This window comes from Vibrio sp. HENC-03, assembly GCF_000305755.2.
GTDB lineage: Bacteria > Pseudomonadota > Gammaproteobacteria > Enterobacterales > Vibrionaceae > Vibrio > Vibrio owensii.
Window position 1 is genome coordinate 799,973 of the sequence record NZ_JH976124.1, and the last position, 57,671, is coordinate 857,643.

The following is a 57,671-nucleotide window of genomic DNA, read 5'->3' on the forward strand; positions in this document are numbered from 1 at the left end:
GATCAACATGTCGATTGACCAAGTGAGTAACCCGAAACTTCGTACTGGTCCACACATCAAGCTGTGGCACAAACTGAAAAAAGAAGCAGATAAGCGCCGAGGTCTAAGATGAGCAACTTATTAGAAATTAACAACCTATGCGTCGATTATGTATCACCAAACGGCGTAGCTCGTGCGGTGAACAACGTCAGCATCAGCATCGCTCCGGGTGAAACGCTCGGTATCGCCGGTGAGTCTGGCTGCGGCAAAAGTACCTTGGCATTTGCTATCTCGCGTCTGCATAAAGCACCGGCTCTGATCTCTGAAGGGGAAATTCTCTACAAAGGTCAGGACGTGTTGAAGATGAACGATAGACAGCTGCGCAACTTCCGTTGGAATGACGTGTCTGTGGTGTTCCAAAGTGCAATGAACTCTTTAAACCCAGTGATTACCATTGGTGAGCAGCTAACAGACGTGATTCTTGCGCACCGAAAAGTGACTTACCAAGAAGCGTATGACCGTGCGGTTGAGCTGCTTGGCGTGGTGGGCATTCACGGCGACCGCATGGCGAGCTTTCCACACCAATTGAGTGGCGGCATGCGCCAGCGTGTGGTGATTGCAGTTGCGCTCGCGTTAGAGCCAAAACTAATCATCATGGATGAACCAACCACCGCGCTCGATGTGGTGGTAGAGCGTGAAATCCTGAATGAACTTTACGAGCTGAAGAGCAAATTTGGTTTCTCGATTCTGTTTATCAGTCATGACTTGAGCTTGATGGGCGAAATCGCAGACCGCATTGGTGTGATGTACGCGGGCAACCTAATTGAACTTGGGGATGCGAAGAACGTATTTGGTGATCCTCAGCACCCATACACCAAAGGTTTGATTTCTTCATTCCCAACCATTCACGGGCCGAAAGAGCGTTTATACGGCATTCCGGGTAACCCTGTGAACCTACTGAAAATTCCGCAAGGGTGTAACTTCCAAGCGCGTTGCAATGCATGTTTTGCAGAGTGTCAGAAGAGCGATCCAACCTTGGTGCCAGTTACGAATGGCAACCTAGTGTCATGTCATTTGATGTAAACGGGAGAGAATAATGGATAACGTAGCAAACCCAGAAGTGATTCTCTCAGTTAAGAATCTAGTGAAAGACTTTCCTATTGGTCAGTCTGCAAAAAGCAACCTGATGCGAGCGGTGAATGACGTCACGTTTGAACTGCGCAAAGGGGAAGCGCTGGCTATCGTGGGCGAATCTGGCTCAGGCAAAAGCACGGGCGCACGCGTTTTGACGCGTATTTACGACAAAACCGATGGTGAGGTAACGTTCAAAGGCCAAGAGTTGGGTGAATACATTCAAGAGCATGGTGAGCTGGAATACGCGCGCCAAGTGCAGATGATTTTCCAAGACCCATTTGGCTCGCTGAACCCAGTTCATACCATTTACCACCATATTGCACGTCCGCTTCTGATCCACAAACGTGCGGAAAAAGACGCGATTCCAAAGCTGGTTTACGAACTGCTTGAGCTTGTTGGTCTGTCTCCGGTGAAAGAAACCGCAGAAAAATACCCACATGAGCTAAGTGGCGGTCAGCGCCAACGTGTTGCGATTGCTCGCGCGATTGCCGTCGACCCTGAAGTGATTCTGGCGGATGAACCTATCTCAATGCTCGACGTGTCAGTTCGCTTGGGCATTTTGAACTTGATGTCGGATCTGAAAGATAAGCACGGCATCTCTTTCATGTACATCACCCATGACATCGCGACCGCGCGTTACTTCGCGGAAAAAACTGCCGTCATGTACGTGGGCCACATGGTCGAGTGGGGCAACAGCGACAACGTGACACAAAATCCGCAACACCCATATTCCCAGTTATTGCTCTCAGCGGTGCCTGAAGTGGGCAACTCCGGTAAGCGTGATTTGATGGCGAAGAAGGGTGAAATCCCGCTATGGAAGCCAAGCAGCGTAGGCTGTCCGTTTGCCAGTCGCTGTTTAAAAGCGACCGAAGTGTGTACTAAATCGGTGCCTGAAGCGACGAAAGTCGGCGAAGACCATTACGCACGCTGTCACCACTTAGGATAAAAACAAATTAGCTTATTAAAAAAAGCGTAAAAAGAAAGCGCTTTCATAGTTATTGGAAGAACATTATGACTTTTGAACATTATTCTTGCCCAACCGTAGAGGGAAGCTTCGTCGATTTGGACGGCGAGCGATACTACAAGATTTCACATGTTGACCAAATGAACCCGTTTTTCATTAGTGTCGTGTCGGCCAGTGACCATTGGCTGTTTATTTCATCCACGGGCAGCTTGTCGGCGGGGCGTATTCGTCCCGAGAACGCGCTGTTCCCATACAAATCTGTCGATCACATTCATGAGAGTGCGGAAAACACGGGTTCAAAAACCATCATTAAAGTCGCTAGCGAACAAGGCGTGGCGATGTGGGAACCGTTCAACCGCCATCATGATGGCCTCTACCAAGTTGAGCGTCATCTGTACAAAAACACCATTGGCGACAAGATTGTTTTTGAAGAGCTTAACAACACGTTAAAGCTAAAATTCCAATACAGCTGGAACACCAGTGAAGAGTTTGGCTTTGTTCGTCGCTCGCAAATTACCGATCTGTCAGGCACAACTCGAGAAATTGAGTTGATTGATGGCCTGCAGAACCTATTGCCATCGGGCGCGCCACTGTCTGCGTTGCAAACTCGTAGCGCTTTGGTCGATGCCTACAAATGGAATGAGTTGCTTGATGGCAGTTCACTAGCACTGTTTACCATGTACGCAAAACTCAGTGATCGTGCTGAGCCAGCGGAATCTTTGCTCGCAACGACCGTGTTCAGCGTCGATAACGATTATGGTCAGCGCTTATTGAGCAGCAGCCAAGTGAGCGCGTTCCGTCAAGGTCGTGAAATCAAGAATGAAACTCTGACCAAAGGCGTACGTGGCAGCTACTTGATTCACAAGTCTATTAAGCTAGAAGCAAACCAACACAAGTCTTGGTTGATCATTGCGGACATCGATAAGAACCACAGTGATGTGACAACGATGCGTAATCGCCTTGCGCAGCCAGTGAACATGGCGCAACAAGTTGAGCAGAGCATCGCTGCCAATCAACAAGAGCTGATAAGTTTGATGTCTGGTGCGGATGCTTGGCAAATCACCGCGGAAGAAGAGACCAGTGTGCACCACTACGCGAACGTGCTGTTCAATAATATGCGTGGTGGGGTATTTGAGAACAATTACACCCTAGATAAAAAAGATGTGTTGGCGACGATTCGTAATGCCAACCGCCTTGTGTTTGAACGTCATGCTGCGCTGTTTAATGACCTGCCGGAGCAGTTTACCCATGCTGAGCTTGTGAGTCTGGCTAAGCAGAGTGAAGATGCACAGTTAATCCGTTTAAGTTACGAATATTTGCCACTGACGTTTGGTCGTCGCCACGGTGATCCAAGTCGTCCTTGGAACCACTACGAAATCAAATTGAAAGACGACAATGGCGAGCGTTTGCTTTCTTACCAAGGTAACTGGCGCGATATTTTCCAAAACTGGGAGGCGATTGCGCTGAGCTATCCTGGCTTTATTCAATCGTTCCTAGCCAAGTTTGTGAATGCATCCACAATGGATGGCTATAACCCATACCGCATCACCAAAGATGGTATTGACTGGGAAATGCTGGAGCCAGATGACCCATGGAGCAACATTGGTTATTGGGGCGACCATCAAATCATCTACTTACTCAAGTTCCTAGAACTGGCAGACAAGTATCAGCGCGATGACCTGTTAGCGATGATGCAAACGGATGTGTTCAGCTACGCGAACGTACCTTACGAGTTGTGTGATGTTGAGAAGCTGTTCGTCAATCCAAAAGACACCGTGACGTTCAATGATGAGTTGCAACACAACATCGAACAACGCGTATCTGCAATGGGCAGCGATGGTCGATTGGTGCTTGGTAGCGACAACGACGTGTACATGGTCAACTTGACTGAGAAAGTGCTAGTACCACTGTTGGCGAAACTGAGCAACTTGGTACTCGATGGCGGCATTTGGCTCAATACTCAGCGACCAGAATGGAACGATGCGAACAACGCGATTGTGGGCAATGGCTTGTCGATGGTCACGCTTTACTACATGCGTCGCTACGTTGCGTTCTTACAGCAATTGTTGGCAGATGCACCTGCGTCGGTCAGCATGTCGAAAGAAGTGTTTGAATGGCTACTTTCAACGACTCGTATCTTGTCGGAAGCGGCAAAAGAGATTCGCCAAGAAACCGTAACTCGCCAAACCCGCAAAGCGATCCTGACTCAGTTGGAGAAAGCCGCCGAAGATTTCCGTCAACGCGTCTACCGTGTGAATGGCTTTTCGGGCAAAACCACCGTTGAAGCATCGGCTATCAAGCAGCTACTTGAGGTGAGCTTGACTGCGCTGGATTCGAGCATTGCTAGCAACTTGCGTGAAGATGGTCTGTTTAACGCCTACAACATCCTGACGTACTCAGCGGAAAGCTTGCAGGTGGAAGAGTTGTACCCAATGTTGGAAGGTCAAGTGGCAGTCCTGAGCGCTGGCGTGCTGACACCAGCGCAAGCGGTGAACTTACTGGATAATTTGTTTGCCAGCGAGATGTACCGCGAAGATCAACACAGCTTCATGCTGTATCCAGATCGTGATTTGAGTGCATTCATGAACAAGAACAGCTTAACGGACGCGCAAATCAATGCGGTGCCGGTGTTAAGTTCGATGCTGAAGAAGGGCGATCAACGCCTAGTGAATGCGGATGAGCAAGGTCAATTCCACTTCCATGCGAGCCTAGAGAACAGCGGTTATCTTAAAGCGCAGATCCAGCAACTCCGTGGTGAGTATGCTGATGTGGCTGAAGAAGAATGGGAAGCGATTGAAGCCCTATACGAAGATGTGTTCAATCACAAAGCCTTTACTGGCCGCTCTGGCACCATGTTTGGTTACGAAGGTTTAGGTTGTATCTACTGGCACATGGTTTCTAAGCTGTTGCTTGCGGTACAAGAAAACTACTTGGCAGCGCGTGAACTTGATGCTGATAGCGAAGAGACGCAAAAGTTAGCGGAATACTACTACCGAGTTCGCGCTGGTATTGGTTTCAACAAAACGCCAGAAAACTACGGTGCATTCCCAACAGACCCGTACTCTCACACACCAAAGCATGCTGGTGCGCAGCAACCAGGTATGACGGGACAGGTGAAAGAAGAAGTGATCACGCGCTTTGTTGAGCTGGGTATCTTGGTTGAAGAGGGCGAGATTCGTATCGACCCATGTTTGCTCCATCGTCATGAGTTCTTGACCGAATCGGCACCGTTCTCTTGCCAAAGTGTGGCGGGTCAAACGCAAAGCTATGTGGTTGAGAAAGATCAGTTGGCGTTTACTCTGTGCCAAGTGCCGTTCGTGTATCAACTTGTGGAGTCGGAGATTCAAGCTGGTATGGTATTAACCAAATCCAATGGTAAGCAGCTTGTTGTTGAGGGCTTGGCGCTATCGAGCGCGTTGAGTCAGCAAATCTTTGCGCGCTCTGGAGAGGTTGAGAAAGTCGTTGTGTCAATTCCAACATCGCTCTTAAGAGCATAAATCGCTGAAAAGCAAAGGCCCCGATCGATATCGGGGCCTTTTTGTATCCGTATTCAGCTAAACCAGTTGGTACGACAGGAGTGTGGAGATCATCGTTTTCCGACGGACTCTCGCACGATTAGCTCTGGCGTCAGTTTATGCTTAAGTGGGCGCTCTTGTTTATGTACTAAAGCAATTACCCCTTGAGCGGCCTCACGACCCATTTCTCGTACTGGGAAGTTTACTGTGGTCAGTTTTGGACGAATATGTTGGCTGTGGCTGTCGTTATCGAAGCCGACAACAGAAATGTCCTTCCCAATCTCTAAACCACGTTCGTACGCGACGTCATACACCGCGAGTGCGATATTGTCGTTATGGCAGAAGATGGCGGTAATTTCAGGATCGCGGTCAAGCAATCGACGTGCACAGGTATGATTTAACCCGCGATCTTCATGGTCAAAGCGACCTTCAACAATCAGGTTGGAATCATAATCAATGCCATGTTCAGTGAGCGCATTACGGTAGCCTTGTAGACGATCTCGACTGTCGATCTTGCTCAGCTGACCGGTAATACAAGCCACTTTGGTGTGGCCATTTTCAAGCATGTGTTTTGTTGCTAAGTAGCCGCCCAATTCGTTATCGATAAAGATGCACTTATCTGCAACCTCAGGAATGTAACGGTTGAGCACGATGGTTGATGGTGTCTTCTCAATAACTTCAATCAATTCATCGTCTGACAGCATGTCTGAGTGAATGATCAAACCGTCGACTTGCTTAGAGCGTAGGAAGTTAATCGAATCGATTTCACGTGAATGTGATTCTAAACCGCTGGTCACGATCAGATGGTTATTGTTTTCGCGTACGGTGTTTTCTGCGTTGTGCATCAAAGGGCCGTAGAAAGGACCATCTAAAGAACCAACCAACATACCGATACTGTTTGAACGGCTAGACGCCAAGGCTTGAGCAAACGCATTCGGCTTGTAGCCCAGCTTTTCAATCGCATCAAATACCTTTTTACGGTTGGCTTCTTTGACTGTCGGATGGCCGTTTAGCGCTCGTGAGACAGTAGATTGAGAAACTTTTGCCAGCTCAGAGACTTCTTTAATCGTGATCAATGGGAAGTACCTTATCCATTCTAATTATCGAACTATGTTACTCGCCGTTTTCTATTCGTCATAGAGAAGGCATCACATTTGTCGACTTGGTCGCGCTCTGGTCTACCAAGCGAGACCCATTGGTGTATAAATTCAACGCAAATGCGCACGTGAAATCACTCGAATCTGAAAGTTCGAAAGTGCTTTCAAAAACATTAAGACTCGTCAGCCCATAAGCAAAGAGAGTAAGGGACAGAAGCAAAAGCGAATGTGATCTTATTCTCTAATTTTCATTAGCTTATGAAGCAATAACGAGATTTTACAAATTCTGTTTACTGAATTATCTCCCTTTTTATACTCAAGCTCAAGAAAGCGCTTTCCTAATTTTCTAGCCAAATCAATAAATCAACATGAATGAGCACTTACTGAGAGATGCTGTGATGACGTGCTGGGAATGCGTAATGAAGGCTTTGTTTTGCGTAGTATGGCTTTTTGAAGTGAACGTTTTATAGGGAGCTTTGTTTAGCTGATTTTTGGCACTGAAATAGCGGGAGAACCTTAATTTTAATGGGTTTTAGAGCGTCGATTAAGTTTTGAAACGGTGCAATATTCGTGTTGTTGCAATTCGATAATCGCTATAGGTATGGGTTCATTAGTGCGTCGATGAGTAGCTTGTATGATCAATCACTCAAACCAATGATCAAATGTATCAATGATGTGATCTACACACTAAGAAAACGCTTTCTTGGTGAGTGCGATCACTTTTTAGCTCGCTTTTTGTCCATATAATGCCGTCAAAAGCGCTAGGGAATAGCTGTTTTGCTGATGTTTGGGGGATTTCTGTCTTTTCTCCTCAAACATCAGCTCAATTTGCTCATTTCTGGCAAAAAATTTTGCTTCATTAAGAAAGCGCTTTCTTGGAAATGCAAAATATAATAATGATGGAGTTATCATGAAAAACTTTAAGGTTTTACCTCTTACCCTAGCAGTGGCTGCTTCGTTTGCTTCTCTACCTTCTTTTGCTGCTGATTCTGAGATTGAAGCGCTTGAAAAACGCATTCAAGAATTGGAAACAAGAATTGAAACTGGCTACGTATACGATCAACAACCTGCTGTATTGACACCAGAAACGGAAGTGCCATTAGGCATCGTATTCTCTGGTTACGCACGTTACGGCGCGGGCTACCAAGGCAGTGATGCTCTGACAGTGGGCACGGCTGGCGCATTGAACTCAAACGCAACAGGTCGTTTAGGTAATGAACAAAACGGCGGTGAATTCCAGTTAGCTCGTGCCTTCAAGAGTGATGGTGGTGCAATCTGGGATCTCGTGTTTATGTTGGATCACTGGGCAGATGCTTCATGGGCTGACGATGGCGGCGTAAACGTGAAGAAGATGTACGCTGGTGCGACAAACCTATTCGAATCTCAGCCAGATCTTTATGTTTGGGCAGGTCGTGACTTCCATCAACGTCCACAAACCGATTTGAACGACTACTTTTGGATGATGCACGATGGTCAAGGCGCGGGTTTCTATAACCTAAACCTTGGTGGTGCGATGCTGGACTTCGGTGTGGTAGCTCAAGTTGAAGGCGACATGGTAGGTGACAATGGTCGCTACGCAATCACAAGTAAACTTCACAGCATCAAACTGGGTGAGTCTGCGAATTTAAGCCTATACGCCAACTATGGTTTTGCTTCTGAGAAATTGGATGGCGAAGATGTTAGCGATGTAACGGCATACCAAGTCGCGGGTGAGCTATCGATGTCGGGCCAACGTGTAATTGTTCGTTACTCTGATAACGCAAAAGACAGCGTGTTTGACCTAGCTGATGGTCAAACAGCAACTCTAGTGAGCTTTGATGGTAGCACTTCATTGACTGACAAAGCGGGCATTCAATACCTAGCTGCTTACCAAGCGCTTGAAGTGGAAAGTGATGAAAGCCGCGTTAACTACAACGCGATTGTTCGTCCAACTTACCAATGGAATGATATCCACTCTACGTGGCTAGAAGCGGGCTACAGCGTGGTTGATTACGACGACATTGACGCAACCAACAGCTCTTGGAAAATGACGCTATCGCAAAACATGGCGATCGGTCCTGAAACTTGGTCTCGTCCAATGCTGCGTTTCTACGCGACAGTGGGTAATGCAGACAACGAGTACACAGGTTTTGACTCAGTAACAGGTGAGAAGATTTCATCAGACGTGGATACTGTGACAGTAGGTGCCATGTTCGAGGCGTGGTGGTAAGCCAATACGTGGATTCTTAACTCAAGTGCGGCTCTTGGGGGGCCGCGCTCACTCCATTGGCAATATGCGAGAGGTAATGCCCGAGCCGAGAAACGATTTGCAACATACTATCTTGAATCGACTTGGGCATGTTACGGGGGAGCTCGATTATATTGCAGTGAATGGTTACCCATTCATAGCCGCTGGCATAGCGGCTTTTTTTCGTTTTATTGAAATAAAAACTTAGCATTCACAGATAGAGTGAATGAAAGAAAAGGAGTTTGATAAGTGAAAGCGAAAATTAGACCAATCTCTTGGCTTGTCGTTAGCGCCATTCTTACTGGCTGTCATTCGACGACGGAATCAATCACTCATACGGTCAATCAAGATACATTAGCACGTACTGGTAAAGTGAATACCACTGATGTGACGCTTTATGGCGCAGAAGTATATAGCCACGATAAAGTCACTTTTGGCAAATTTATAATGCGTATGAAGATGGTCTCAACCCCTGGGATTGTCTCTTCGTTTTTCACTTACGATAATCGCTCGTGGCAAGGGGGGATTCCCTGGCGGGAAATTGATATTGAAGTGATTGGTAAGTCACCTGATCAACTGCAAACAAATTTGATTACAGGGGAGTTAAATCGACGCGTTCATTCTGAAGGCATGCACACCGTGGCTAACATTGATCAATTTCATGAGTACACATTAATCTGGACACCGGACCATATTACTTGGCAAGTGGATGGGGAGGTACTTCATTCAATATCTGCTTCGGAATCTCAGCAAGTGATTGATATGAGAGATTCACCACAGAGTTATCGAATGAATTTGTGGGTTTCAGAGGCGGCTGAATGGGTCGGCAGATTCGACCAAAAGAATCTACCACTGCATCAGTATATTGATTGGATGGAATATCATCGCTATGAAGATGGCAAGTTTAAGTTGGAGTGGCGAGACGATTTTACGACGTTTGATAGCCAGCGTTGGGGGAGAGGTGATTGGGGATTCGACGGTAACTTGGTGACGTTTACTCCGAAAAATGTAGCCATAAAAAACGAAATGTTGGTTTTGAGGTTAACGGCTGACTAATAAAAATATACTGTCTCGCTTTTATCTTTAAACTCGAAAGTGGGCATTACCACGTGAGCTGCATGTATTTTTGTAAGAGCAATTTGTGTTTTTGCAATCACTATTTTTTATCAATGAGTATTTTAGTGATTATTCTTTGTATGTCGTTCCTCTGCCAAACAGTTGAGTTTTGCGATAGGTTCGTGGACTTTGTTGAAACTTCTGTTTAAAGCATTTCGAGAAATAGTTGCTGTCCGAAAATCCACACTGTTCGGCGATGTGCTGTACCGAGCGCTCGTTCTCTTCACACAATAACTTTGTCGCGTAGTTCAACTGTACATCACGCAAATACTGGTTCGGTGATGTATCTAAAAACTGGCGAAATAGCCTTTCTAACTGACGTTTACTGATGAAGGCTGCTTTCGCAATTGCATCGCTGTTTACGCCGACATCACTGAAGTGCTGCTCAATAAATACCAAGGCTCGGCTGAGTGCAAGTGTGGTTTGTGGCAACTCTTGGCTTTGGTCTTGATACATTCGGGAAAGAGCGATCACCAACTGCTGCATTAAGCTGGTTAGCATGACTTCAAACCCAGGCTGCGAGGCTTCATATTCCGTTTTTAAAACCGATAACAGGCGCTCGATTTCTGGCAATTGGTGACGGTCGAGGGTCAGTTTGGCTTTGTACTCGGTGGTTTGTCTCGCTATTGGTTCGACCTTGAACATGGCTTGGTAGCCGGATAACTGGCGCATGGAAGGGATTTCAAAAAACGGCGTGTTGGAGTCAAACATCAAATTAATGATCTTGAGTTTGTTTACGTCTCGAAAGCCGTGCTCGATGTCGCCATTAATCACAAATACATCACCTTTGCGCAGTGGATATTCGTATTCCGCTACCGTGTGTTTACCGCTGCCACTGACCACCAAAAACAGTTCAGAAAAGTCATGTTTGTGGGCGGCAAAATCACAATGGTGATGTCCGTCGACGTAGGCAAACTTGAGATGACTGTGCTTCTGATGTGCTTTGAGTTGATAGATGATGCTCATGTCGCGATATTCCTTTTTACTGTCGCCATTTTGGTAGAATGGCGCATCTGGTCAGCATACTATTTCCCCATAGAAAAACGAATTCTCATCGACGTTTTTTGCCCGTTTTTGCTGGGCTGGCGACGTTTTTTTTAACTTGCCTTCAATACCTGTTTAGCTGGTGAAAAGCACGATGCCAATAACGACTTGCGCGACTTTAGTGATCCTTTGTCATTCAGCGCGCTGAAATACGAAATAAAAATGAACGGTTGTGGGTTGTGTATGAACAATAAACAAATTAGCCAAGCGCAAAAGAACCTCGTCCCTGTAAGCCGACAAGCGGCAGCAGAAGGGATTGTACTTCTCAGAAATAATGACGCGGTTTTACCTCTGACCGCACAAGATACTCTTTCTCTGTTTGGTCGCTGCCAAATTGATACGCACCGCAGCGGCACAGGTTCGGGCGGGGCAGTGAATGTGCCTTACGCGATCAGTGCTCTAGACGGGTTGCGCGCTAATGCAAAGGTTCGTTTGAATGAAGAGTTGGTTGCGGTCTATCAAGATTGGATTGCAGAGCACCCATTTGACGATGGCGGCGGTGGCTGGGCGGCGGAACCTTGGTTCCAACAGGAAATGCCACTGACTGATGAACTTGTGGCCAAAGCGGCATCCAGTTCCAACAAAGCCATGGTGTTTATTGGCCGTACCGCTGGTGAAGACCAAGACAACGCCGACGAACCGGGCAGCTACCGTTTAACTGCAGAAGAAGCGGACATGATTGGCAAGGTCAATCGTCACTTCAACGACGTGATCGTAGTGATGAACGTCACCAACATCATGGACATGGCGTGGCTAAACACCATCGAAGGCAATCAATCCATCAAAGGTGTGCTCTACAGCTGGGCTGCGGGTATGGAAGGCGGTCATGGTTTGGCGGATATCGTGTCTGGCGATCAATCACCAAGCGGACGTTTGACCGACTCGATTGCTTACGATCTTGCTGATTACCCATCATCAGCGAACTTTGGGCGTAAAGACCGCAACATCTATGTTGAAGATATCTACGTGGGCTACCGTTACTTTGAAACCTTCAATCCTGAAGTGGTGCAGTTTGAGTTTGGCGCTGGGCTATCGTACACCGATTTCAGCCGTGATTTGGTCGAGTTCACAACTGAAGGGCAAGGTGCAGATGCTGTGTTGCACTTTGATGTTGAAGTGAGCAACGTTGGCTCTGAGTTTGCAGCCAAAGAAGTGGTACAGCTTTATGTTGAAGCGCCTCAAGGCAAACTAGGTAAACCTGCTCGCGTGTTGGCGGGCTTTGCGAAAACACAAACACTTAAGCCGGGCGCGAGTGAGTTGGTTCGTATCTCAGTACCTGTTGCTTCGCTCGCTTCTTACGATGACAGCTGCGCGACCGGACATCGCAGCTGTTATGTGCTGGAAGCGGGTTGCTACCAGTTCTGTATCGGTGAAAGTGTACGTCACGCTAAGCCAGTTGCGGCGACGTTCCAATTGGATGACACATTAGTCGTTGAAGTATTGAGTGAAGCTTGCGCGCCAATCCATGAATTTGAACGCATGAAGCCTGCACAAAAGAGCGACAATGGCACGTATGCGATGAGCCATGAAATGACGCCACAACGCAGCGTTTCTTTAGCTGAGCGTATCCAAGCTAATATGCCTCGCACGTTCGAACTGACCGGTAATCAAGGCATCAAGTTGATGGACGTGAAACAAGGCAAAGCGAGCCTAGAGGAGTTTGTCGCGCAGATGTCACCGGAGCAACTTGCCACTATCGTTCGTGGTGAAGGTATGTGCAGCCCGAAAGTGACGCCGGGGACGGCCGCTGCGTTTGGTGGTGTGTCGGACAGCCTGTTTGAACTAGGTATTCCAACGGCAGCGGCAGCAGATGGCCCTTCAGGTATTCGTATGGACAGTGGACACAAGGCAACGCAGGTACCAATTGGCACTTTGCTTGGCTGTACTTGGAACTCTGCTCTAAACGAAGAGCTGTTCTTCCTAATTGGTGAAGAGTTGCGTGCCAACAACATCGATACCTTGCTTGGCCCTGGCATCAATATCCACCGCCACCCTTTGAATGGACGTAACTTCGAGTACTTCTCTGAAGATCCGTTTATGACGGGCGTAATGGCGGCAGCGCAAACTCGCGGTTTAAGCAAAGCGGGTGTATCGGGCACCATCAAACACTATGCGGCGAACGATCAGGAAACCGCTCGTGTGGATGTGGACAGCATCATGTCTGAGCGTGCACTGCGTGAAATCCACATCAAGCCGTTTGAGATGGCAGTGAAGCAAGGTAATGCGACCACCATCATGACGTCTTACAACCCAGTGAATGGACATTGGGCGGCATCCAACTACGACTTAAACACCACTATTCTGCGTAATGAGTGGGGCTACACCGGCATTGTGATGACGGATTGGTGGGCGAAGATGAATGACCCAATCGAAGCGGGTGAAGAGAGCAAAACCTTTACTTCATTTATGGTGCGTGCACAAAACGACCTTTACATGGTGGTCGAGAATGATGGTGCAGAGAGCAATGCGATGGGCGATGACACGCTACAAGCGCTAGAAAACGGCACGCTGACCATTGGTGAGTTACAACGCTCTGCGATGAATATCTGTCGCTTCATCATGGCCGCTCCAGTCATGGAACGACCGCTGAAAGCTTACGAGCCAATCAAAACCTTTATTGCACAAACTGAGCAACCGAGTGAAGAAACGCATTCCGTTGAACAGGAAATTGCCTTGAATACGAAAGTGAACGCTTCGGTTGTGCTCGAGGTTGGCGAGGAAGGTGTATACCAGTTCAACGGCATGATGAAGTACGAGCGTGATTCTCTGGCTCAATCTTCTTGCAGTCTATTCCTCAATGGAGATTTCAGTATGACGTTACCAATGCATGGCACAGACGGTGAACTGATTACGGTGGAAGGTTTGAAGGTGAAGTTGAATCCTGGGTTCTACACTTTGGATATTAACTTTGTTAAGCCGGGTTTAGAGCTGGAAAAAATCACGATTATCAAAGAGTAATGGTGAATGATTGGCGTGGATTTATAAGTGCAAATAATAGTGTGATTTACTGGATAAATTTCTTCAAAATTCCTCAAAAAGTCACGTGACATTTTGTGCAAAAGATATACAATCCGCGCCACAAAATAAATCAATAATGTTAGCTGCCTCACAGTTTTCTGTGGGGCAGTTTTTAGTTGTAGGAAAGGTCTTAATTCATGCCTAAAAGCCAGAATATCAACCAACGTATGTCCATTGTGGCATTGGCTTGGCCGATACTTGTCGAAATTTTGCTAAGGACGGCTTTAGGAACCAGTGACGTATTCATGTTGAGTGGTTACTCAGACAAAGCCGTGTCTGCGGTTGGGGTAATCACACAATTAACGTTTTTCCTGATCATCGTTTCTACCTTTGTCAGCAGCGGCACGGGTATCTTGATCGCGCAATACAATGGAGCAGGGCGTGAAAAAGACTCCGTTGATGTCGGTGTCGCCAGTATCGCTTTGTCGGTGATTGTAGGTGCTTTCTTGAGTGTGTTGGCCGTGATTGGCGCAGTGTTCTTTTTGCCGTATTACGGACTAGAGGCTCAAGTTGAGCAGTACGCGCGTGAATACTTGCTGATCAGCGGTGCGATGACGTTCAACGTTACTATCGGTATCGTGTTTACCACGATTCTGCGTAGCCACGGTTATTCACGCTCGCCAATGGTGGTTAACCTAATCTCTGGCGTGTTCAACATCATTGGTAACTACATTGCGCTGTACCAGCCGTTTGGTTTGCCTGTGTATGGCGTTGAAGGTGTTGCAGTAGCGACAGTCGTGAGCCAAGTAATCGGTACGTTATTGCTGGGCGTGATTTTGAAACGCAGCAGCATCGAACTGCCAATATCTAAGCTCAAACAAGTACCGAAAGACGTGTTCAAGAAGATCCTAAAAATCGGAGGCATGAACGCCGGTGAAGTGCTGTCTTACAACATGGCGCAGATCTGTATCGTCTACTTTGTGGTGCAAATGGGTACCTCTTCGCTAGCGGCATTTACCTATGCGCAAAACATCGCGCGTTTCTCTTTCGCGTTTGCGCTAGCAATCGGTCAGGCGGCTCAAATCCAGACGGGTTACTACATAGGTAAAGGTTGGGTAAGCAGTATTCTGAAACGCGTGCAGATCTACTTCTTGGTCGGCTTCGCTGCGTCAACAGCGGCAACGTGTTTAATCTACCTGTTCCACGAAGAGATTTTGAGCGTGTTTACCGATCAGCCAGAAATCTTGGCATTGGCGGGTGCATTGGTGATGGGTTCTATCGTGTTAGAAGCTGGCCGCGTGTTTAACTTGATCTTCATCTCGGCGCTGAAAGGCGCTGGTGACATCAAGTTCCCAGTACAGATGGGTATTCTCAGCATGTGGGGCTTAGGTGTGGTGTTCTCTTATATCTTCGGTATTCACTTGGGCTACGGCGTGATTGGTGCGTGGATGGCGATTGCGTTGGATGAATGGGTACGCGGCATCATCATGGCAAGACGCTGGCGCTCTCAAGTATGGACGAAGTTTAAGGTAAGCTAACTTCTGTTCACAAAAACCAGAGATTCCAGACATCTCGTTCCTCGATTCTGGAATGACAATGTTTAGTTATGGTGATTTGAAACCTTGTTCTATAAAACGTCATTCCCGATAGCGACGGAGGAGCGCAGTCGGGAATCTCTTGCTCGCTCTACACGTAAAAAAGGTGCTGTAACTCAGCGCCTTTTTGCTATCTGCTTTTCACGTGGAGTTACTTTAAATTGAGATTCCAGACATCTCGTTCCTCGATTCCGGAATGACGATGTTTAGCTACCGATCCGCAATGTGTCATTCCCGATAGCGACGGAGGAGCGCAGTCGGGAATCTCTTACTCGCTCTATACGTAAAAAAGGCACTGAAATTCAGTGCCATTTTGTTATCTATTCTGCATTGATAAGTCGCTTTAAAACTCACATTCTGCTTGGAAACACATACGCTCTTTGCTGTACGGATGGTCCAACTCCAACATCTCCGCGTGCAAATGCAGACGGTCGGCTTTCTCGCCATACAAGCCGTCGCCAACCATCGCCATGTTCAACCCCATATGGTGGGCGCTGTGCACACGCAGCTGGTGGGTTCGTCCTGTTTTCGGGTACATGTACACCTTGCTGCGTCCGTCTTTCACTTCAATCAGCTGCCAGTAAGTTTCAGCAGGTTTACCGTGTTCAAAGCACACCAGTTGACGTGGACGGTCATCCGGATCGCCACGCATCGGTAGCGAGATTTCACCTTCAGGCTCGGTCAAGACACCTTCTAGCAGTGCCATATAACGCTTTTGTACGCCGCGAGTGATGAACTGCTTTTGCAAGCTTTTGTTCGCGCGTTTGGTTAACGCAAACACCAAAATCCCCGACGTCGCCATATCTAAGCGATGAATCACGAACGGCCCTTCGACATCTGGGAACATCGTTTGTAGACGCGTATATGCCGAGTCTTTGATGGTTTTGCCCGGAACGGAAAGCAGACCCGAAGGCTTGTTGACGATCACCATGGCTTCGTCTTGGAAGAGAATTTCCAGTTCTTTATCTTCTGCCCAGTTCTCAGCTAATGGGTTTGGTTCCACATCCAAGCCTTGCAGCATGTGACCCAAAATCGGTTGGCATTTGCTGTTACATGATGGGTAGAACTTCTTGTGTTGACGCACTTCCGACTTCGGCGATACGCCCCACCAAAACTCTGCTAATGCAAGTGGCTGATAACCATGTTTGTATGCGAACTGAAGCAGTTTCGGCGCTGCACATTCACCTGCGCCTGCTGGTGGTACTGGATTGGTGGTAGGAGCAAAAATGTCCACCAAATCGCGCTCGGCGCTGTGGTTGTCCAAGAAGCGGTATTGCTTATGCAGTTTGTGTTGTAGCGCATTAGACAAATCTTTGCGCTGCTCTTTAAGTTCTGCCAGTTTGTTTTCTAGTTCGGCTAAGCGTGCTTCTTTGATTGCCAGCTTTTCGTCCCAAGCCTGTTTGAGGTACTTGAGGACATTCTTCTCAGCCACACTCTGTTTACCCAAATCATCCAGTAGTGTTTTCAATTCTTCTGGATTCAGTGTTTGTTCGCCTTGTTTGCGCTGTTGTTTGCGTTCGGCACGACCGGTAATCATCACTTGGCGATGGGCATTTTCTTCTTGCTGGTACGCTTCACGGTCTGCTTTGATTTCTGCTTTTAGTAGTGCCAATTCTGGGTTGGCAGCAAAGGCTTTGTATTCCGCGTTCGCAGCATTGATGGCATCTGTCTCACCTCGGAAGAAACCTTCTTCTGTCAGCATGTCGAATACGGGTGGAACAAAACCTGGAAGCAAGTTTTGATCGGCAATCTTGCCAGAGAAAGCACTGAAGTAGCCAAGCTCACCTTGTGGGTTACGTACTAGCAAAACTCCGAACATTTTACCGCGTCCGTTTTGCTCATCCTCAAGACCGAAATCGTGTTCGAAATCAGTTTGTGTCATTAGGTGCTGCTGCAATTGCTCGGCAGCCAACACACACAATGGGTGAGGCGTGTAGTAGAACGGAAACGTAAACTGCGCTGGCAAGTCGTAGCCAGAAATGTCCGCAGTAAATCGAGTAAAGCATTGTTCAGGCGAGTGCATGAGAGTGAGTCCGCGCGAAATAAAAATCGAGCACGGATTGTACCTGTTTTGGCTGTGATTGCTATTCGAAGGCGCTTCTGGGCTAGCTGTGTCGGCTTACCTTCACTCCCTATCTCAATGATTTTCATTGCTTAGAGCGCAGAAATTAGGATTGCGTTTGAAATGATTGATTTTAGTGATGTACTGTTTTGATTGATAACTGAGGGCGTGGTTCTCGAATGACTTATTAGATGCAAAAGGAAAAGCATGTCAAAACTGGTGTTGGCATTGATACGATTTTATCAGCGCTATTTATCTCCATATAAAGGATTCCGTTGCGCTCATGCGGTGTATTACGGCACGGATTCTTGTTCTGCTGCCATCAGTAAGATGATTCAACGCAAGGGAGTGTTTTCTAGCTATAGCAGCGTTCAAAACCAATTCGAACGCTGTCGAGATGCGCATCAACGTCTGCAAAATGGGGATTCTTCCCGTAACCGAAAAAGGCGTAAGAACAACGACTCATCTTGTGTAACGGACATGGGATGCAGCTCTTTGGATTGCGTTCCGAGTGACGCTTGTAGCGGTAGCGGCGATTCATCTTGCCATTGTTGGTAATGGACTCAACTCTAAAAATGAAAGGGAAGCGATGACGACCGATCAACTTAAAACGCTGTTTGAAAATGACTTAAGGCACAAACTCGAACCTCTTGAAGCTTTGCGTTTAGAAGCGCTGCGTCGACGCAAGTTTCTAGGTCTGGCTGTTCTGGGTTTCTTTGGCTCCGTCGTGTTTGACCTCGCCACCTCTGCCACGATGTTTGTTCTTTTGGCATTGATGATCGGCGGTTGGGCGTACTTCAATCAAAAGCACAATCAGTTTCGTACCACCTACAAGCAGCACATCATGCAGAGCTTGTTAGCGCATATTGAACCCTCACTCACTTGGGACCCAAATCGTAAGTTATCCAAAGAGACCTTCGAGCGCAGCGGCTTGTATTTAGACCGTTGTGATGGTTTCGAGAGTGATGATTTTATTTCAGGCACCATCGGTGATGCGAAGGTGGTGATGTCTGAGATAGAAGCGTCGAAGCTCATCAGTTCAGGAAGCGACAGCTCGAGTAAGCATCACGTATTTTTTGCGGGGCTGTTTTGCGAAATCGACGTTCCGATGAATGAAGACATTTGCACCTTTGTTTTGAGTGACCGTGATGACGGGCCAACGCTTCGTGAAAAGCTGTGGGACAGTTTCTTCAAGATTCAGATAGGCAAACGAGTACGAATGGGTCACCCAGAGTTTGACCAACAGTATGAGGTGTACAGCGACGATTTAGACACAGCAAAGCAACTGCTGACGGATGAATTGATCGAGCGTGTGCTGACTTTTCGTCGTGAGAGTGAGTTCTCTAGCTTGTCGCTTTCTCAAGTGAACGGAAAGCTCTATATCGCCATTTCGCATTGGAAAGCACTGTTTGAGCCAAAATTGGACGAGCCTGCGGGGGAGTTTGAAGCCGTTGCTGAGATTTATCGCGAACTCGATTTTCTGATTGGCACCATTCACAGTCTGGGGCTGACCAAACCAATGGCTCAGCCCATGACAGAGCAGAGCACCTCAGCTACCGCTTAATCCCATTACTATCTCAAGCTGAAACTCAATTGATGCACTATTATTTCAGCTTGAGATTCATCCAAGATCCTGTACCTTAGCGTGATTCTTTTTCGCAGCCTGTTTTCATTCACAGAGTGACCTGCGCTGCTTCACTTTTGAGTTAAAGTCATGTCACAAGCTAGCATCAAATTTATTGCCACCGATATGGATGGCACTTTGCTCGACCAATATGGTCGTCTAGACCCTGAGTTCTTTGACCTGTTTTTGCAGCTTGAAGAGAAGGGCATTCTGTTCTCGGCCGCATCTGGTCGTCAGTACTACAGCCTACGCGATACGTTTGCACCGATCCAAGACCGCATGATTTATGTAGCGGAAAACGGCACCTTGGTGATGTACCAAGATAAAGAGCTATACAGCTGCACCATTCCAAAAACAGAAATTGATGCGATCATCCAAGCGGCTCGTGAAATTGAAGGCACGCACCTAGTGCTGTGTGGTAAGCGTTCGGCTTACATTGAAACTAAAGATCCTAAAGCGTTGGAAGAGTTCCAGAAGTACTACCATCGCTGTGAATACGTGCCAGATCTACTGGCCGTTGACGATGAGTTTATCAAGGTTGCGATCTGTCACTTTGGTGGTTCTGAAGAGTTGGTTTTCCCAACCATGAGCGCGAAGTTTGGTCACAGCCATCAAGTTGTGGTGAGCGCGAAGATTTGGCTAGACGTGATGAACGCAGAAGCGTCAAAAGGTGCGGCGATCAAACACCTGCAAGAAACCATGGGCTTTGGTCCGGAAGAAACCATGACCTTTGGTGATTACCTGAATGACCTAGAGATGCTACAAGTGAGCGAGCATTCTTACGCGATGGAAAACGCGCACGAAGCGGTGAAGAAAATCGCACGCTTCTCAGCACCAAGCAATCGTGACTCTGGCGTAATGAAAGTGATCAAAGAGAAAGTGCTTTAATCTCTGCCTCGTCAGCTTCGAACATTAAAAAGCCCCGCTACGTAATGAGCGGGGCTTTTGTTTATCTCAAGTTAAGTATCTGAAGCCAAGTATCTGAAGTTAACTATGCGTCTACTTAGTTAGCGAACGTATTTCGCTGTCGCGCTGACAAACCAATGTTGTAATTTGCCATCAGGGTTTTCTACCCACAGGTCGTTATGGTAGCGGTAGATGCGACCATTTACGGTGAGGGCTAGCGTGTTATCACCGGTTTGCTCCATGCGAATAAACTGATCAGAAGTCACCAAAAACGGCTCCAAATCATCCGTGCTTGCGCCTTTATACACGACAAAGTAACCAAACATATTGCCGGCATCTGGGTCTGTCGAATGAATGCGATGACCAACCAGCGTGTAGTTGTCGTTGAGCGCTTCTTCGAGGGTTTGTGCACCCACCGTCTCGTGAGATGGGATAAACACCCAAGCCAGTACACCTATCGCGATCACTAGCAGTAACAGCACTGCTCGCATGAAGTTTTTCATCATGGTTATCCGTTTAACGTTGGAATTTCATTTTGTACATGCGCTTATCCGCTAAATTGATCAGGAAGTCAATGTTGTCGGCGTCTTGCGGATAGCTTGCTACCCCTAAGCTGGTGGACAAAGAGCTCGCTTTGTCAGAGGCAAGGACCGGTTTTTCAAACACCACGTTAATGTGGTGCGTCGCTTCGGAGATTTTGCTTTGCTCGGTAGCGTTGATGAGTACGGCAAATTCATCACCGCCCATGCGATACACACTGAAGTCATCCATTGCCATGTTGCTCAAACGCTCTGCAACCTCAATTAAGGCGATATCCCCCGCTTGGTGTCCCATGGTGTCATTAATGTTCTTAAAGCCGTTCAGGTCGAGTAGGAGCAGCGAAAATGGGGTGCCGGTTTCCGCTCTGCGGTGCAAATCGATGAACAGAGCGCTGCGGTTGGCAAGGTTTGTCAGTGGGTCGCTCAAGGCCATTTCTTTGTGGTACTTAGACTCGCGTTTGTAGAAGTACGTCATTAACGCGACGGTGAGAACGAAAATACCCAACAAGATGTACTGCGCTTGGAGTAAGTTGTAAGCACGTTCTTGTTGTTGTCTGTAGAGTGGGCTCGCGACTCGGAAGTTTTGAGTGACGTAATCAATCATCTCCATATACAAGTTCTGAGTGGCGCGATAAAACTGGGCGGCGGCTATGCTGCTACCGGTTTTGGCTTCGACTAAGATTGGCTCGAGTTGCTGGAACTTGTCGAACAAGGAAACGAAGTACACTCGCACCTCTTCACGGGAGAGGAAAGAATCCGCCTCTTTGTTGTTGATCAGCAGATCAAAACGACTCCATGCCAGTTCATATTGTAACTCGGTGCCGTCGATGTTCATTACGCTTTCGTTCAAACGACGAGCTTCACCCACCAATTCGGACAGCTCTTTGGACAAATGGAACAAGAACCAAGTCGCTTGGTTTTGTTGGTCGGAGTAGGTTTTGGTCAGCGCGCGGGTTTCTTTTAATAAAACGATGTTTGCGATCAGTAGTGTCGATGCAAACACGAGCAACATCAACTTACTCTTGGTTGAAAAGGGCCCCTGCTTCGGGGTTTTGGGTTTCGCCTTCATTATTGATCTTCTTTCGCACTTATCCTGTTGATTTGCCAAACCATTTGAGAGTGGTATTGCGCGTTATCAAGCTCTGGGTGTTCACTCATTGAGTAAATCAGCCAGTACGGACCTTTGTTTCTGATTTTGATGTAATTATGGTTTTGTTTGTATGCCACGATCGGCTGATAACGAAGAATGTCTTCGCGAGATAGGTCAGAGTGGTAGTCGTTGAGCGCACGAACTTCGACATGCTGAGGAATGTTGCCAAGCGTATGTTGCAACAGTGTACTCAGCTTAACGCCGTCAAACTCGGCAGGGGTTTCTAGCCAAGGTAGTTCGGTAATGTAGGTCGTTTGCGGCAGTGACTCTAGGTCATTTAGTGTCACAACGACATTGGAATTTTCAGGACTGCTAAACTGTATCGTGTTTGCAAAAAGTGTTGGTGCAAACAAAAGCAAAGCGAGTGCCATTGTTTTTCTCATCCTGTGCCCTTTGAATTTATTGCCCTCATTCCGGTTGGATCGCGTTCACGAACCGATCCGCTGAAATTTCGGTTATATATTAATTAATAATAGAGCCAACTTGATGGATTTATATAATACGTTATGGGTGAAAAGTAACCGTTGGTGGAATATACGTCAAGGTTAATGACAGAGTTAAAAATACAACTATTGGATGAATATGTCATTTAGCTTATTTTGTGCGCAGTTTGCTTCGTGTTGTCTAACTTTCGCGACACTTTCATCTCATTAGGAGAATCGATATGTTTGATTGGTACTACAAAGTTATCCTCAATTACACCAACTTTAGTGGCAGAGCGAGACGCCAAGAGTATTGGTACTTTACGTTAGTCAATGTGCTGATCAATTTGGTGATGGGCATCATCGACCGAATCATTGGCAGCGTGATGCAAATGGAGAATTTTGGCTTCTTCGGTGTGATATATGCGTTGTTTATCATGATCCCGTCGATTGCCGTCACTGTGCGTCGTTTGCACGATTCAGGACGAACCGGTTGGTGGGCATTGATCGCCTTTGTCCCAATCATTGGTATTTTGGTGCTGCTGTACTTCTTGATTCAAGACAGTGAAGAAGGTTCGAACCAATACGGCGCGAACCCTAAATATCAATCATGATGAAGATAACCGTGATGATGACAGCTCTAATGGTGAGAGGCGAGTGGGTTTAGATGCCTGAACCCACTTGGAAATAGACGGCGCTGTCTTCATCGCTAAAGGCGAAGTCCATGCCTGCTTGCAAGCCATAACGACGGGCGATGAGGTAACGAAAGCCAACGCCGTAAGCGTATTCGGCATCGTTTTCAAATAGCGACTCTTCCGTTGAAGCGTAACCAAAACCACCGAAAACATTCGTCGACCAACGAGTATTCCATTGGTAGGTCAGTTGAGTTTCCACTGAGAGCGTTTCATCACCCTGATATCGGTTTCTGGCCACACCACGCAGCTCGATATCTGGGTATGACGCAGGCGGTAAAAAGCGCTCTTCAGTATAAAGTGACTTGTATTGTCCGCGCAGAGCCAGCGACCAATCCTCGGCTAATTCCCAGTAATTGATGCCCTCTACGTCCAGTTGTTCGTATTCGTAATCACTGCCAAACGCGTCGTTGTACCAAAGGAATTCGGCTTTGTAGTTGTAGCCTAGTGTTGGACTAAAGAAGTTATTTCGGCTGTCCCATTCCAGTGTTAAGCCTAATCCAGAAGTGGTTGGAGAGGTATTGGTCAAGGTTTGCAGCAGCTTATCTGCAACAGGGGAGTTAGTGATTTTCTGATCGGTAACGAAATAGAGCTGTTTCACACCGATAAACAACGGGGCATCAATAATGCGGTATTGAAGATGGTTGAGCATGCCGCCGCCAGTAATCTCGAAATCTAACCCTTGTCCATTGAATACGCCGTCTAGCCCCGGTAGCGTGGACTGTGGGTAGAAGGTCATGTTGAAGTCGCCATAACCGACGCCGCCAAGGTAACGCACCGTGTCCTGCGCCCAAGTGCGGCGATGGCCAGCAAACCCCATCCAAGTACCATTCTCGGTCGCGAAGCCACCGACTGCGGTGATGGCAGGCGTTAACAGTTGGGCGCCGCCATTGAGTGATGTTTCCGCCAGTTTGCGCCTTTTCTCCCGCTGCTCATCGGATTCATGCAAAAACACGCCAGTGAACCCCAAACCATAGCCGACAGCAGGTTCGGTAATCACAATCGGGACGGGCAGAAAGCCGTAGGCGTTTTCAGCAAGGTATTCACCCATATCCAATTGCCCATCAATGGGATCGAAAAAGCTTATCGCCTCGGCAATAGGAGAGGTCGCTAACAACCCGAAATAAGTCGAGGTTAGCAGGACTGACGTTGGTTTTTTCATAAAGTGCTAGCGTTAATTGAATGATGTTCAATTACAAGTTAGACGCCATTTCGACAAATTGCAATGGGACTTGTGTAAAGGGAAAGTGAGTGTTTTTAAAACACAAAAAGCCACCCAATAAATAGGTGGCTTTGTATAGAGAGGATTATTAAACCGTTTGGTTTCCTGTGCTCACTCGTTGACTTAACGAACCTAAATCAGGTGTTAAGCAAACAGGTACTTCGCGTGGAAGTTCAAGTGATCAGCGATAAAGCTAGAGATAAAGAAGTAGCTGTGGTCGTAACCCGGCTGCATGCGCAGTTCAACTGCTGAATCGTGGGCTTTCGCTGCCGCCAGTAACGCATCAGGCTTCAATTGCTCAGCAAGGAAGTTATCAGCATCACCTTGGTCGACTAGGATAGGTAATGGTGATTTTGCTTGCTTAAGTAACTCGCTCGCGTCGTATTGTTTCCAGCTTTCGATATCAGTGCCTAGGTAAGCGGTAAACGCTTTTTGGCCCCAAGGGCATTGCATTGGGTTACTGATTGGGCTGAATGCTGAAATTGAACGGTACTGATCTGAATTTTTCAGACCAATGGTGATCGCACCGTGACCACCCATGCTGTGACCCGAAATCGACTTCACGTCAGAGACAGGGAAGTTACTTTCGATGATCGCTGGCAGTTCTTGGGTGATGTAATCGTACATGTGGTAGTGACGCGACCATGGCTCTTGAGTAGCGTTTAGGTAGAAACCCGCACCTTTACCCAGATCGTAGTTTTCGTCGTCTGCAACGTCGTCACCACGTGGGCTAGTATCCGGTGCCACAATGGCGATACCTAACTCAGCCGCCATGCGAAACGCGCCTGCTTTCTGCATGAAGTTCTCATCGGTACACGTCAAGCCAGACAACCAGTAAACCACAGGCACTGGGTTTGATTTGGTTGCGTTAGGTGGCAAGAAGATCGCGAAGCGCATGTTGCAGTTCAAAGCGCGAGATTCGTGTGTGTACTGTTTATGCCAACCACCGAATACTTTGGCTTGGCTTAGGCTTTCAATGGTCATGAATAATCTCTCGATAAAACAATGATTTTTAACGGCGGACAAGACCGTTAAAGACGGCGGATGACTCTCTTCTCAAAGGAGAGTGTATCCAGTGAGAAGAGCGCCTATTTCAAATTTTAAAATATCAGTCACATTACGTGAGCTGCTATCTTGGATTATTTATCCATGTGAAGAACAGTACGGATAGATTCACCTTTGTGCATCAATTCGAACGCTTCGTTCACGTCTTGCAGACCCATAGTGTGCGTGATGAATTCTTGTAGACCGAACTCACCAGCCATGTAACGGTTCACGATTTCTGGAAGCTCAGAGCGGCCTTTAACACCACCGAAAGCAGAACCACGCCATACGCGACCAGTTACTAGTTGGAACGGGCGAGTTGAGATCTCTTGACCTGCACCAGCAACACCAATGATTACCGACTCACCCCAACCTTTGTGACAACACTCAAGTGCTTGACGCATCACGTTTACGTTACCGATACACTCGAATGAGTAGTCAACACCACCGTCTGTCATTTCAACAATCACTTCTTGGATTGGCTTGTCGAATTTTTGTGGGTTGATTACGTCTGTAGCACCAAGTTGTTTCGCTAGGTCGAATTTGCTTTCGTTGATGTCTACACCGATGATGCGGCTTGCACCAGCCATGCGAGCACCGATGATTGCAGAAAGACCGATACCGCCTAGACCGAAAATAGCAACGGTGTCGCCTTTTTCTACTTTAGCTGTGTTTAGTACTGCACCCATACCAGTGGTTACGCCACAACCTAGAAGACAAACCTCTTCAAGTGGTGCTTCTTTGTTTACTTTCGCTAGTGAGATTTCTGGAAGAACCGTGTACTCAGAGAAAGTAGAACAACCCATGTAGTGGAAAATAGTCTCACCGTTGATAGAGAAACGGCTTGTGCCATCTGGCATCAGACCTTTACCTTGAGTTTCACGAACTGCCTGGCATAGGTTAGTTTTGCCAGATTTACAGAACTTACACTCACCACATTCAGCTGTGTAAAGTGGGATAACGTGATCGCCAACTTCAACGCTTGTTACGCCTTCGCCAACCATTTCAACGATACCGCCACCTTCGTGACCAAGGATTGAAGGGAAGATACCTTCTGGATCGTCACCTGATAGTGTGAATGCGTCAGTGTGACAAACACCAGTTGCTACGATGCGTACTAGCACTTCGCCAGCTTTTGGAAGTTGTACATCTACTTCTTCCATCTTGAGCGGCTCACCCGCAGCCCATGCAACCATTGCTTTTGATTTGATGTGAGTTTGACCAGGTTTGATTTCAAGCGACATTGGATGTTTCCTTTATATTCTCAGTATATGGAGTGACGTCATAAGCGTAGTTGAGGTTTGCTCACTGCGCTGCGTCGTTTTGTTGGTGCTCATTTTAGGTGTTTCACCAAAAATGATAATCCGGTTAAATTGAAAATGATTTTTACGCATACGTAATAATCAACAAAAAAGTGCAATGATTTATGCGAGTGAAACAGGGTAAGTTGGAGAAAAACAAAGTAAGGACGAGAAAATTCGTTTTGGGGTTTGACCTCAAGCGTGGTTGAGGTTTTATTGTGTCGGCCATTGCGAAGAAACATCGATTTAGGATCAGAATGAACAACACAGATTTACAGGCTTACTTAAACAAGATTGGCGTAACGCAGCAATTGGACGTTAGCGTGGATACTCTCTTTGCGCTGCATAACGCGCAGCATCGTCGTTTGCCATTTGAGAACTTTGATATCGCATTGGGTAAAGGCATTTCGACGTCTGAACAAGACATCATCGACAAGTTGGTTTACCACGAGCGCGGTGGCTACTGTTTTGAATTGAACGGTCTGCTGCTAAGAGTGCTCAAACAGGTTGGCTTTGAAGCAAGGCCACTTTTAGGCCGCGTACACTTATCTGGCACTCCTTCGGGCAGAACGCATCAGTTCACTTTGGTGACGTTTGGGGATGAAAAGTGGATTGTCGATGCAGGTTTTGGCTCAAACACACCACGCGCACCGCTGCCTTTTGTGACTAATCAACCTATTCATACTGACCTGCAAACGTTCCGTTTTGTTGAAGATGTGCGTGTTGGCTACATGCTACAAATTCAGTCTTATGATGATGCAAACCAGTGGATTGATATGTACAGCTTGGACTTTGAACATGTGTTTGATGGCGACATTGTGTGTGGAAACCACTATGCGTCAACGTCACCTCATTCGCGCTTTACGTCCAGTCGTGTTGCCACGCTAGCGACAGAGTTTGGAATCATCACGTTGGCGAACCACACGTTAAAGCACCGTTTGAACAATGAAGTGGTTGAGCAAGAGCTGGCAGAAGGACAAAGCTACCTATCAGCACTGAAAGAGCACTTTGGTATTGAGCTGAATGCCGAGTATCAAGACCTGAAACCACTGCCTCAGCTATAACCATTCTGAATGACTTAACCATTGATGCTCGGTGAGAAATATACTGAGCATCAATGGGTTTAATTTGGTCTGCTCCAAACTGTTTATCGGTTTAAGTTATTGATTAAAAAGAGTGTGAACGAAGGTCACAGATCAGAACGGCTTACGATAAGTTGTAAGAAAGTCGCAACCTAATTGTCATTTTTTCTACCTAAGCTCCTCGCCCGATTTCAAAATTATTACTCTTTTATCGGGATGAGAAAAATGAAACGCAGTACATTGACCGTACTCTCCGGTCTGATTGCCGCTACTTTAGTTGGCTGTAATTCAGACTCTTCTAGCAGTGACACCCCAGAACTCGAAGCGCCAGTCCAAGTGGCCTTTATGCCAGACATCCACTTCCACGATGTGTATGGTGATTTCCAAGACGGCTCTTTCCAAGGCTTGTATACCAACTCAAGCGGTAAGTATGCGACGATTCGAACCATGCAATCGCAGATGGAATCGACACGCCTGTTCAATGAAAACTACTTCGCAATGATCGCGGCTTTGGATGACGTGGTAGAGCGCGGAATTAAGTATGTGGCGCTACCGGGCGACTTCAGTGATGACGGCCAGCCTGTGCACATGCGTGGTTTGGTCAAAATCTTCGACCACTACCGTGAAACGTACGGACTTGAGTTCTTCGCAGCGCCAGGTAACCACGATCCGGGCAAGCCATTTACCGTAGCGGCGGGCAAATCGGATTACCTTGGTGAAGATGGCAAGAAACAACGCATTTTCAGCCGTGGTAAAGATGAGTGTGTTGATTACGAAGGGGAATGGGGCACGATTCCGGGTGAAGATGGCAACCTAGACACCATCTGTACGGAAGAAGTGAAAGAGTGGGGCTACAAGGAGATTATGGATATCCTTGGTACGCACGGTTTCTACCCACAAGAAGAGTACCTGTATTTCGAAACGCCTTACAGCAGCGATGAAGCCCGCAACAACTACTCGTACGAACTTGCTTCGGAAGAAGCGACTTACGACAAGCGTATGTTCGAGATTTGCCACCAAGGGACGGGCGGTGAGTACAAACAAGACGGCTACACCAACTGTGCGGTGGTGCCAGATACCAGCTACTTGGTAGAGCCAGTGAAAGGCTTATGGTTGTTGGCCATCGATGCTAACGTATACAAACCAAAAGACACCTTGCCAGATGGTTCGGTCAATGGTGAGGATTTTGATGGCTCTAGCAGCGCAGGCTACAACATGATGTTGACCCACAAACAGCACGTTATCGAGTGGATCAGCGATGTGGTGAAAGCGGCGAAAGAGCAGAATAAAACCTTGGTGTCATTCAGCCATTTCCCAATGACCGATTTCTACAATGGTGCGTCAGAAGACATCGAAGACCTGTTTGGTGAAGGCAGTCATCAGCTATCTCGTGAGCCAAACGACGACACAAGTAAAGCGCTGGCTGCGACGGGTTTGAGCATTCACGTTGGCGGCCACATGCACTTCAATGATACTGGTAAGAAGAGCTATGTGATTGACGGTGTGCAACACACGCTATTCAACATTCAAGCTCCTTCTCTAGCAGGTTATATTCCGGCTTACAAACTGCTTAACATTCGTCCTGATCACCAAGTTGAAGTAGAAACGGTCGTGATCGACAAAGTGGCTGGCTACAACGAATTGTTTGAGCACTATGCACGCGAGCATGAACACCTGACTGAACAAGCAGGTGATGATGAAACAGCAAAGGCGAGCATCTGGAACAAAGAGATTCTTGAAGCTGACAGTTACTACGCCCTGACAGATTGGCACATTCGAGAGTTGACGCGCCTGCGTTTCTTACCGAGTGATTGGCCATTAGAAATGCGTGAAATGATCATGCACATGGATGGCGACGACATGCTGATTATGTCTCAGCTTTCGACGGAATTTATCGTATGCCAACTAGCGAAAGAGCTCGGCTATGACATCGTCAACTGTAATGAGAACGCTGTTGTTGATTACGAACAGTTCCAGAAAGACTGGCAAGCCGCGTCACAACAAGCAGAAGCCATTGCTCAAGAAGGCGGCTTTACGTTGACCGATTTTGCTGAATGGAATGGTGAAGAGCTAGCAACGGATTTTTACCGTCTTCGCAATGCCGATGAGTTGGCGTTCCGTGACATTGAAGAAGCACAATTGCTGCAATATGAGCTATTAAGTCGAGAGTTATCTGAGTTCGCCGGAACGGTAGACTCTGAGCTTGGTGACTTAGGTGAATACTCGGTTGGCGAAGTGTTCCGCTCACGCTTTGGTAGCCTGTTTGTGATTCTTGAGAAGTTCGCGACTGGACAAGCGAGTGATCATTTCCTGATTGATACCGAGCAGCAAACGCTGATTGATCTTAAAGGCGAAGTGAAGCGCGATATTCTCAAAAGCGAATAGCCCCCTTATTTAAAATATGGAAAGCGCAGCTCAGTCTGCGCTTTTTTATTTGCGCTGTCTCTCAGTAAGTGGCTTTTCAAAGGTTTACCTTTAACCATGAGAAATAAATGAGGTAAATCATGCGCTTTGAATACATACTTGATGATGAAGTCACCCAAGAACTCGACGCAAAGCTAAGAAGTTTGCTCTCCACTTGCTTCACCAAGGAGCAAGACAAAATCTTCCAAACTCAACGATACTTCAATGAAATGCCTCGTCACCGTTACCTCATTTGGGACGGAGACACCCTTGCGGCCCATGTTGCGGTCCATGAAAAACAAGTGATGATTGATGACCAATCCTTCCCAATAAGTGGTATTGCCGAAGTCTGTGTGCAGCCTGATTCACGAGGAAAAGGGTTGGTGAAGTTATTGCTTAAGGCGGTACATCAAGATGCTTTGGAGCGAGGCGATGCGTTCTCGGTATTGTTTGGCCGTACCCATGTCTACCAGTCCAGCGGCTATCAACCGATCAACAACTTACACATGAAAGTTCAGCCCAATAAATGGGTTAGTACGAGCGACACTATGGTGTGCTCGCTGAACATCATTTGGCCACAACAGACGGTCCATTTAGTCGGCTATCCTTTTTAAACAGGTTTTCTCCACATGAAACTTTGTGTGAGAATACGCAATACATAGAATTCCACAGGAACCACATTCATGGCGAATTGGGAAGGCGTGAGCGAGTTTGTCGCTGTTGCAGAAACCAACAGCTTCACGGGCGCAGCCAACAAGTTGAAAACATCGGTGGCGCAAATCAGCCGCCGCGTGTCAGCGTTGGAAGAGCGTTTAGCGGTTAAGTTGCTGCACCGTACCACACGAAAAGTCTCTCTAACTGAGGCGGGACAACTCTATTACCAGCAGTGTAAACACCTTGTTGAAGGCTTGGAGTTGGCCGAATTGGCGGTAACGCAAATGCAAGCAGAACCGAAAGGCTTGCTCAAAGTGACCGCTCCTGTGACTTACGGTGAGATGAACTTAGCGCCGTTGTTGCACCAGTTTATTGAGAAATACCCGCAGGTAAATCTGGATTTGAATCTGACCAACCAAAAGTTAGATTTGATTGAGCAAGGCGTCGATGTGGCGATTCGTCTTGGACGTTTGCAAGACTCCAGTTTGATTGCCAAGCGCTTGTCATCTCGACAGCTTTACGTGTGTGCTAGCCCAGCGTACTTAGATCGCTCTGGCGAACCGCATACCTTGTCTGAGCTGAGCCATCACCAGTGTTTGGTCGGTACAGCAGATTACTGGCACTTTAAAGAGCAAAAGCGTGAGAAGTCTTTGCGTGTTTCTGGCCGAATCAAATGCAACAGTGGTTTTGCTTTGGTCGATGCCGCAAAACGTGGTTTAGGTTTGGTGCAACTACCGGACTACTACGTGCAAGAGGCGTTAGACAATGGCGAGCTGGTGGAAGTGTTAACCGATTACCGAGACGATCGTGAAGGTATTTGGGCGCTGTACCCACAAAACCGAAACCTGTCGCCAAAAGTACGCTTACTGATTGATTTCTTGGCTGAAAATATGAGCTGAGTGATGAACTCAATTCATTGAAAAAAGCCAAGTTGATCTGTGGCAACTTGGCTTTGTTTTTTGTGGCAGGTGGACGTTACTGCTCGTTTAATTCTGCATCTTCGCGCTTGATGACCTTGTGGCCATCTTCTGATACGCCTTGTTTCCAGTAACTGCTGAGGTAAAGGTTTTCACGTTCCACTTCTTTTTCGTTACGGAAGTATTGGCGTAGCGCACGCATCGAGTCGAACTCACAGGCACACCACACAGCAGCTTCACCTGTTTTCCATTCCAGCGAGCGAACTTTATCTTCGAGTGATTGCTCGGTGATCCAATGGATTTCCATACCTGCTGGTGCTTCGAGAGCTTGGATATCCGCTTCAGAGATCACACTGATCACCGCATAGCCTGTTGCGTCCTCTGGCAGAGTGCGAATCTTTGCAGACAGCGCTGGCAGTGCAGTCATGTCCGCCGCCATAAAGAACCAGTCTGCTTCTGTATTTAGGTTCGAGATGCTGCCAGGGCCAGCGATGTTAATAGTGTCGCCTTCTTTGGCAGACATTGCCCAACGCGCGGCAAAGCCACATTGTAGGTCTTTGGTGATGTGACGTACGAAATCGACTTCAATCGTGCATGCTTGCGGGTCGAAGCGACGAATGGTGTAGGTACGCATGACAGGGCGGTTGTCTTCTGAGAAGCCTTGAATATCGGTGCCGCCGGTTTCGTTGTATAACAGCTTGATGTAGCTGCCCTCGCAATCTTGTGGGAAGTTGCCTAGTGCGTCACCTTGCAGGGTAATGCGCTGCATGTTCGGTGTTACGGCTTGTGTGTTGATGACAACGAGGCTTTTTGGTTGTGGTTTCTTTTTCATTTTAATTCACATTTCACTACGTTTGATAACTATTCTCTTTCTCATCTAAGATTAACAGCATCTCAATAAGGCAGATAGTGTCTTTATCTAAATTTACACTCTGATCGGAGAATCGGCGATTTAATTTCGGTGCGCCTCGCTCAAATGAACACTTCGTCATCCCGCTTTATAAGATAGTGATGGGAGAATAAAAAAGGGCACCGAAGTGCCCTTAATAGAAGAATGGAGTTTGTTTACTGCGTTTGTTCTAACAAATGCGTCTTCAGGAATCGATCCATCGCTTGGTAACCATCAAGACGGTTTTCTAGTGAACGGAAGCCGTGACCTTCGTTCTCCTTAACGATGTACTCCACTTCAACGCCGCGGTCGCGCAGAGCATTAACGATTTGGTCAGATTCACTCTTCACCACTCGTGGGTCTTTCGCGCCTTGCAGAACCAACAGTGGTGCTTTGATTTGGTCTACGTGGAACACTGGTGAGTAAGCTTTCATCATCTTCGCATCTTCTGGATCTTCTGGATTGCCCACTTGCTCATGCAGCATGGCTAGGAAAGGTGCCCAGTATGGTGGGATAGAATCCATGAAGGTGAACAGGTTAGACACGCCAACGTAGTCGATGCCACATTTGTACAGGTCTGGCGTAAACGTCACACCAGCCAATGTCGCGTAACCACCATAAGATGCGCCGTAGATACACACTTCGCCATCTTGTGCGTAGCCTTGGTCAATCGCCCATTTTACGCCGTCTGTGATGTCGTCTTGCATCGACTGACCCCATTGCTTGAACGACTTCTCCCAAAACTCACGGCCATAACCTGTTGAGCCACGGAAGTTCATCTGCAGTACTGCGATACCACGATTGGCAAACAGCTGAACTTCTGGTTGGAAGCCCCAATGGTCGCGTGCCCAAGGACCGCCGTGTGGCAATACCAATAGCGGTAAATCTTTTGCTTCACGACCTTTTGGCAGCGTCAGATAACCATGAATGGTTAAGCCATCACGAGCGGTATAAGTGATTGGCTTCATCTCCGCCATGTCTTCTGGTTTATGCCAAGGTGCGTTTGCAGCTAACTTTTCAAGTTGGTCTGAATCGCGATCGTAGTAGTAGTAATTTGGACGGTCGGTGTCGCTGTAGGTCACGACAATCATTTTTCTCTCGTCGCGAGTCGTGTTGTTCACCGAGATTTCAACGCCCGGAAGCTTTTCTTGCAGACGCTCAAAAGTCTCTTCATAACCTTTATCAAGGAAATGGTACTGACGCTTGTCCGTTACATAAGAGATCGTCGTGAGCTTGTTCAGTGCGTTTGAGTAACTCGCATTCGTGACGTCCACTTCTGGATGAGAGAAGATCTCGCGCACTTCTTTGTTTGCTTTCACATCGTATTCAATGATCGCGGATTTATCGCGGGTAATACGAGAAGCAACGTACAAGTTCTTGTTGTCTGGTGTGAACGAGATTGGCGAGAAGTCTTCTTTGAAGGTGAGGTTCTTCAATGGGCGGAACTCTTCATCCACAGTGTCACGATAGAGGACTGCGGTGTTTACGCCGTCTGACGTCGAAATCACGCGAATGTTACCATCGTGGTCCGTACCCCAGTAACGCACGTTGCCTGGGTTTTGCGCAACCAGCGTGTTTTCACCGGTTTTCAAGTTATGACGATAAACATCAAATACTTGGCGGTTACGTTCGTTAGTCGTGATAAGAATGTCGTCAGGCTGGCTTTCTAAGGTGTCGATAACATAAGCCACGACACCGGACGTTGGTGTGATGGTTTTCTCTTCGCCCGTTTTTACGTTTACCGTAACGAGGTAGAAGTTTTCATCACCACCTGTATCGCGAGAGTAGATGATGGTGTCATCGCCAACCCAGTAGTAATAAGCGATGTCGCGATCGGCAATGGATGTGATGCGCTTGACTTGATCGGCTTTGCCCACGGGATGAACAAAGACATTTTTACGATCTTGCCACGGTTTCATCATCGAAATGTAATCGCCAGCTGGGGAGATTTGGTAGCTCGATACTTCTGAATTTCGGAAGAAATATTCCACCGGATATTCTGGCGGAATGACCTCTGCGGTCGTGGTGGTCGAGGTTTGGCTACAACCCGAAACGAGTAAGCCAAAAGCGGTAGCAAGAATGAGCTTGCGAGTACGCATTGTGTAACGCTCCTTGTGTGACAGACCTGTCAGCATCGTGCTTGTCGGTCAGAGTGAATCGATTGTCGCGGCAAAATACAACGTCGTGACAAAGCAGTGACGAAGTGCGCCTAATCGCTAAACTAGCTTCAGGCGGATGCTTATTAAGTTTTCATGTTTTAGTCACTGCTGTTGCTACTATGACCCAATCCATCCGTGGAAGTGGCGATTATTTGTACTTACCGAACAAAGGACTAGCTAAAACTTGGCATAAGTCACACTTATCTTTCATTGTTTTGTCATTTATATCATTGGGATAGTCGACAAAAGCAGAAGCGCCGCCATGCCATAGTTGAAGCCTTTTACGCGTTTAGACGTGGTCAACCAACGTTGAAGTTGCATGCCTGCCGCCGTCCAAAAAGTCACAGAAGGCAGGTTCGCTAAGCAGAAGATGCCGGCGATAAAAGCCAGTTCTAGCCATGATCCGCCACTGCTGTATACGGTGATGGCGGTGAGTGCCATTGACCAGCCTTTAGGGTTCACCCATTGAAATGCCACTGCACCTAAAAAGCTCATTGGTCGGTAATCATCTTTGACTTCCGTCTTGCTGCTGGTTGCTATTTTGTACGTGAGGTACAACAAGTAAGTCAGGCTCATTACCTTGAGGATGCTATGCGTGATCGGATACGCGTGAAACAAGCCCATAAGACCAATGCCAACCAAAATTAGCATCGCAGCGAAACCCAGCGTGATGCCTAACATGTGTGGGATAGTGCGCTTAAAGCCGACGTTAGCACCAGACGTCATGAGCATGATGTTGTTCGGTCCCGGAGTGAAGGTCGAGACAAACGCAAACAGTGCCAACGCACCAAGTTGATGGTATTCCATAATGTGTTCCTGCATTTCTGTTTTGCCTGTGCATAAGCGGGCAAGGGATTACGTTTTCTGACCGGTCGAGAACAATGATAGGTAGAAGCGCCATCAATTTTGTGCTTTTATTTGACGAATACTCACTCGCTAAACAACAAAAGAGCATCATGGATAGATTTGACGAAAGAATATTGCAAGCGCTGAAATCAGACGGAAGAATCTCCAATGTGGAGCTGTCTGAACGAGTTGGATTATCGCCATCCGCGACCTTGCGCCGAGTGCAAGATTTGGAGCGAAAAGGCGTGATTAAGGGTTATCGAGCGGTGCTGGATAATCAGCAAATGGGCGTCGGTTTTGTCGCGTATGTCTCGATAGGCTTGGCATCGCATTCCAAACACGCACAACTAGGCTTCGAAGAGCACGTTCGATTTGTCGACCAAGTTGTCGAGTGCCACAACATTACGGGTTCTAACGAGTATCTATTAAGAGTCGAAACTCAAGATCTTGCGGCGTACAAAGCGTTTCATGCCGATGTTCTTGGGGAATGTGAACACGTTAAAGCCATTACGACCATGGTGGTGATGGACACGCCAAAAGATGAGCGTTAATCCTTCTCCCTCGATTTTGTAGCACATCAATTTGAAGTGACTCGAAAGAGTCAGTCGAGTATGAGCATAGTCCACATAAAATGCTGGAAAGCAGTCTGCAATCTGACAATTTCAGCATTTATTCTCACCTTCTAAATAATCGCATCCTGCTAGTTTTTCTACGTCGCTGCCCGGTTCGCGAGCAGCGGGTCAGAAAAATTAAGGATGAATGATGAAATCATACGTAACCCTTCCCCTTGCAAGCTTGGGCGCACTTGCGGCTTTAAGCTCTTTTAATGTCAGTGCCCACGGCTGGGTCGAGTTTCCGAGCGCTCGCCAAAACACCTGTTATTTAGACGGCGGTTTTTGGACCAATGAAATTCCAAACCAAGCTTGTCAGGCAGCTTATGACGAATCGGGTGCTTACCCCTTCGTACAACGCAGCGAGATTGCTGCAAACGTACCGAACTACCGCGACATGGCACACGTGAAAGCCATTGTGCGTGATGGCGAACTTTGTTCAGCTGGTGATGCTGCTAAGAAAGGTTTGAATATCCCATCGCCAAATTGGCAGCGCACGAATGTAACGCCGGATGCGAACAACCAGATCGAATTGGTGTTCTTTGGCAAAGCGCCGCATAACCCGTCTTACTGGGAGTTTTATCTTTCTAAACCTACTTATGACGATACTCAACCACTGACTTGGGACGATTTAGAGCTGATTGATACTGCTGGCGATGTGTATGTGGATGCAGAAAAACGCTACCGCATGCAGGTAACCTTCCCTGCAGATCGTTCAGGCGATGCGATTCTCTATACTCGTTGGCAACGTATTGATGTGGCAGGTGAGGGCTTCTACAACTGTAGTGACATTACCTTAAACGGCAATGGTACAACGCCTCCTACCAATCCGGTTGACCCAACAGATCCAGCAAACAACCTGACCGCTCTGGGCTACTTTGTCCCACAAGGCTTTGGTCCGGTAGAAGCGGGAGACACGGTACGATTCCGCACGTTTAATGCAACAGGCAGCGAGATCGTCGATCTGTCACTAGCAATCAGTGCAAACAACACGACAACGTGGGCTGCGGAGTTAGCCGACCAATTTAACTCGCAGCAAACGGGCGATTGGTACGTGGGGATTTGGCACGAAGCAATGAACCACTACATGTTTGATACCAACAATATTTACGCAAACCAAGTGTTGGCTCCGAATGCTAACTTTAGCTACGCGTTGTCATTGATTAAAGGTGATACCACGCCACCAGTTGAGCCGACCAACCTTTGGAGCAAAGATGCAGTGTACAACCAAGGTGATGTCGTGACGCACAATGGTCGTGAATGGACTGCACAGTGGTGGACAACTGGCGAAGAGCCGGGAACCACAGGTGAATGGGGTGTTTGGCGTTAAGTTTCACTCGTTTCAAATACGTAAAACCCTTCTCAATTGAGAAGGGTTTTCTGTTTTAATTCAGGCTGTTTTCGCTTTGCCAAGGTTGCCAGTTCATCATCGCATGGCTGGCTAGTTTGAGCATCGGAATGTCTTCGTGGGTGTCACCGTAAGCGTAAATCGTTTCGTATTGACTCAAGTCGAAAGCACGTTGAACACGTTCGACCTTTCTTTCCAAACTGCAATCGCCACTTTGGTAACGACCACTAATGTGTTCACTTTCGTCGAGTAACTCACTACAAAGTAATTGGTAGCCGTGCGTTTGGCTCCATGGTTTTAAGTAGGCGTTAAGTGACGCTGAGACAACGACAATGGCGTCGCCTCGCGCTTGGTGCCATTCCAGTTTCGCTTGGGCTTCTGGGCGAATGTGTTGCTCAATCACCTCTTTTGCAAACTGGGCTCCCAACGCTTCAACTTCTTGCGTTCGTCTGCCTGCAAAGGCGATGAAACTGGCGATAGGGCGCATTCGCTTAGCAGGGATAACTCCTGCCTTGTAGAGCGCATAGAACGGCAGAATCACAATGTTTCCGACCCACTTGCGCAGGCCAAAAACAGAATAGTGGAGGAAGGAGCTAAACATATCCTCATTTGTGATGGTGCCATCAAAATCAAACAGTGCGAGAGAGGGCTTTTGGCTATCTGACAATCCGCTGCCTTATGGTTTAGTGTGCGTGTCCGTGAGAGAAGTTTATCACCATCACGCCCGCTGCGATAAGTGCCATGCCAATCCAAAGGCTAGTATCCATGTGCTGGCGGTAAACCAATTGCGAGATTAACGTCACCGATACAATTGCCAAACCTGCCCAAAGGGCGTGAACAATGCCAACTGGCATGCCGCCTTTCATCGCCTGCGCCAAACAGACAAAAGCAGCCAAGTGACCAATCAAGACAAGGGTTGCGGGCAGCGGTTTGCTAAAGCCATCAGTGGCTTTGAGTGCAACGTGTGAAAGGGCTTCTGCGCCCACGCCTAAAAGTAAGAAAAACCAGCTCATTGTTATCGCTCGTCATCGGTTAATTTGGAATGGGGCTAGTATATTGATGTCGAATAAAATGATAATCCCATAAAAATTCAAATGACTTTTACTTAGTTGTAATAATAAGCCCGTCTTACATACGCTTACATCAACTCGTTGCCGCAATCGTTACACTGCCGCCGTCTTGGTAAAGGAGCGTGTATAGATGCATAAAGCAATAGCGAGTATTGCGGTGATGTTTGCACTGAGTGGCTGTGGTGGCGAAGGAATAACGACAGACTCTGTGCCTAAATTTAAAGATCACAGAGCGAACTATGAGGTGGACGGTATCGATCTGCTGCATCGTTCGATTACGGACACCATCAGCGATGACTTACTGGGCTTTGAGGCCGAGAACTTGTCTCGCAAAGTGACTTACACGCTCGATCGACTCTCATTAAACATTTTACGTGACTTTAATGTGAGTACCCTCGCGGAGTTAGAAGCATTAGTCCCGAATGTTGGTGACAACAAAACCTCTCTGATTTTTGAGTTTCACTTGATGCGGCTAACACCTGAAATGGTGATGGTCAGCTCATCAAACGAGATTGAACACTTCTTTTATGAAGTGGACATCATCGAAACCCGTTTTGGTATCTCAACCTATAAATTCACCGAAGCACCAACGCGTGTTGACATGGTGGTGTATCCAGAAGGCATCGCGATTGAGGCGTTCAACCAAGGTTATCAAGCTGAATATGATGAAAGCAAAGGCACGTACAAGGTGCGTTTGCAGTACGACGATAATGGTGAAAAAAGCCAATATGATGAGCTGATAGTGGACTTAAACAATGATCAAGTTCGGCTGGAGATAGGCACAACGACGATGGAAGGGCTAGAAGTCAAAGACACCGTTGAGCAAAGCCATCGATTCGAATACAACCGCAAACAAAACACACTCTCACGCCAATAACACGTTTTTATCTATGAACATTGAAGTGATGACTAGGTTCATTTCTGAGTAACGGTTGGGAGACTGGCTCGGAGTCATGACTTCAATTTCTTTTGCGCCTCACCTAGACCCTTTATTGCGCACATGGGGAAAGTTAGGGTTTCTTTCCCCCGTTTTTCTTTACCTGCTCGTCGGAATAACAACAAAGATTGACAATCTAGCAGTAGAAAACCGCCAACCAAATCGTCTCTTGTTCTGGATCTGTCCAACTAACGCGATGTTTTGTATGCGCCGGAATGTTGATGTGGTCACCGGCTTCTAAACGTTTTACAGAGCCATCTTCATAAGTCAGTTCGCCTACGCCTTGTAGCACCAATACCCACTCATGTTCTTCTTGATCGTACCATTCGCCCTCTGGCGTGGTTTGCCCTTTTGAAACGATACGCTCGATGCGCAGCTGTTTATGCGTGAGTAAATCTTCGAACACTTCTTCACTCAGATCACTGGGTAGGTCTCTAAACAGATTCATAGTGCTTCCTAAATAACGATCAGTCCAAATGGTGCGAGCAGTTGTTCTTGCTGCCAGTCGCAGATCTTAACACCGTATAAAGAGACACGGCGAATGTCCAAGCCTTCTAAATCGACGTGGGTAAGATCGCTCTCTTCTATATTAAAGCTGCCCCATTGTTCTCGACTGAATTCTCCTCTCGATAAGTCAGAGCCTTTAAAGCTTGCGCCCATCAAATTAGCGCCGTTCCATCGGTTTTCAAACAGGTCGCATTTCTCTAGCAGTGCGCGCTCAAAATTGGTGTAAGCCAAGTTACACCCCGTGATGTAAGCAATACAGAAGAAAACCGTGTTGCTGACGCGATTAGCGAAGTTGGCACTTTGAAAGTTTGCGCCTTTCAAATCGCATTTGCGCAGCTCGATGCCGACGCAATCCGCACCATTGAACTGAGACATGGCCAACATGCAGTTGCTAAAGCTGGCATCTTTCAGTTTGGCATAACGGAAACTGCAGCCTTCTATGTCGCTCGGCTGGATAAAACGGCAGTCAATGAACTTTGCATCACTCAGATCGGCGTGGTCGAAATTGCATTGATAAAAGCGGCAGTTTTCAAAAGTGGTGTTTTGCAAATCGTGATGAGAAAAGTCTTCTTGTTCGAAAGTGAGATCGGTCTTAATCATGGCTTTTTATCTTTTCCTTGTTCGGTTGAAAGCAGACTAACACCCTAAGTGACTGATTTTCCAGAAATATATCTTGTTGTATTTCAGTGGTTTACAAAGGCCGAAAATCGCCAATTTAAGCGGTCAAATTGGCGATTTGAAGTGGGTGTTTTTTGAAAATAACCCGAGCATATCGAGAAAAAAGTTTTGTTGAGCACAGAGGCTCTCAGAGGATGCGGAATGAGAACTGCGACCCACGCTTCTCACACGCACAGTTTGCATTACAGGATTGTGTCCTATTTGCATAATTTGTTGATCAATTTGGCGTTTTTGTATACGGAAAAGCTATATTTTTCACAAATTGATTTCCATCAAAATAGTAGGGTTTCTATATGCTAGATTGCGCGCAGCTCAAGAAAATAGTGATACTCGCGTGCTTCAAGGTTTTGGATTCATTGAGGAACTGCCCGAAAGGGGAGAGCGCAGCTGAGTACAAAAAGAAACAAAGCCCTACAAAAGGAAATAACAATGAAAAAAACAATCTGCAGTTTAGCAGTGGTTGCTGCGTTAGTGTCTCCAAGTGTTTTCGCTCACAGTGAAGGTGACTTCATTTTACGTGTTGGTGCGGCATCCGTTGTACCAAATGACAGCAGTGACAAAATCCTAGGTTCTCAAGAAGAGCTGAAAGTGGATTCCAACACGCAGCTGGGCTTGACGTTCGGTTACATGTTTACCGACAACATCAGCTTAGAAGTCCTTGCTGCAACGCCGTTTAGCCATGATATTTCTACAGATCTACTTGGCCTTGGTGACATCGGTGAGACAAAACACCTGCCACCAACAGTGATGGTTCAGTACTACTTTGGTGACTCACAAAGCAAATTCCGCCCATACGTGGGTGCGGGTCTAAACTACACCATCTTCTTTGATGAAGGCTTTAACGGTACGGGTAAAGGTGCTGGCCTTTCTGATCTGAAATTGGATGATTCATTCGGTCTAGCTGCAAACGTTGGTGTGGACTACATGATCAATGATAAATGGTTCCTAAACGCATCGGCGTGGTACGCAAACATTGAAACAGAAGCGACCTACAAAGCGGGTGGCGCGAAACAAAAAACTGACGTTGAAATCAACCCTTGGGTATTCATGATTAGTGGCGGTTACAAGTTCTAAGAAAAAGCAGTAGTAAAAGAACAACAATATTATTGGCATGACTTTTAGGGGCAGTTGCGGGGATTGCCCCTCTTTTTTTATTTCATTTTCTCTTCTACTCATCTCTCCTTTCTCTTCCTATTTCTATGATTTTTCTATTTGTAAACGCATCGATTAAAAAATGAATTTTCTGTTAATTCTCGATTGCTGAGAAAAGCGAAAAATTACTATAGCTAGGTTTTGAAATTGTTCTGATAAATTCGATGACAAGCATTCGGTTAATTATTAATCGAACGTCAAAATAAATATTACAAAATGAAGCTAAGGACTGGCTGACTAAGGAAAATTACTCGTGAAGCGTGGAAATTTTACGCGAGTATTTTTCAGTTTTGCTGTCGTTAGCTGAGAAAAATGTCTTTATTTTTCAATCGATAGACAGGAAGAACTTAAAATGAAAGGAACCACACTCATTGCAGTATTTGCTTCGGCAGTATCATTGTTCTCATACAGTGAGAAAATAAGTGCGGCAGAGAAATTTATTACTATCGGCACGGGTGGTCAAACGGGTGTTTATTACGTGGCAGGCCAATCGATTTGTCGTTTTGTAAACCGTGGTGCGGCAGACCACAGCATTAAATGTAATGCACCAGCCAGCGGTGGTGGCGTGGCAAACGTCAATGGTTTGCGCAGTGGCGAATACAATTTCGGCATCATGCAGTCAGATCACCAATACAAAGCCCTAGAAGGTGTGGCTCCTTTCCAAAATAACCAACCAATGACGGACATTCGTGCCGTTTTCTCACTACAAAGTGAAGTGTTCACCATTCTTGCGCGTAAAGATGCAGGCATCACCAATTTCGACGATTTGAAAGGCAAGCGCGTCAACATTGGTAACCCTGGTTCTGGTCAACGCGATACGTTTGAGCAAGTGATGCAAGCTAAAGGTTGGTCACATGATGTGTTCAGCTTGGTGTCGGATCTGAAGCCAGCAGAACAAGCTTCTGCAATGAGTGACAACAACATCGATGCAATGAGCTACTTTGTTGGCCACCCAAACGGCGCGATTCAAGAAGCCTCAACCACAACGGATGCGGTGTTGGTGCCAGTGACTGGTCCTGAAATCGACAAGTTACTTGCTGAGCGTGCGTACTTCACTAAAGCAACCATTCCGGGCGGAATGTACCGTGGCAACCCGAACGATACGCAATCTATCGGCGGCAAAGCGGTGCTCTCAACCACAGCAGAGACGGATCCTGAGTTGGTGTACCAACTGACGAAATCTGTGTTCGACAACCTAGACCGCTTCAAGCGTTTGCATCCAGCATTTAAAGACCTGAAAGAATCAGAAATGATTGAAGTGGGTCTGTCTGCACCACTGCATGAAGGTGCGGTGCGCTACTACAAAGAGCGCGGCTGGTTGTAAGTAACTCTTAGAACCTTCGATTTTTAGCAAGCGCTGTGATGGGTTCGCAGCGCTTGCTTCTCTGTTGTTTGTGAGAAAATTATGGATAAGACGATCTCCACGTCCCATGCTGACACGCATCCGAGTGAGCTGTCGGCAGAAGAACTGATTGCCCAAGATGTGGGTGCTCGCCTGCCAACCGGAATCATGGAAAAGCTGATTGCGGGTTTGGCGTTACTTTGGTCTCTGTTTCAACTTTGGATAGCGTCTCCGCTGCCCTTTATTGTTGGCTTCGGTGTAATGAACGACACCGAAACGCGCGCTATTCACCTTGGCTTTGCCTTGTTGCTTGCCTTCCTTGTCTTCCCTGCTTTTAAGCGCTCCCCACGCGACCGTGTTCCTGCCTTCGACATCATGTTGGGTTTGATTGCTTGTGCCTCTTCGCTGTACTTGTTTGTTATGTACGAAGCACTAGCACAACGTCCGGGCAGCTTAACCACTGAAGACTTTATTACCGCATTGATTGGTTTGCCTCTGCTTTTAGAAGCGGCGCGTCGAGTGTTGGGCCCAGCATTGCCTGTGATTGCGCTGGTATTTATCGGCTACAGCTTGGCAGGCCCATACATGCCGGGTTTATTGTCCCACCGCGGCGTGCAGTTGGATGCGTTAGCTAACCACCAGTGGATCACTACGGAAGGTGTGTTTGGTATTGCACTTGGCGTATCGACCAGCTTTGTATTCTTGTTTGTTCTGTTTGGTGCGTTGTTGGAGCGCGCTGGAGCAGGGCATTACTTCATTCAATTGGCATTTAGCATGTTGGGTCACTTGCGTGGTGGTCCTGCAAAAGCGGCCGTCGTTGCCTCGGGCTTAACGGGTTTGATTTCGGGCTCGTCTATCGCCAACGTAGTGACCACGGGTACGTTCACTATTCCTATGATGCGTAAAGTGGGTTTCTCTCCGGAGAAAGCCGGTGCAGTGGAAGTGGCGTCATCGGTGAATGGGCAAATTATGCCACCTGTTATGGGCGCTGCGGCGTTTTTGATGGTGGAATATGTCGGCATTCCTTACGTTGAGATCATCAAGCACGCCTTCTTACCTGCTGCTATTTCTTACATCGCACTGCTTTATATTGTTCATTTAGAAGCGCTCAAATTGGGCATGCAACCAATTGATGCTGCACGCTCAAAACCTTGGCTAGCAAGACTCACTGGTTTTGCATTTGGTGCGGCGTTGATTTCTGGTTTGTCGATGGTGGTCTACTACGGCTTAGGATGGTTGAAGCCAATATTGGGTGACTTTGTTCTACCGGGAATGGCGTTGATTCTTGCGGTGGTTTACTTGGCGCTGCTCAAAGTGGCGGCAAGCAATGAGCCGCTACCAGAAGAGGACCCAGATGCTCCGTTAGAACAGTTACCAAATACGCGCGCAGTCTTGTTGTCTGGCTTGCACTACCTGCTGCCTGTGGTGGTTTTGGTCTGGTGTTTGATGATTGAGCGTTTATCTCCGGGGTTATCTGCTTTTTGGGGTAGTGTGATTCTGGTGGTGATCGTTCTGACTCAGCGTCCTCTGCTGACTTGGATGCGTAAAGACGGCAAACACGATTACGGTAACTTCAAAGACGGTTGTATTGATTTGCGTGAAGGCTTGATTGCTGGTGCGCGTAACATGATCGGCATTGGTATCGCGACCGCGACCGCAGGCGTAATTGTTGGTGCGGTATCGCAAACGGGTGTTGGCTTAGTATTGGCTGATTTGGTTGAGATGTTGTCGATGGGCAACTTGCTATTAATGCTGATGCTTACCGCCGTATTGAGCTTGATTCTAGGTATGGGCTTACCAACGACGGCGAACTACATCGTGGTATCGAGCTTGCTAGCACCTGTTATCGTCACGCTGGGTCAACAACACGGTTTGATTGTGCCGTTAATTGCGGTGCACTTGTTTGTGTTTTACTTCGGTATCATGGCGGATGTAACGCCGCCAGTGGGTCTTGCTTCGTTTGCTGCTGCGGCGGTGTCGAAAGGCGATCCAATCAAGACGGGCTTAACCGCGTTTTACTACAGTCTAAGAACCGCAGCGTTGCCGTTCCTATTTATCTTCAATACGGATTTGTTGTTGATTGATGTCGATTGGGCGCACGGCATCGCCATCTTTGTTATCTCTACCATTGCGATGTTGATATTCGCAGCGGCGACGCAAGGTTGGTTCCTGACTCGTAACCGTTGGTACGAGGGCGTTCTGCTTTTGCTGGTGGCCTTTACCTTGTTCCGTCCAGGGTTCTGGATCGACATGGTGGTTGACCCTTATCAATCGAGCAATCCTGCCCAGTTAGCACAAACGCTTGAGCCGCTAGAGGAGGGCGGTGTGCTGAGAATGCGCATCAGCGGTGAAGATGCGGTCGGTAAGATGCGTGAATTCTCGGTGTTGTTGTCGGTTCCTGAAGGGGAAACCGGACAAGATAAGCTGGACGCATTGGGTATCGCTACTTATCAGCAAGGTGAACAAACCCTGATTGATATCGTTAGCTTTGCTAGCCCAGCAGAGGCAGCAGGATTGCAGTTCGACCAACAAATTGTTGATGTTCGTGTGCCTGTTGAGCGTTATCGTAAAGAGTGGATGTGGATTCCGGCAATGTTGCTGTTTGGTGTTGTGATTTGGCTACAACGTCGAAGAGTAACTGCGCAGCTTGCTACAGCACATTGATAGTTAAAGATAAATAACCATAAAGCCCCGTTAGAGTTAAGACTAACGGGGCTTTTTTATGTCTGGAATATTCGCCAATGTGATTGTCTAAGTCGCGGAATGATTAGCGTCTTCTATACTTTATGCACACGATGCCCAAGTGACTTCAAGATGCAGGATTCAGAGCGTTGTCACTGACTCAAGTTCAAGGAAAGCAACGAAGCGGAATAGCTAGCTCTTTCCAAGTTGTTTGACGAAGAAATTGTTTCAGTGACACGCTCCCGAAGGGCGAGTTGCCTTGGTTCGCATGCTTTGTTAACAATTTTCGATTTAGAACCACTAGACCTTTAAATTGTTGCCCCGCCTTCAAACCAAGTCATTCTCGCTGAACCAGCATCTCGAGGTTACTTGGGCATCAAAGAGTGTGAATATCTTTGCGCATCATTTGAACAAATTATCAACGCTCAAAATCGGATCTTAACCTTTCAGATCATCTTGTTGTTCGAAAGCGGAAAAATCCTACACTGATCACATAATTGAACACTTGGACAATATAAATGAGCGACGATATCGCGAAGAAATCCTCTTCGAAATCCAAACTGACCAAAATCCTTTTCCTTCTCGTTTGTGCTATCGGCTTCGGTGCGATGTACTGGTCTTGGCAATATTCTGACAGTCACCCGAGTACGGAAGATGCCTATGTAAGAGCTAAAATCCTGTCTGTCGCTCCTCAGGTTCAAGGCCAAGTGATCTCAGTAGAAGCCAAAGACTTCCAAGTGGTGAACAAAGGCGATCTGCTATTAAAGATTGATTCTCGCCCTTATCTGCTTGCAGTCAAACAAGCCAAAGCGGCTTACCAATTGGCGGTGCAACAGCACGACGTAGCCGACAAGCAAGTGACTGAAGCGGTGGCGGGATTGGATGCGGCGCGTTCTAACCTGACCGAAGCGCAGTTGGAGTACAAACGTACTAACTCGCTAGTGAAACGCAAATTAGCGTCTGACCAAGATTTGGATACTGCGAAGAACAAACTCGCTAACGCTCAAGCAAGCTTAGAACAAGCGCGTGCGACGGTTGAAAAAGCAATTGCAAACCGTGGTGAAGAAGGCGCAGAAGCAGCGGTTGTTCAACAAGCGGCAGCGCAACTTGCACAAGCTGAATTGAACCTTAGCTACACCGACATCACTTCTCCTGTCGATGGCATCGCGGGTGAAATCAACACACATACTGGTTCTGTTGTCGGCATTGGCCAAACTCTGTTCCCTGTGATTGTAAAAGACAGCTACTGGGTACGCGCAAACTTTAAAGAAACTGACCTAACACACATCAAAGCAGGCATGCACGCTGAAGTCGTGATCGACATGTACCCAGATGTAGTGTGGGATGCGAAAGTGGAAGAACTGTCGCCAGCAAGTGGTACCTCTTTCTCTTTGATGCCACCAGAAAACGCAACCGGTAACTGGGTGAAAATTAAACAACGTTTCCCTGTGCGTTTGACACTTGAAGTGCCTGAAGGCGCGCCACAATTACGTGTGGGTGCAAGTTCTGAAGTGACAGTTGATCTGAAAAGTAACGCACAATGAGTAACGAGATTACGGCCGACAAACGGGGAATAGCCACCGTCGCCGTGATGCTTTCGGCCATCATGGTGTTGATAGACATGACCGTTGCAAACGTGTCGCTTTCACACATGATGGGCGCGTTGGGCGCAACGGCAGACCAAATCACTTGGGTGCTAACTGGCTACAGCATGGCTGAGGCGATCTTCATTCCGATGACCAGTTTCTGGGTATCGAGATTTGGTGAGCGCAAAGTCATGCTGGTGGCGGTCATCGGCTTTGTGATTGCCAGTGCTTTCTGTGGGCAAGCAGGTTCACTCGAAGAGATGGTGGTGTTCCGTATTATCCAAGGTGCGTTTGGTGCCTCGGTTATTCCACTAGCGCAATCGACACTGGTTCAGATTTACCCTTCTGAGCAAAAAGGTAAGGCGATGGCGATCTTCTCCATCGGTATCTTGCTTGGTCCGATTTTAGGCCCGGTAGTGGGCGGTGTGATTACTGATAACATCAACTGGCGTTGGATCTTCTACGTCAACTTGCCATTTGGCTTGGTGTGTACTGCGCTGATTTATCGCTACATCCACATCAGCAACAAATCTAAACCGAACTTCGACTGGTGGATCATTGGTTATATGGCCCTCGGGGTCGGTGCGTTGCAGTTCGTACTCGACAAAGGTAATGACGAAGATTGGTTTAACTCTCGCATTATCCAAACCGCAGTGCTGTTGGCGATCATGGGCTTAATCATGTGGATCTACCGCAGCTGGAAGACCAAGAGCCCCATTGCGCCTCTGTGGCTCCTCAAGGACAAAAACCTCATGGTCTCGTCCTTAATGATGGCGGTAGTGTCGATGGCCATGTTCGGCTTGACCACTCAACAACCAATGTTGCTCGAAAGCTTATTAAACTACCCAGTGTCCACCACAGGCATGTTAATGGCACCACGGGGTTTGGCGTCTGCCTGTATGCTGATATTGGTGATTGTGATTAACCCACAATTCGATCCAAGGTTGAAGATTGTCTTTGGCCTAACCTGTATCGGTATTGGTAGTTACCTCATGACCTTGTACTCCATGGAAATCGATACCTTCTGGATCGTGATGCCAAGTATGATTCAGGGCATGGGTTTAGGTTTGACCTTCTCGACCTTATCGACACTGGCGTACATGACATTGCCAAAAGAGCAGTCAGTGGCAGGGGCGAGTATTTTTAACCTGTTCCGCACCATTGGTAGTTCGTTTGGTATCTCGATTGCGACTACGTACCAATACCGCGATAGCCAACAGCAATGGCACGCTTTGGGAGAAGGCTTTAATCCTTATAACCCAGTGCTGCATGACTGGGCTGCGAAACAGGGGTTGTCGATTACTGATCCTGCGGCTTTGGAGCAATACCAGAACATGCTCCATCAGCAATCACAAATGGTGGCTTTTGTGCACACCTTCCAGTTGGTCGGGGTGATGTTCGTTATCATGATGCCGATGCTGATATTTATCCGCTCAAGGTAAACCTCTAAAGCCAAACCAAAGCGCCCTTAACTCAGCCAGTTAAGGGCGCTTTTTTATGTCTAACTTTTCTATCGGTTTTCGAGCAGTTAACCGAAGGTCACTTCACTGAAATGCGGATTGTCTTTGAGTGCTCTCATCGCAATCAATTGTTCGGTTGGGAACGAAATGTGCTCGCCATCGATATCCAAAAATAAGCACTCTTGTCGTTCAATATCGTAGCCTGTATCAAATGCGCTGCCTTGATGTTTCTCACCGTTTTTGAGGGTGATCTTTATGGGCAGATTAAACATACAGGCGATTTCAATAAAATCGTATTGGCTGCAGGTCACCATAACTTTTCTCCTTCTCTCTTCCTTATCAAGACCGATAAAGGACAGAAATACTTCTCTGAAACCTAATCTTCATCTTACGCCCTATTTTGGTCATGAAAAAGACATACAAGCAGGCTTAACTAAAACCATAGTTTAGTGAACAAGACGTAGATAGGACATGTCTGAAACGACACTTAAAAACACGTACTTGGCTCGTGAGCGCGTAACGCAATCACTGATTACTCCTCATACTTACTACGCACAGTTGGCGCATCGCATTAATCACTCACCTCAATTTGAACATGGGCGCGTCAAAGACAAGATGCCAAATGTGCCAAGCCCTCAGTCTTTTTGGCAAGTGTGTTGGGCTTACATGGGCGGGCGTTCGCCGCTCAGCCCCGATAACCAGTTGCCTTATTCATCGATAGAGCCCACGCGGTTTAAACAGCGACAAAAAGCGATGCGAGTCACTTGGCTCGGGCATTCCACTTTGATGATTGAGACCGATGGCGTGCGCATTCTGACTGACCCTGTATTCGACTATGCGTCGCCTTTGATTGCTAAGGCATGGTTTGAGCGCAATATCCCCAATACAGCCGTACGTGATAGCTTGCCGATTCCGGATGTCATCGTGATCTCTCATGATCATTACGATCACCTAGAAGCTTCGACCATACGTTACTATTCTGATAAATCCGTAACATTTTACGTGCCACTCGGTGTCGGTAAGCATCTGATTCGTTGGGGTGTTAGAGCTGATAACGTGGTGGAATTTGATTGGTGGGAGAGCGTTCATTATGCCAATGTTGAGTTGATATGTACGCCAGCCAATCACAACTCTGGGCGCACTTATCTGGATAAGAATTCGACCTTATGGGCATCTTGGGTGGTTAAAGGGCTGCAAGAGACCCTCTATTTCAGCGGCGACAGTGCATACGATAGTCACTTTGCACAAATCGCTCAGCGCTGCGGCCCGATTGATATTGCCTGTTTGGAAGTCGCGGCAGATGTGAAAGGCAACCAAGGCTATCCGGTTGAGAATTGGGGACACATGCAAGCGCATCACACCGTACGAGCATTCAAAGATCTGCAAGCGAAGAAGTTGCTACCTGTGCACTGGGCAACGTATGAGTTGTTTACGCACAAATGGGATGAGCCCATTGAGGACTTGATTGAACATTGCCAAGCCGATCACATTGAGTTGATTACCCCGATGGCGGGAGAGAGTTTTTACGTGGCAAAAGAATATAAAAATAAGCCTTGGTGGCAAGCCAATAAATTATGTGACCAAGCTAGAAAAATACGGGTATAATATGACGGCGCTTCAATAATACCTCGGTTAATTTAACCAACTTTCTTGCTCCTTATAACAAGATTTTTACTGGTCATCGATTCAATAAATTACCAGTGAGTCACTATTTTTCTGTGATCCCTCACGATAATAAATCTCTGAGTACAACTTTTTGATACTTCTCACCTAATAAAATAACCTTCTGAGAGAAAACTTTTACTAAAAATCTTTGTGAACTTAATTTTACGCATCAAAACAATTATACTCGTCGCCATACTGATAAGGCTTAAAATAGCTGGTCAAAGTGTGAACGCAATGGGTAAAACTTGATCAGTTAACAACAAGTAAAAGTCTCATCATTGAAACCGATTTAATTGATAAAGAGTGCTGGGAATAATTGGAACCAGCATCACAAGAGTAGGATTCTCTTGAATATATCATCAGGGATGCTGAAGAAATTAAAACAGGCATTGTTAGATGAATAATTCTGCAACGTATTTACTTGCTGCTTTACGAGAAAAAATTAAAGAGAAAGGGATTTGTTATTCTGATCTCTCTGCTGGAATGGGGATTCCTCTATCAACCATTAAGAGACAGTTACACAATACGTCTTTAGGGTTGGACAAAATACTCTCGTATGCAACTCATTTAGATACTGACTTAGTCGAATTGTCCATGCGTGGTAAACAGCTGCAACAAGAAAACGAGCAATTTATCACCGACATTAACAGTGAAATATTTCACCAGTATCCGTACCTGTTTGATTTCTTGTATTTATTACGTCGGAAGGAATGGTCTCCGCAAGATATTGCGAGCAAATACCAATTGACCCATACCTCGATCACCCTTTATTTCCGGGCATTGGAAATGATGGATTACATCGAGCTAAAAGGTGATGACCAATACCGCTTTAAAGACCAAGGTCGCTTTATTTTCGAAGAAGGCTCTAAGCTCGATACTTTGTTTGCTAAGCGCTTTCGAGATGAAGTGTTTAGCCATGATGTGCGACCACCGATTTGCATGGGACGCATTGCTATCACTGAAGAGCAGGAAGAGAAACTGGCGAATGAGGTGTACAACAAACTGATAGAGTTTGATGTGCAAAACAAGAGCGGAGAGGGCAGTAAGCGACTGAGAAACGTCCTAATGACTTACACGCCGGGCAATCAGATATTCCTTTCGGATACGATTCCGAATATTGACGGTGAATTATTAAAGGCCATCTCGATGGCGAATGAAAAATAGTGACTATTTAATCACAAAATAAAGAATTTATATTAAGTGGGTGTGTTTGATAATGAATGCATCAAAGACCCACTATTATCCAAAATTAATGACCTGCTATTTAAATAGGTCAAATGAAGAAGAGACAAATTAACCGATCTCTTCTCAAATCCAAAAGTGAAATAAATAAGGCTGAATCTTCATCATCGAAACTCGGCAGAGCACGTCTCGACCTTTTTTCGCCTGATCAGGACCAAAAGCCAATAAATGAGGGATATAACATGCACTTTAAGACTTCTTTATGTGCGATTGCTGTCGGGGTTGCTCTAACACTTAGTGGATGCAACAGTAGTGATAATGACTCGAATGTGGAAGCGCCACTGAAAGCGGCTGAATTCCACAACACCATTGACCGTGCAGGTGTGCCAGTGGCACTGCGTGATCTACATGGTGGTCACCTTCGCTACATTCCTATGTTCGATAACGGTTCTTGGCATGGTCACACGCTAGACACTCAAGGTGGCGAAATCACCCTAGGCGGTACGGCGTTGCTAACGGAAGAATACGTGTCATTCATGGCTGCACGTTTCGACCGTCTAACACTGATGGTTGACGGTGAAGCGATGCCGCTTGAGCTAACAGACGCTTACTCGCAACCAGGCGCACTGATTCAAGAGTACACAGGTGATAACGGCATCACTGCCGAACTTGAAATGCGCTTTGTGACCGACCGTACGTCTCTTGTTAAAACCACCATCAAGAACCCGAACAAGCTGGCTATTCAAGGCGAATGGGACGGTGAGTTGATGCAAGATTACCGCGCTGACGATGGTGAACTATACAAAAACAGCGACAGCACAGTGCGCAGTGTTGAAGATGCATACCCTACTTACTCACGTGAAATCGCCGCGACAGAAAACGGCGTAGAAGTGTCTTTTGGCGCGGTTCGCGACTCTTGGTCTCTGCTGACTTCAGGCGACTCTAAGTTTGAAGTAACACGCTCTATCAAACCAGAAACGTCTACCATCGACGATGACAAGAAAGGCTTTGTCCAAACGGCAGAGCTAGGTAATGGCGAAGAAATCACGCTATACACGGCTTACACGCACGTGCAAAACACCGAAGAGCAAGCGTCTGAGTTTGCCAAGCTTGACGATGTGATGGCCGATCCAAAAGGCTACATGCACGATTCAGCAATGCGTTGGGAAGAGTATCTAGAAAACGGTCTAACCAACGATGCTGCTTCAAAAGAGCATGAATTCGTTGCAGTAAAAGCGATGGAAACACTGAGCGCAAACTGGCGTGGTGCAGCGGGTGCCATTGACCACGACACAGTAACGCCATCGGTAACTGCACCTTACTTCTCTGGCAACATGACTTGGCCGTGGGATACGTGGAAACAAGCGTACGCAATGGCTCACTTCAACCCAGATGTGGCGATGGAAAACATTCGTACTGTATTCCAATACCAAGTTCAGTCTGACGATCCTGTTCGCCCTTGGGACGAAGGTTACTTGCTTGACGTAGTGACTTACAACTTGCCAGCAGAACGTTGGGAAGGTATGTCTGCGGAATACAAAAAAGTGTTCCCACTGGCGACAGACGGTTTGAACTGGAACGAACGTAACACCAAACCATCTCTAGCTGCATGGGCAGTATGGGAAGTGTACACCGCACTGAAAGACGAACATAACCGTCCGGAAGAAGCGAAGCAGTGGCTAGAAGAGATGTATCCGAAGTTGGTGGCATTCCACGGTTGGTGGCTACGTGCTCGCGATACAAACAAAAACGGCATCCCTGAATACGGTGCAGCAAAAGATCCAATTCATACTGTGTTCGCAGACGATTTGAACCCGAACAAAGATGGCGAATTGCCTTGGGGTGACGATGCAACATTGGATGACATGAAGTTCCAATACAAAGACGAAGCGAATGGCGACAAGTGGATCAAAGAGACTGGCGTCGAGAAATACAATCAGTTGCTAACGTCCGGTGATTACACCGCGATGAGCATCCCTGCAAAAGTAGCTGCGGGTTGGGAATCTGGTCGTGACAACGCGGGTGTATTTGGCTTTATCGACACTATCGACAACCTACAAGGTATGTCTGAACTGCCGACACAAGACGAAGCTAAAGTGATCGACCAAATGGGTCGCTACGCACACGATACCAACGGATTCGACAACACCTACGACATGGTTATGGGTGAAGACGGCTCGGTGGTGACTTACCGTGATGATTCGCCAGAGAACATGGACAAACTGGCTCTAGCGAAGAAAGACTGGGAAGTGAAGTTCAACGAGAACACCAACGACGCGAACAAGTTGTCTGGCTACTCGCTGATGCAAGAATCGGTAGACCAAGCGTCTTACTGGTACTCAGATAACCTGTTCCTATCGCAAATTGCAGAAGTACTGGGCAAAGCAGATAAAGCGGCTGAGTTTAAAGAGAAAGCGGAAGACACCAAAGAGTACATCAATCGTTGTATGTTCGATGAATCAACCGGTTTCTACTACGACATCGAAGTGGTACCTGGTGGCTTGAGCAACCAATGTGCTGGTCCAATGTTGGTGAAACGCGGCATGGGTCCAGAAGGTTGGTCTCCACTATTCAACAACGCGGCAACGCAAGAGCACGCGGATAAAGTAGTGAAGAACATGCTTGATACCAGCAAGTTTAACTCACCAATGATCCCGCTTGGCACGGCGTCAATGGATAACCCGGCTTACGGCCCTGACATTTACTGGCGTGGTCGTGTGTGGCTCGATCAGTTCTACTTCGGTGTACGTGGTATGGACAACTACGGTTACGGTGTGGAAGCGCGTCAGATGGTGGATAAGCTATTCAAGAACGCACAAGGCTTAACGGAAACGACGCCAATTCAGGAAAACTACAACCCTGAAACGGGTGCAGTGCAGGGCGCAAACAACTTCTCTTGGAGTGCTGCGCACCTATACATGTTGTACAACGGCTTTGTGGGCAAGTAAGGCTCATTCGTCACTAACAACGAGAAGATTTGGGCGTTGCAGATGACCCCCCTAGCATCTGCAACCGCTTCATCCTCTTCAAATTAGGCTCAATAAGATCAAACCGGACGGTGATCTCCGTCCGGTTTTTATAGAGTTAAAACACTATTTTTCGGCACTTTTCTAAAACTTGTAGGCGAGAAAAATTGCGCTACAAAGCCACTTTCCTTTAAAAACCAATAGTTAACCACCCCGCATTTCGTTCTGTCTATTTTCGATACATAACATTTATAAAATGATCATTTAACTGTTTTGTAACAAAATATATCCTTCATAAATCAATGAGGTCGTTAATATTCATACGAAAGCATTAAGAGTTGTCCTAACCTCGCCGCTGGCCAGCCGCTCCGAGCCGAAATCATTCCCAAACTCTACTCTTCCGCTTGAATCTACCTCATTCTAAGGAGCGTATTGATAAATACCTCACTTTCTTAGTAGTCAGCATGACGTGTTGCGATGCAGCACCATCAAGGAAGGTGACATGAATTGTTTACAGACCAGCCTTTATAACTTGCTAGAAGACAATAACTTTGTGCCCTCTAAAGAGTACAAAGCCTCTATTGCAAGCTATCTACATTCCGATTCCTCACTCACACCTCAAGCGATGGGTAAGCTTACTGGCGAAATATTCCAGAGCAAACAAACCATGGCGTATTACTTGCTGCACAATGCCATCAACGAAGAAGAGGGCGCAGAGCGACTCAAAATGATTGCCAATCGTTATGCGCAAGGGGAAATGAAGCAGCAAATCATGCATCACTGCCAAAACGACAGAAACCACTCAGCCATGTACGCCAGTTTGATCCCATTAACGGGTTACCAAACCGAGGTGTATCAAGAAGAAAAGTCGAGTGATTTCAGCAATGTGAGCAACTTTTATGACGACATTAAAATCCACCTTTTCCGAGCTCACTCCGTCGAACTTCGTTCTTGGTGTCTATTGGTTTCTCAATTGAGTTTTATCGACCAATCGGATATTCCGTATTTGAAAGAGATGCGACCGACCATTCAGCAGATTTTAGATGATGAGGTGAGGCAGGTTTCCTACACGGCGCAACACGTCAGCCAGTGGTTGGAAGAAGATCCGTCACTGTGCCAAGCCTTCACGCAATGCATGAGCCACACCTACCGAGAAACATGGGACTATCTTGCCTCTATGGCGGAATTCATGCGAGACAGTGCGCCTTACTTTATGGTTTAAGCACATAGCGTTTGAAATTTAAGGCTCTATGAGGGGCTCAACGCTGTTTGTACTGCGTAGGGCAATAGCCTCTGTTCACGTCTGGTGAGCGCAGTTTTAAGTGCTTGGTGTTGCGTCCAGTTACACGTTGTCGCCAAAGCTTGAAACTGCGAGGTTTGAGGTGGTGACGCATCAGGCTGATAACGCCATTCTCGTTCAGGCCAAATTGGTGCTCAATGGCTTCAAACGGGGTTCGGTCTTCCCATGCCATTTCTATGATTCTGGATAGTGCGTCGTCGCTGAGTGTCATGGTGTGTTCCTAATAAAGTTGCCTATTTAAGCTTAGATACACACATACGTAATCAATGGCGAAACGGTTTATTGGAAGCCGCTTTTAACCGATAAAATGAGGAAATAAAGTTAGGAATAGCAACGAGTTATTTCTGTGGTTTAAGCTCGACCACATTGCCTTCTGGATCTTCTAAATACACAGAGCGACCGAAGCCCTGAGCACCATATCGTTCGGCAAACTCTTCAACGTGGACGTTATGTTGATGGAGATATTCAAGCAACTCAGACTCTTCAAAAGGCGCAATTTGCAGGCAGAAATGGTCGAGGTTGCGGCCATCTTGGCTTGGCGATTTACCGCCTAACTTGCCGAGTTCACTTTCAACCGTCACCAAATCAATGATGGCTGTGCCAGCACGTAACTGCGTCAGTCCTAAGTCAGGCAACTCCCGCTCGATAGGACACCCCAATAGATCTCGATAGAAACGGAGCATCGCATCGAGATTATCCGTTCTTAATACCACATGGTCGAGGGCTTTGATTTCAATGGGATTGCGCTGGTTTGCCATGACGTGTTCCTTTTTCGAGCATTGAGAAAAGTATACGCACTAAACCAGCAAGCTGATCGCCAGAGCCAGCATGACAAAGCCAATAATGAACTCAAGAACCTGCCAAGAGCGAGCATGCTTAAAGATGGGGATCAGCAATTTAGCGCCATAGCCAAGGCTGAAAAAGAACACGAAGGAAGCCGATACCGCACCCACGGCAAACTGCCATTTGTGTGGTTCATACTGGGTCGAAATCGATCCTAATAGCACAACGGTATCAAGGTAAACATGCGGGTTTAACCAAGTGAATGCTAAGCAGATCAGAGCCGTTTGCCATGCGCTTTTGGAGGCATCACCTTCAGGATTCATCACGTGTTTTTGCGTCAATGCCGAGCGTAAACTGCTGAGACCATACCAAGTTAGGAACGCAGCACCAGCGTATCGCGCGATGGTTTCAATCAAGGGAAATTGCTTCACCAAGTAGCCAAAGCCTGCTACACCAAGGGAAATCAAAATCGCATCGGAGAGTGCACAAATAAAGCACACCAGAAACACATGATGCTGTTTGATGCCTTGTTTCAGCACAAAGGCGTTTTGCGCTCCGATAGCAAGAATCAGTGATATGCCGAGCGTAAAGCCAGCAAGGTAGGTGGTCATTCTCTCTTCCTTGAACATCGACCAAATAAGGCTTCAAACCATAACCTCGTCATTGGTTTGGAGCAAGTGGCACGTAATGACGTGACCGAGAAACATGAAACGCTACTCCAAAGAGTAGCGTTTCAGTTTTTGCTTCAAGGATTGATCGCAGAGCTTACTCGACTGGGGCGATCTCTGGCATTTGATATTCACCACTTTGAATCGCTTCGTCCGCACCGTAGAAGCGCATGATGGCGTAAAACGGTTTCTC

49 protein-coding genes (2 of these 49 running past the window's edge) are annotated in these 57,671 nt (G+C 47.0%); 28 read left to right on the forward strand and 21 right to left on the reverse strand.

Translation table 11 applies throughout. The features are described 5' to 3' along the window. From VCHENC03_RS08925 to VCHENC03_RS08910, 4 genes are all read left to right on the forward strand, one after another. Positions 1 to 112 carry the end of an ABC transporter permease gene (locus VCHENC03_RS08925; protein WP_009706761.1) on the forward strand. It extends 881 nt beyond the left edge of the window, so the window shows 112 of its 993 coding nt (coding positions 882–993); its start codon lies off the left edge, out of view; it ends in the stop codon at positions 110 to 112. Further along, on the forward strand, positions 109 to 1,062 hold the full coding sequence (locus VCHENC03_RS08920; protein WP_009706762.1) for an ABC transporter ATP-binding protein: 954 nt from the start codon (positions 109 to 111) through the stop codon (positions 1,060 to 1,062). The genes VCHENC03_RS08925 and VCHENC03_RS08920 overlap by 4 nt, the downstream gene beginning before the upstream one ends. 13 nt (positions 1,063 to 1,075) lie before the next feature. Further along, positions 1,076 to 2,059: an ABC transporter ATP-binding protein gene (locus VCHENC03_RS08915; protein ID WP_009706763.1), complete on the forward strand. Its 984-nt coding sequence runs from the start codon at positions 1,076 to 1,078 to the stop codon at positions 2,057 to 2,059. Between the two features lie 65 nt (positions 2,060 to 2,124). Continuing rightward, positions 2,125 to 5,574 carry a hypothetical protein gene (locus VCHENC03_RS08910; RefSeq protein ID WP_009706764.1) on the forward strand — a complete coding sequence of 1,150 codons (3,450 nt, stop codon included), beginning with the start codon at positions 2,125 to 2,127 and terminating at the stop codon, positions 5,572 to 5,574. Between the two features lie 89 nt (positions 5,575 to 5,663). On the opposite strand, the gene VCHENC03_RS08905 is transcribed toward VCHENC03_RS08910, so the two are convergent. Then, on the reverse strand, positions 5,664 to 6,668 hold the full coding sequence (locus tag VCHENC03_RS08905; protein ID WP_009706765.1) for a LacI family DNA-binding transcriptional regulator: 1,005 nt from the start codon (positions 6,666 to 6,668) through the stop codon (positions 5,664 to 5,666). Between the two features lie 931 nt (positions 6,669 to 7,599). Between VCHENC03_RS08905 and VCHENC03_RS08900 the strand changes: the two genes are divergently transcribed. Continuing rightward, positions 7,600 to 8,898: a carbohydrate porin gene (locus VCHENC03_RS08900; protein ID WP_009706768.1), complete on the forward strand. Its 1,299-nt coding sequence runs from the start codon at positions 7,600 to 7,602 to the stop codon at positions 8,896 to 8,898. A gap of 267 nt (positions 8,899 to 9,165) precedes the next feature. Further along, entirely contained in the window at positions 9,166 to 9,972 is an 807-nt protein-coding gene (locus VCHENC03_RS08895) for a family 16 glycosylhydrolase (protein WP_009706769.1), read from the forward strand. Between the two features lie 129 nt (positions 9,973 to 10,101). On the opposite strand, the gene VCHENC03_RS08890 is transcribed toward VCHENC03_RS08895, so the two are convergent. Continuing rightward, positions 10,102 to 10,998 carry a helix-turn-helix domain-containing protein gene (locus VCHENC03_RS08890; RefSeq protein ID WP_009706770.1) on the reverse strand — a complete coding sequence of 299 codons (897 nt, stop codon included), beginning with the start codon at positions 10,996 to 10,998 and terminating at the stop codon, positions 10,102 to 10,104. Positions 10,999 to 11,259: 261 nt separating this feature from the next. On the opposite strand from VCHENC03_RS08890, the gene VCHENC03_RS08885 reads away from it, so the two are divergent. Further along, positions 11,260 to 14,034 (forward strand): glycoside hydrolase family 3 protein, encoded by a 2,775-nt coding sequence (locus tag VCHENC03_RS08885; protein ID WP_009706771.1) that lies wholly within the window; start codon positions 11,260 to 11,262, stop codon positions 14,032 to 14,034. A gap of 197 nt (positions 14,035 to 14,231) precedes the next feature. Further along, positions 14,232 to 15,572, forward strand: a complete 1,341-nt coding sequence (locus tag VCHENC03_RS08880; RefSeq protein WP_009706772.1) for an MATE family efflux transporter — start codon at positions 14,232 to 14,234, stop codon at positions 15,570 to 15,572. A 400-nt stretch (positions 15,573 to 15,972) separates the two neighbouring features. On the opposite strand, the gene VCHENC03_RS08875 is transcribed toward VCHENC03_RS08880, so the two are convergent. After that, complete coding sequence (locus VCHENC03_RS08875) at positions 15,973 to 17,652, reverse strand: pseudouridine synthase (RefSeq protein ID WP_009706773.1); 1,680 nt, start codon at positions 17,650 to 17,652, stop codon at positions 15,973 to 15,975. Positions 17,653 to 17,898: 246 nt separating this feature from the next. Here VCHENC03_RS08875 and yidD point away from each other — a divergent pair, with 246 nt between their 5' ends. From yidD to VCHENC03_RS08865, 3 genes are all read left to right on the forward strand, one after another. Continuing rightward, positions 17,899 to 18,249 carry a membrane protein insertion efficiency factor YidD gene (gene yidD, locus VCHENC03_RS26980; protein WP_080637381.1) on the forward strand — a complete coding sequence of 117 codons (351 nt, stop codon included), beginning with the start codon at positions 17,899 to 17,901 and terminating at the stop codon, positions 18,247 to 18,249. A 31-nt stretch (positions 18,250 to 18,280) separates the two neighbouring features. Beyond that, a complete protein-coding gene (locus VCHENC03_RS08870) occupies positions 18,281 to 19,255 on the forward strand; it encodes a DUF3137 domain-containing protein (protein WP_032802874.1) in 975 nt (324 codons plus the stop codon). A 150-nt stretch (positions 19,256 to 19,405) separates the two neighbouring features. Further along, positions 19,406 to 20,203 (forward strand): Cof-type HAD-IIB family hydrolase, encoded by a 798-nt coding sequence (locus tag VCHENC03_RS08865; RefSeq protein WP_005434797.1) that lies wholly within the window; start codon positions 19,406 to 19,408, stop codon positions 20,201 to 20,203. A gap of 119 nt (positions 20,204 to 20,322) precedes the next feature. Here the strand turns inward: VCHENC03_RS08865 and VCHENC03_RS08860 are convergent, their stop codons facing one another. The 3 genes from VCHENC03_RS08860 to VCHENC03_RS08850 are packed head-to-tail and all read right to left on the reverse strand — an operon-like array spanning position 20,323 to position 22,293. Then, positions 20,323 to 20,727, reverse strand: a complete 405-nt coding sequence (locus VCHENC03_RS08860) for a hypothetical protein (RefSeq protein WP_009706775.1) — start codon at positions 20,725 to 20,727, stop codon at positions 20,323 to 20,325. 10 nt (positions 20,728 to 20,737) lie between these two features. Next, positions 20,738 to 21,829: a GGDEF domain-containing protein gene (locus tag VCHENC03_RS08855; protein ID WP_032802836.1), complete on the reverse strand. Its 1,092-nt coding sequence runs from the start codon at positions 21,827 to 21,829 to the stop codon at positions 20,738 to 20,740. Next, positions 21,829 to 22,293 carry an oxidoreductase gene (locus tag VCHENC03_RS08850; protein ID WP_032802837.1) on the reverse strand — a complete coding sequence of 155 codons (465 nt, stop codon included), beginning with the start codon at positions 22,291 to 22,293 and terminating at the stop codon, positions 21,829 to 21,831. The genes VCHENC03_RS08855 and VCHENC03_RS08850 overlap by 1 nt, the downstream gene beginning before the upstream one ends. A 281-nt stretch (positions 22,294 to 22,574) precedes the next feature. Between VCHENC03_RS08850 and VCHENC03_RS08845 the strand changes: the two genes are divergently transcribed. Continuing rightward, the gene (locus VCHENC03_RS08845; protein ID WP_009706777.1) at positions 22,575 to 22,946 is read left to right on the forward strand and encodes a DUF805 domain-containing protein; all 372 of its coding nucleotides are present in this window, start codon (positions 22,575 to 22,577) and stop codon (positions 22,944 to 22,946) included. Between the two features lie 49 nt (positions 22,947 to 22,995). Here the strand turns inward: VCHENC03_RS08845 and VCHENC03_RS08840 are convergent, their stop codons facing one another. The 3 genes from VCHENC03_RS08840 to VCHENC03_RS08830 form a co-directional block, all read right to left on the reverse strand. Beyond that, a complete protein-coding gene (locus VCHENC03_RS08840) occupies positions 22,996 to 24,186 on the reverse strand; it encodes a BamA/TamA family outer membrane protein (RefSeq protein WP_032802838.1) in 1,191 nt (396 codons plus the stop codon). 204 nt (positions 24,187 to 24,390) lie between these two features. Continuing rightward, positions 24,391 to 25,230, reverse strand: a complete 840-nt coding sequence (fghA, locus tag VCHENC03_RS08835) for an S-formylglutathione hydrolase (protein ID WP_009706779.1) — start codon at positions 25,228 to 25,230, stop codon at positions 24,391 to 24,393. A 155-nt stretch (positions 25,231 to 25,385) separates the two neighbouring features. Next, complete coding sequence (locus VCHENC03_RS08830; protein ID WP_009706780.1) at positions 25,386 to 26,534, reverse strand: S-(hydroxymethyl)glutathione dehydrogenase/class III alcohol dehydrogenase; 1,149 nt, start codon at positions 26,532 to 26,534, stop codon at positions 25,386 to 25,388. Between the two features lie 314 nt (positions 26,535 to 26,848). Between VCHENC03_RS08830 and VCHENC03_RS08825 the strand changes: the two genes are divergently transcribed. The 4 genes from VCHENC03_RS08825 (at position 26,849) to VCHENC03_RS08810 (ending at position 31,629) form a co-directional block, all read left to right on the forward strand. Then, on the forward strand, positions 26,849 to 27,655 hold the full coding sequence (locus VCHENC03_RS08825; protein ID WP_009706781.1) for an arylamine N-acetyltransferase family protein: 807 nt from the start codon (positions 26,849 to 26,851) through the stop codon (positions 27,653 to 27,655). A gap of 243 nt (positions 27,656 to 27,898) precedes the next feature. Beyond that, on the forward strand, positions 27,899 to 30,058 hold the full coding sequence (locus tag VCHENC03_RS08820; RefSeq protein WP_009706782.1) for a metallophosphoesterase: 2,160 nt from the start codon (positions 27,899 to 27,901) through the stop codon (positions 30,056 to 30,058). Between the two features lie 119 nt (positions 30,059 to 30,177). Continuing rightward, positions 30,178 to 30,690, forward strand: coding sequence for a GNAT family N-acetyltransferase (locus VCHENC03_RS08815; RefSeq protein ID WP_009706783.1), 513 nt, complete (start codon positions 30,178 to 30,180; stop codon positions 30,688 to 30,690). Positions 30,691 to 30,759: 69 nt separating this feature from the next. Next, positions 30,760 to 31,629 (forward strand): LysR family transcriptional regulator, encoded by an 870-nt coding sequence (locus tag VCHENC03_RS08810; protein ID WP_005434817.1) that lies wholly within the window; start codon positions 30,760 to 30,762, stop codon positions 31,627 to 31,629. Between the two features lie 76 nt (positions 31,630 to 31,705). Here the strand turns inward: VCHENC03_RS08810 and VCHENC03_RS08805 are convergent, their stop codons facing one another. The 3 genes from VCHENC03_RS08805 to VCHENC03_RS08795 all read right to left on the reverse strand — a co-directional run bounded on the left by VCHENC03_RS08805 (position 31,706) and on the right by VCHENC03_RS08795 (position 35,502). Then, positions 31,706 to 32,479 (reverse strand): siderophore-interacting protein, encoded by a 774-nt coding sequence (locus tag VCHENC03_RS08805; protein ID WP_009706784.1) that lies wholly within the window; start codon positions 32,477 to 32,479, stop codon positions 31,706 to 31,708. A 233-nt stretch (positions 32,480 to 32,712) separates the two neighbouring features. Next, positions 32,713 to 34,635, reverse strand: a complete 1,923-nt coding sequence (locus tag VCHENC03_RS08800; protein ID WP_009706785.1) for a S9 family peptidase — start codon at positions 34,633 to 34,635, stop codon at positions 32,713 to 32,715. Between the two features lie 282 nt (positions 34,636 to 34,917). Next, positions 34,918 to 35,502: a LysE family translocator gene (locus VCHENC03_RS08795; protein ID WP_005434823.1), complete on the reverse strand. Its 585-nt coding sequence runs from the start codon at positions 35,500 to 35,502 to the stop codon at positions 34,918 to 34,920. A 149-nt stretch (positions 35,503 to 35,651) separates the two neighbouring features. Here VCHENC03_RS08795 and VCHENC03_RS0126060 point away from each other — a divergent pair, with 149 nt between their 5' ends. Both VCHENC03_RS0126060 and VCHENC03_RS08790 read left to right on the forward strand, forming a co-directional pair. Further along, positions 35,652 to 36,092 (forward strand): Lrp/AsnC family transcriptional regulator, encoded by a 441-nt coding sequence (locus VCHENC03_RS0126060; RefSeq protein WP_027726611.1) that lies wholly within the window; start codon positions 35,652 to 35,654, stop codon positions 36,090 to 36,092. Positions 36,093 to 36,303: 211 nt separating this feature from the next. Beyond that, positions 36,304 to 37,482, forward strand: coding sequence for a lytic polysaccharide monooxygenase (locus tag VCHENC03_RS08790; RefSeq protein WP_009706787.1), 1,179 nt, complete (start codon positions 36,304 to 36,306; stop codon positions 37,480 to 37,482). 55 nt (positions 37,483 to 37,537) lie between these two features. Here VCHENC03_RS08790 and VCHENC03_RS08785 read toward each other — a convergent pair whose 3' ends face one another. After that, the gene (locus tag VCHENC03_RS08785; RefSeq protein ID WP_009706788.1) at positions 37,538 to 38,167 is read right to left on the reverse strand and encodes an HAD family hydrolase; all 630 of its coding nucleotides are present in this window, start codon (positions 38,165 to 38,167) and stop codon (positions 37,538 to 37,540) included. A gap of 16 nt (positions 38,168 to 38,183) precedes the next feature. Further along, positions 38,184 to 38,513: a DMT family transporter gene (locus VCHENC03_RS08780; RefSeq protein ID WP_005533114.1), complete on the reverse strand. Its 330-nt coding sequence runs from the start codon at positions 38,511 to 38,513 to the stop codon at positions 38,184 to 38,186. Between the two features lie 187 nt (positions 38,514 to 38,700). On the opposite strand from VCHENC03_RS08780, the gene VCHENC03_RS08775 reads away from it, so the two are divergent. Continuing rightward, positions 38,701 to 39,447 carry a hypothetical protein gene (locus VCHENC03_RS08775; protein ID WP_009706789.1) on the forward strand — a complete coding sequence of 249 codons (747 nt, stop codon included), beginning with the start codon at positions 38,701 to 38,703 and terminating at the stop codon, positions 39,445 to 39,447. A 196-nt stretch (positions 39,448 to 39,643) separates the two neighbouring features. Here VCHENC03_RS08775 and VCHENC03_RS08770 read toward each other — a convergent pair whose 3' ends face one another. Continuing rightward, complete coding sequence (locus tag VCHENC03_RS08770) at positions 39,644 to 39,955, reverse strand: cupin domain-containing protein (RefSeq protein ID WP_009706790.1); 312 nt, start codon at positions 39,953 to 39,955, stop codon at positions 39,644 to 39,646. Positions 39,956 to 39,963: 8 nt separating this feature from the next. Further along, a complete protein-coding gene (locus tag VCHENC03_RS08765; RefSeq protein ID WP_009706791.1) occupies positions 39,964 to 40,614 on the reverse strand; it encodes a Qnr family pentapeptide repeat protein in 651 nt (216 codons plus the stop codon). A gap of 507 nt (positions 40,615 to 41,121) precedes the next feature. Between VCHENC03_RS08765 and ompW the strand changes: the two genes are divergently transcribed. The 5 genes from ompW to VCHENC03_RS08740 all read left to right on the forward strand — a co-directional run bounded on the left by ompW (position 41,122) and on the right by VCHENC03_RS08740 (position 48,896). After that, positions 41,122 to 41,766 carry an outer membrane protein OmpW gene (gene ompW, locus VCHENC03_RS08760; RefSeq protein WP_005434835.1) on the forward strand — a complete coding sequence of 215 codons (645 nt, stop codon included), beginning with the start codon at positions 41,122 to 41,124 and terminating at the stop codon, positions 41,764 to 41,766. A gap of 430 nt (positions 41,767 to 42,196) precedes the next feature. Next, complete coding sequence (locus tag VCHENC03_RS08755) at positions 42,197 to 43,168, forward strand: TAXI family TRAP transporter solute-binding subunit (RefSeq protein ID WP_009706792.1); 972 nt, start codon at positions 42,197 to 42,199, stop codon at positions 43,166 to 43,168. 81 nt (positions 43,169 to 43,249) lie between these two features. Next, on the forward strand, positions 43,250 to 45,850 hold the full coding sequence (locus tag VCHENC03_RS08750; protein WP_009706793.1) for a TRAP transporter permease: 2,601 nt from the start codon (positions 43,250 to 43,252) through the stop codon (positions 45,848 to 45,850). A 536-nt stretch (positions 45,851 to 46,386) separates the two neighbouring features. Further along, positions 46,387 to 47,412 carry an HlyD family secretion protein gene (locus tag VCHENC03_RS08745; protein WP_009706795.1) on the forward strand — a complete coding sequence of 342 codons (1,026 nt, stop codon included), beginning with the start codon at positions 46,387 to 46,389 and terminating at the stop codon, positions 47,410 to 47,412. Beyond that, on the forward strand, positions 47,409 to 48,896 hold the full coding sequence (locus VCHENC03_RS08740; protein ID WP_005434843.1) for an MDR family MFS transporter: 1,488 nt from the start codon (positions 47,409 to 47,411) through the stop codon (positions 48,894 to 48,896). The genes VCHENC03_RS08745 and VCHENC03_RS08740 overlap by 4 nt, the downstream gene beginning before the upstream one ends. Positions 48,897 to 48,982: 86 nt before the next feature. On the opposite strand, the gene VCHENC03_RS08735 is transcribed toward VCHENC03_RS08740, so the two are convergent. Then, positions 48,983 to 49,228: a Rho-binding antiterminator gene (locus tag VCHENC03_RS08735; RefSeq protein WP_032802839.1), complete on the reverse strand. Its 246-nt coding sequence runs from the start codon at positions 49,226 to 49,228 to the stop codon at positions 48,983 to 48,985. A 157-nt stretch (positions 49,229 to 49,385) separates the two neighbouring features. Between VCHENC03_RS08735 and VCHENC03_RS08730 the strand changes: the two genes are divergently transcribed. From VCHENC03_RS08730 to VCHENC03_RS08720, 4 genes are all read left to right on the forward strand, one after another. Next, a complete protein-coding gene (locus tag VCHENC03_RS08730) occupies positions 49,386 to 50,519 on the forward strand; it encodes an MBL fold metallo-hydrolase (protein ID WP_009706798.1) in 1,134 nt (377 codons plus the stop codon). A 456-nt stretch (positions 50,520 to 50,975) separates the two neighbouring features. Beyond that, positions 50,976 to 51,743: a transcriptional regulator gene (locus tag VCHENC03_RS0126065; RefSeq protein ID WP_032802841.1), complete on the forward strand. Its 768-nt coding sequence runs from the start codon at positions 50,976 to 50,978 to the stop codon at positions 51,741 to 51,743. 260 nt (positions 51,744 to 52,003) lie between these two features. Next, positions 52,004 to 54,709, forward strand: coding sequence for an alpha-glucosidase (gene ygjK / locus VCHENC03_RS08725; RefSeq protein ID WP_032802842.1), 2,706 nt, complete (start codon positions 52,004 to 52,006; stop codon positions 54,707 to 54,709). 520 nt (positions 54,710 to 55,229) lie between these two features. Then, positions 55,230 to 55,949 (forward strand): hypothetical protein, encoded by a 720-nt coding sequence (locus tag VCHENC03_RS08720; RefSeq protein ID WP_009706801.1) that lies wholly within the window; start codon positions 55,230 to 55,232, stop codon positions 55,947 to 55,949. A 37-nt stretch (positions 55,950 to 55,986) separates the two neighbouring features. Here the strand turns inward: VCHENC03_RS08720 and VCHENC03_RS08715 are convergent, their stop codons facing one another. From VCHENC03_RS08715 to VCHENC03_RS08700, 4 genes are all read right to left on the reverse strand, one after another. Beyond that, a complete protein-coding gene (locus tag VCHENC03_RS08715) occupies positions 55,987 to 56,238 on the reverse strand; it encodes a TIGR03643 family protein (protein WP_009706802.1) in 252 nt (83 codons plus the stop codon). Positions 56,239 to 56,365: 127 nt separating this feature from the next. Next, on the reverse strand, positions 56,366 to 56,785 hold the full coding sequence (locus VCHENC03_RS08710) for a VOC family protein (RefSeq protein ID WP_005428272.1): 420 nt from the start codon (positions 56,783 to 56,785) through the stop codon (positions 56,366 to 56,368). Positions 56,786 to 56,824: 39 nt separating this feature from the next. Further along, positions 56,825 to 57,421, reverse strand: coding sequence for a LysE/ArgO family amino acid transporter (locus tag VCHENC03_RS08705; protein WP_005434851.1), 597 nt, complete (start codon positions 57,419 to 57,421; stop codon positions 56,825 to 56,827). Positions 57,422 to 57,575: 154 nt separating this feature from the next. Next, positions 57,576 to 57,671, reverse strand: the end of a protein-coding gene (locus VCHENC03_RS08700; RefSeq protein ID WP_009706803.1) for a DUF1254 domain-containing protein. 1,212 nt of this gene lie beyond the right edge of the window; 96 of the gene's 1,308 nt are visible here — the last part of the coding sequence; its start codon lies off the right edge, out of view — the gene reads right to left on this strand; the stop codon is at positions 57,576 to 57,578.

Excerpts from the sequence above, each read along its gene's own strand:
- VCHENC03_RS08920 (WP_009706762.1), top strand. The coding sequence starts at position 109 with ATGAGCAACTTATTAGAAATTAACAACCTATGCGTCGATTATGTATCA.
- VCHENC03_RS08915 (WP_009706763.1), top strand. The coding sequence starts at position 1,076 with ATGGATAACGTAGCAAACCCAGAAGTGATTCTCTCAGTTAAGAATCTA.
- VCHENC03_RS08910 (WP_009706764.1), top strand. The coding sequence starts at position 2,125 with ATGACTTTTGAACATTATTCTTGCCCAACCGTAGAGGGAAGCTTCGTC.
- VCHENC03_RS08900 (WP_009706768.1), top strand. The coding sequence starts at position 7,600 with ATGAAAAACTTTAAGGTTTTACCTCTTACCCTAGCAGTGGCTGCTTCG.
- VCHENC03_RS08890 (WP_009706770.1), bottom strand. The coding sequence starts at position 10,998 with ATGAGCATCATCTATCAACTCAAAGCACATCAGAAGCACAGTCATCTC.
- VCHENC03_RS08885 (WP_009706771.1), top strand. The coding sequence starts at position 11,260 with ATGAACAATAAACAAATTAGCCAAGCGCAAAAGAACCTCGTCCCTGTA.
- VCHENC03_RS08880 (WP_009706772.1), top strand. The coding sequence starts at position 14,232 with ATGCCTAAAAGCCAGAATATCAACCAACGTATGTCCATTGTGGCATTG.
- VCHENC03_RS08875 (WP_009706773.1), bottom strand. The coding sequence starts at position 17,652 with ATGCACTCGCCTGAACAATGCTTTACTCGATTTACTGCGGACATTTCT.
- yidD (WP_080637381.1), top strand. The coding sequence starts at position 17,899 with ATGTCAAAACTGGTGTTGGCATTGATACGATTTTATCAGCGCTATTTA.
- VCHENC03_RS08870 (WP_032802874.1), top strand. The coding sequence starts at position 18,281 with ATGACGACCGATCAACTTAAAACGCTGTTTGAAAATGACTTAAGGCAC.
- VCHENC03_RS08865 (WP_005434797.1), top strand. The coding sequence starts at position 19,406 with ATGTCACAAGCTAGCATCAAATTTATTGCCACCGATATGGATGGCACT.
- VCHENC03_RS08860 (WP_009706775.1), bottom strand. The coding sequence starts at position 20,727 with ATGATGAAAAACTTCATGCGAGCAGTGCTGTTACTGCTAGTGATCGCG.
- VCHENC03_RS08855 (WP_032802836.1), bottom strand. The coding sequence starts at position 21,829 with ATGAAGGCGAAACCCAAAACCCCGAAGCAGGGGCCCTTTTCAACCAAG.
- VCHENC03_RS08850 (WP_032802837.1), bottom strand. The coding sequence starts at position 22,293 with ATGAGAAAAACAATGGCACTCGCTTTGCTTTTGTTTGCACCAACACTT.
- VCHENC03_RS08845 (WP_009706777.1), top strand. The coding sequence starts at position 22,575 with ATGTTTGATTGGTACTACAAAGTTATCCTCAATTACACCAACTTTAGT.
- VCHENC03_RS08840 (WP_032802838.1), bottom strand. The coding sequence starts at position 24,186 with ATGAAAAAACCAACGTCAGTCCTGCTAACCTCGACTTATTTCGGGTTG.
- fghA (WP_009706779.1), bottom strand. The coding sequence starts at position 25,230 with ATGACCATTGAAAGCCTAAGCCAAGCCAAAGTATTCGGTGGTTGGCAT.
- VCHENC03_RS08830 (WP_009706780.1), bottom strand. The coding sequence starts at position 26,534 with ATGTCGCTTGAAATCAAACCTGGTCAAACTCACATCAAATCAAAAGCA.
- VCHENC03_RS08825 (WP_009706781.1), top strand. The coding sequence starts at position 26,849 with ATGAACAACACAGATTTACAGGCTTACTTAAACAAGATTGGCGTAACG.
- VCHENC03_RS08820 (WP_009706782.1), top strand. The coding sequence starts at position 27,899 with ATGAAACGCAGTACATTGACCGTACTCTCCGGTCTGATTGCCGCTACT.
- VCHENC03_RS08815 (WP_009706783.1), top strand. The coding sequence starts at position 30,178 with ATGCGCTTTGAATACATACTTGATGATGAAGTCACCCAAGAACTCGAC.
- VCHENC03_RS08810 (WP_005434817.1), top strand. The coding sequence starts at position 30,760 with ATGGCGAATTGGGAAGGCGTGAGCGAGTTTGTCGCTGTTGCAGAAACC.
- VCHENC03_RS08805 (WP_009706784.1), bottom strand. The coding sequence starts at position 32,479 with ATGAAAAAGAAACCACAACCAAAAAGCCTCGTTGTCATCAACACACAA.
- VCHENC03_RS08800 (WP_009706785.1), bottom strand. The coding sequence starts at position 34,635 with ATGCGTACTCGCAAGCTCATTCTTGCTACCGCTTTTGGCTTACTCGTT.
- VCHENC03_RS08795 (WP_005434823.1), bottom strand. The coding sequence starts at position 35,502 with ATGGAATACCATCAACTTGGTGCGTTGGCACTGTTTGCGTTTGTCTCG.
- VCHENC03_RS0126060 (WP_027726611.1), top strand. The coding sequence starts at position 35,652 with ATGGATAGATTTGACGAAAGAATATTGCAAGCGCTGAAATCAGACGGA.
- VCHENC03_RS08790 (WP_009706787.1), top strand. The coding sequence starts at position 36,304 with ATGAAATCATACGTAACCCTTCCCCTTGCAAGCTTGGGCGCACTTGCG.
- VCHENC03_RS08780 (WP_005533114.1), bottom strand. The coding sequence starts at position 38,513 with ATGAGCTGGTTTTTCTTACTTTTAGGCGTGGGCGCAGAAGCCCTTTCA.
- VCHENC03_RS08775 (WP_009706789.1), top strand. The coding sequence starts at position 38,701 with ATGCATAAAGCAATAGCGAGTATTGCGGTGATGTTTGCACTGAGTGGC.
- VCHENC03_RS08770 (WP_009706790.1), bottom strand. The coding sequence starts at position 39,955 with ATGAATCTGTTTAGAGACCTACCCAGTGATCTGAGTGAAGAAGTGTTC.
- VCHENC03_RS08765 (WP_009706791.1), bottom strand. The coding sequence starts at position 40,614 with ATGATTAAGACCGATCTCACTTTCGAACAAGAAGACTTTTCTCATCAC.
- ompW (WP_005434835.1), top strand. The coding sequence starts at position 41,122 with ATGAAAAAAACAATCTGCAGTTTAGCAGTGGTTGCTGCGTTAGTGTCT.
- VCHENC03_RS08755 (WP_009706792.1), top strand. The coding sequence starts at position 42,197 with ATGAAAGGAACCACACTCATTGCAGTATTTGCTTCGGCAGTATCATTG.
- VCHENC03_RS08750 (WP_009706793.1), top strand. The coding sequence starts at position 43,250 with ATGGATAAGACGATCTCCACGTCCCATGCTGACACGCATCCGAGTGAG.
- VCHENC03_RS08745 (WP_009706795.1), top strand. The coding sequence starts at position 46,387 with ATGAGCGACGATATCGCGAAGAAATCCTCTTCGAAATCCAAACTGACC.
- VCHENC03_RS08740 (WP_005434843.1), top strand. The coding sequence starts at position 47,409 with ATGAGTAACGAGATTACGGCCGACAAACGGGGAATAGCCACCGTCGCC.
- VCHENC03_RS08735 (WP_032802839.1), bottom strand. The coding sequence starts at position 49,228 with ATGGTGACCTGCAGCCAATACGATTTTATTGAAATCGCCTGTATGTTT.
- VCHENC03_RS08730 (WP_009706798.1), top strand. The coding sequence starts at position 49,386 with ATGTCTGAAACGACACTTAAAAACACGTACTTGGCTCGTGAGCGCGTA.
- VCHENC03_RS0126065 (WP_032802841.1), top strand. The coding sequence starts at position 50,976 with ATGAATAATTCTGCAACGTATTTACTTGCTGCTTTACGAGAAAAAATT.
- ygjK (WP_032802842.1), top strand. The coding sequence starts at position 52,004 with ATGCACTTTAAGACTTCTTTATGTGCGATTGCTGTCGGGGTTGCTCTA.
- VCHENC03_RS08720 (WP_009706801.1), top strand. The coding sequence starts at position 55,230 with ATGAATTGTTTACAGACCAGCCTTTATAACTTGCTAGAAGACAATAAC.
- VCHENC03_RS08715 (WP_009706802.1), bottom strand. The coding sequence starts at position 56,238 with ATGACACTCAGCGACGACGCACTATCCAGAATCATAGAAATGGCATGG.
- VCHENC03_RS08710 (WP_005428272.1), bottom strand. The coding sequence starts at position 56,785 with ATGGCAAACCAGCGCAATCCCATTGAAATCAAAGCCCTCGACCATGTG.
- VCHENC03_RS08705 (WP_005434851.1), bottom strand. The coding sequence starts at position 57,421 with ATGACCACCTACCTTGCTGGCTTTACGCTCGGCATATCACTGATTCTT.